The 56,483-nt window shown below is 41.5% G+C and carries 49 protein-coding genes, 1 other RNA gene and 2 pseudogenes; 31 read left to right on the forward strand and 21 right to left on the reverse strand.

Features of this window, described 5'->3' with window-relative positions:
- Nucleotides 1-111, forward strand: a pseudogene (locus FTT98_RS09530) (IS701 family transposase); the annotation flags it as partial.
- Nucleotides 112-172: 61 nt separating this feature from the next.
- Here FTT98_RS09530 and hemJ read toward each other — a convergent pair.
- Both hemJ and FTT98_RS09540 read right to left on the reverse strand, forming a co-directional pair.
- Nucleotides 173-625 (reverse strand): protoporphyrinogen oxidase HemJ, encoded by a 453-nt coding sequence (hemJ, locus tag FTT98_RS09535; protein ID WP_180041062.1) that lies wholly within the window; start codon nt 623-625, stop codon nt 173-175.
- 68 nt (nt 626-693) lie between these two features.
- Nucleotides 694-1,923, reverse strand: coding sequence for a beta-ketoacyl synthase N-terminal-like domain-containing protein (locus tag FTT98_RS09540; RefSeq protein ID WP_180041060.1), 1,230 nt, complete (start codon nt 1,921-1,923; stop codon nt 694-696).
- Between the two features lie 273 nt (nt 1,924-2,196).
- On the opposite strand from FTT98_RS09540, the gene FTT98_RS09545 reads away from it, so the two are divergent.
- The 7 genes from FTT98_RS09545 (at nt 2,197) to rimI (ending at nt 10,061) form a co-directional block, all read left to right on the forward strand.
- On the forward strand, nt 2,197-3,657 hold the full coding sequence (locus tag FTT98_RS09545) for an EcsC family protein (RefSeq protein ID WP_180041058.1): 1,461 nt from the start codon (nt 2,197-2,199) through the stop codon (nt 3,655-3,657).
- 155 nt (nt 3,658-3,812) lie between these two features.
- On the forward strand, nt 3,813-4,187 hold the full coding sequence (rpsL, locus tag FTT98_RS09550; RefSeq protein ID WP_000246374.1) for a 30S ribosomal protein S12: 375 nt from the start codon (nt 3,813-3,815) through the stop codon (nt 4,185-4,187).
- A gap of 178 nt (nt 4,188-4,365) precedes the next feature.
- Nucleotides 4,366-4,836: a 30S ribosomal protein S7 gene (rpsG, locus tag FTT98_RS09555; protein ID WP_005011815.1), complete on the forward strand. Its 471-nt coding sequence runs from the start codon at nt 4,366-4,368 to the stop codon at nt 4,834-4,836.
- A gap of 131 nt (nt 4,837-4,967) precedes the next feature.
- Nucleotides 4,968-7,103, forward strand: coding sequence for an elongation factor G (gene fusA / locus FTT98_RS09560; protein WP_180004228.1), 2,136 nt, complete (start codon nt 4,968-4,970; stop codon nt 7,101-7,103).
- A 93-nt stretch (nt 7,104-7,196) separates the two neighbouring features.
- Nucleotides 7,197-8,387, forward strand: coding sequence for an elongation factor Tu (gene tuf / locus FTT98_RS09565; RefSeq protein ID WP_180002848.1), 1,191 nt, complete (start codon nt 7,197-7,199; stop codon nt 8,385-8,387).
- Nucleotides 8,388-8,603: 216 nt separating this feature from the next.
- Complete coding sequence (locus FTT98_RS09570) at nt 8,604-9,485, forward strand: metal-dependent hydrolase (protein ID WP_180041056.1); 882 nt, start codon at nt 8,604-8,606, stop codon at nt 9,483-9,485.
- Nucleotides 9,486-9,602: 117 nt separating this feature from the next.
- Nucleotides 9,603-10,061, forward strand: a complete 459-nt coding sequence (gene rimI, locus FTT98_RS09575; RefSeq protein WP_111885277.1) for a ribosomal protein S18-alanine N-acetyltransferase — start codon at nt 9,603-9,605, stop codon at nt 10,059-10,061.
- An 85-nt stretch (nt 10,062-10,146) separates the two neighbouring features.
- Here rimI and FTT98_RS09580 read toward each other — a convergent pair whose 3' ends face one another.
- The 3 genes from FTT98_RS09580 to trxB all read right to left on the reverse strand — a co-directional run bounded on the left by FTT98_RS09580 (nt 10,147) and on the right by trxB (nt 12,779).
- Complete coding sequence (locus FTT98_RS09580) at nt 10,147-10,962, reverse strand: arginyltransferase (protein ID WP_078190044.1); 816 nt, start codon at nt 10,960-10,962, stop codon at nt 10,147-10,149.
- A gap of 21 nt (nt 10,963-10,983) precedes the next feature.
- Nucleotides 10,984-11,715 (reverse strand): leucyl/phenylalanyl-tRNA--protein transferase, encoded by a 732-nt coding sequence (gene aat / locus FTT98_RS09585; RefSeq protein WP_180041054.1) that lies wholly within the window; start codon nt 11,713-11,715, stop codon nt 10,984-10,986.
- A gap of 110 nt (nt 11,716-11,825) precedes the next feature.
- A complete protein-coding gene (gene trxB, locus FTT98_RS09590) occupies nt 11,826-12,779 on the reverse strand; it encodes a thioredoxin-disulfide reductase (protein ID WP_168379086.1) in 954 nt (317 codons plus the stop codon).
- Nucleotides 12,780-13,032: 253 nt separating this feature from the next.
- Between trxB and FTT98_RS09595 the strand changes: the two genes are divergently transcribed.
- Complete coding sequence (locus tag FTT98_RS09595; RefSeq protein ID WP_180041052.1) at nt 13,033-16,146, forward strand: DNA translocase FtsK; 3,114 nt, start codon at nt 13,033-13,035, stop codon at nt 16,144-16,146.
- Nucleotides 16,147-16,186: 40 nt separating this feature from the next.
- On the opposite strand, the gene FTT98_RS09600 is transcribed toward FTT98_RS09595, so the two are convergent.
- A complete protein-coding gene (locus tag FTT98_RS09600; RefSeq protein WP_180041090.1) occupies nt 16,187-17,083 on the reverse strand; it encodes a LysR family transcriptional regulator in 897 nt (298 codons plus the stop codon).
- A 104-nt stretch (nt 17,084-17,187) separates the two neighbouring features.
- Here FTT98_RS09600 and FTT98_RS09605 point away from each other — a divergent pair, with 104 nt between their 5' ends.
- Nucleotides 17,188-18,090, forward strand: a complete 903-nt coding sequence (locus FTT98_RS09605) for an AEC family transporter (protein ID WP_180041050.1) — start codon at nt 17,188-17,190, stop codon at nt 18,088-18,090.
- Nucleotides 18,091-18,171: 81 nt separating this feature from the next.
- Here FTT98_RS09605 and FTT98_RS09610 read toward each other — a convergent pair whose 3' ends face one another.
- From FTT98_RS09610 to FTT98_RS09635, 6 genes are all read right to left on the reverse strand, one after another.
- A complete protein-coding gene (locus FTT98_RS09610) occupies nt 18,172-18,459 on the reverse strand; it encodes a PA4642 family protein (protein WP_067766167.1) in 288 nt (95 codons plus the stop codon).
- A 286-nt stretch (nt 18,460-18,745) separates the two neighbouring features.
- Complete coding sequence (minE, locus tag FTT98_RS09615) at nt 18,746-19,018, reverse strand: cell division topological specificity factor MinE (RefSeq protein WP_078190039.1); 273 nt, start codon at nt 19,016-19,018, stop codon at nt 18,746-18,748.
- A 2-nt stretch (nt 19,019-19,020) separates the two neighbouring features.
- The gene (gene minD, locus FTT98_RS09620; RefSeq protein ID WP_067670152.1) at nt 19,021-19,833 is read right to left on the reverse strand and encodes a septum site-determining protein MinD; all 813 of its coding nucleotides are present in this window, start codon (nt 19,831-19,833) and stop codon (nt 19,021-19,023) included.
- A 65-nt stretch (nt 19,834-19,898) separates the two neighbouring features.
- Nucleotides 19,899-20,618, reverse strand: coding sequence for a septum site-determining protein MinC (gene minC / locus FTT98_RS09625; protein ID WP_078193110.1), 720 nt, complete (start codon nt 20,616-20,618; stop codon nt 19,899-19,901).
- 125 nt (nt 20,619-20,743) lie between these two features.
- Entirely contained in the window at nt 20,744-21,808 is a 1,065-nt protein-coding gene (locus FTT98_RS09630; protein ID WP_373423587.1) for a preprotein translocase subunit SecA, read from the reverse strand.
- Between the two features lie 16 nt (nt 21,809-21,824).
- On the reverse strand, nt 21,825-22,748 hold the full coding sequence (locus FTT98_RS09635) for an acyltransferase (RefSeq protein WP_180177323.1): 924 nt from the start codon (nt 22,746-22,748) through the stop codon (nt 21,825-21,827).
- Nucleotides 22,749-22,995: 247 nt separating this feature from the next.
- Between FTT98_RS09635 and FTT98_RS09640 the strand changes: the two genes are divergently transcribed.
- From FTT98_RS09640 to FTT98_RS09680, 9 genes are all read left to right on the forward strand, one after another.
- Entirely contained in the window at nt 22,996-23,628 is a 633-nt protein-coding gene (locus FTT98_RS09640; RefSeq protein ID WP_180004246.1) for an OmpA family protein, read from the forward strand.
- Between the two features lie 137 nt (nt 23,629-23,765).
- Nucleotides 23,766-25,805 (forward strand): UvrD-helicase domain-containing protein, encoded by a 2,040-nt coding sequence (locus FTT98_RS09645; protein ID WP_180041046.1) that lies wholly within the window; start codon nt 23,766-23,768, stop codon nt 25,803-25,805.
- Between the two features lie 64 nt (nt 25,806-25,869).
- Nucleotides 25,870-26,322 carry a dUTP diphosphatase gene (dut, locus tag FTT98_RS09650; protein WP_078193106.1) on the forward strand — a complete coding sequence of 151 codons (453 nt, stop codon included), beginning with the start codon at nt 25,870-25,872 and terminating at the stop codon, nt 26,320-26,322.
- A 565-nt stretch (nt 26,323-26,887) separates the two neighbouring features.
- Nucleotides 26,888-28,312 carry a phosphomannomutase/phosphoglucomutase gene (locus tag FTT98_RS09655; protein ID WP_180040458.1) on the forward strand — a complete coding sequence of 475 codons (1,425 nt, stop codon included), beginning with the start codon at nt 26,888-26,890 and terminating at the stop codon, nt 28,310-28,312.
- 10 nt (nt 28,313-28,322) lie between these two features.
- Nucleotides 28,323-29,231 carry an acetylglutamate kinase gene (gene argB / locus FTT98_RS09660; protein ID WP_078190033.1) on the forward strand — a complete coding sequence of 303 codons (909 nt, stop codon included), beginning with the start codon at nt 28,323-28,325 and terminating at the stop codon, nt 29,229-29,231.
- 209 nt (nt 29,232-29,440) lie between these two features.
- Nucleotides 29,441-30,289 (forward strand): class II glutamine amidotransferase, encoded by an 849-nt coding sequence (locus FTT98_RS09665; protein WP_111885279.1) that lies wholly within the window; start codon nt 29,441-29,443, stop codon nt 30,287-30,289.
- Nucleotides 30,290-30,552: 263 nt separating this feature from the next.
- Nucleotides 30,553-31,008: a bacteriohemerythrin gene (locus FTT98_RS09670; protein ID WP_078190032.1), complete on the forward strand. Its 456-nt coding sequence runs from the start codon at nt 30,553-30,555 to the stop codon at nt 31,006-31,008.
- 142 nt (nt 31,009-31,150) lie between these two features.
- Entirely contained in the window at nt 31,151-32,233 is a 1,083-nt protein-coding gene (locus tag FTT98_RS09675; protein ID WP_180177324.1) for a hypothetical protein, read from the forward strand.
- Entirely contained in the window at nt 32,233-32,559 is a 327-nt protein-coding gene (locus tag FTT98_RS09680) for an RnfH family protein (protein ID WP_180004252.1), read from the forward strand. The genes FTT98_RS09675 and FTT98_RS09680 overlap by 1 nt, the downstream gene beginning before the upstream one ends.
- A 43-nt stretch (nt 32,560-32,602) precedes the next feature.
- Here FTT98_RS09680 and FTT98_RS09685 read toward each other — a convergent pair whose 3' ends face one another.
- Complete coding sequence (locus FTT98_RS09685) at nt 32,603-33,001, reverse strand: outer membrane protein assembly factor BamE (protein WP_078193102.1); 399 nt, start codon at nt 32,999-33,001, stop codon at nt 32,603-32,605.
- Between the two features lie 112 nt (nt 33,002-33,113).
- On the opposite strand from FTT98_RS09685, the gene fur reads away from it, so the two are divergent.
- Nucleotides 33,114-33,551 (forward strand): ferric iron uptake transcriptional regulator, encoded by a 438-nt coding sequence (fur, locus tag FTT98_RS09690; protein WP_078193101.1) that lies wholly within the window; start codon nt 33,114-33,116, stop codon nt 33,549-33,551.
- A gap of 77 nt (nt 33,552-33,628) precedes the next feature.
- Here the strand turns inward: fur and FTT98_RS09695 are convergent, their stop codons facing one another.
- Nucleotides 33,629-34,750 (reverse strand): PilT/PilU family type 4a pilus ATPase, encoded by a 1,122-nt coding sequence (locus tag FTT98_RS09695; protein ID WP_168379063.1) that lies wholly within the window; start codon nt 34,748-34,750, stop codon nt 33,629-33,631.
- A gap of 27 nt (nt 34,751-34,777) precedes the next feature.
- Nucleotides 34,778-35,815 carry a type IV pilus twitching motility protein PilT gene (locus tag FTT98_RS09700; RefSeq protein WP_078190026.1) on the reverse strand — a complete coding sequence of 346 codons (1,038 nt, stop codon included), beginning with the start codon at nt 35,813-35,815 and terminating at the stop codon, nt 34,778-34,780.
- A 125-nt stretch (nt 35,816-35,940) separates the two neighbouring features.
- On the opposite strand from FTT98_RS09700, the gene FTT98_RS09705 reads away from it, so the two are divergent.
- Together FTT98_RS09705 and FTT98_RS09710 are read left to right on the forward strand one after the other, a co-directional pair.
- Nucleotides 35,941-36,627: a YggS family pyridoxal phosphate-dependent enzyme gene (locus tag FTT98_RS09705; RefSeq protein ID WP_180040456.1), complete on the forward strand. Its 687-nt coding sequence runs from the start codon at nt 35,941-35,943 to the stop codon at nt 36,625-36,627.
- Between the two features lie 193 nt (nt 36,628-36,820).
- A complete protein-coding gene (locus FTT98_RS09710; RefSeq protein WP_078193098.1) occupies nt 36,821-37,621 on the forward strand; it encodes a thioesterase family protein in 801 nt (266 codons plus the stop codon).
- A gap of 48 nt (nt 37,622-37,669) precedes the next feature.
- On the opposite strand, the gene FTT98_RS09715 is transcribed toward FTT98_RS09710, so the two are convergent.
- From FTT98_RS09715 to FTT98_RS09725, 3 genes are all read right to left on the reverse strand, one after another.
- On the reverse strand, nt 37,670-41,263 hold the full coding sequence (locus FTT98_RS09715; RefSeq protein ID WP_180040454.1) for an AAA family ATPase: 3,594 nt from the start codon (nt 41,261-41,263) through the stop codon (nt 37,670-37,672).
- 9 nt (nt 41,264-41,272) lie between these two features.
- Entirely contained in the window at nt 41,273-42,526 is a 1,254-nt protein-coding gene (locus FTT98_RS09720) for an exonuclease SbcCD subunit D C-terminal domain-containing protein (RefSeq protein WP_180040452.1), read from the reverse strand.
- Between the two features lie 132 nt (nt 42,527-42,658).
- Nucleotides 42,659-43,036 carry a VOC family protein gene (locus tag FTT98_RS09725; RefSeq protein WP_180008234.1) on the reverse strand — a complete coding sequence of 126 codons (378 nt, stop codon included), beginning with the start codon at nt 43,034-43,036 and terminating at the stop codon, nt 42,659-42,661.
- Between the two features lie 169 nt (nt 43,037-43,205).
- Between FTT98_RS09725 and FTT98_RS09730 the strand changes: the two genes are divergently transcribed.
- The 3 genes from FTT98_RS09730 (at nt 43,206) to FTT98_RS09740 (ending at nt 45,996) form a co-directional block, all read left to right on the forward strand.
- A complete protein-coding gene (locus FTT98_RS09730; RefSeq protein ID WP_180040450.1) occupies nt 43,206-44,150 on the forward strand; it encodes a GGDEF domain-containing protein in 945 nt (314 codons plus the stop codon).
- 394 nt (nt 44,151-44,544) lie between these two features.
- Nucleotides 44,545-44,994 (forward strand): ABZJ_00895 family protein, encoded by a 450-nt coding sequence (locus FTT98_RS09735; protein ID WP_180040448.1) that lies wholly within the window; start codon nt 44,545-44,547, stop codon nt 44,992-44,994.
- 66 nt (nt 44,995-45,060) lie between these two features.
- A complete protein-coding gene (locus FTT98_RS09740) occupies nt 45,061-45,996 on the forward strand; it encodes a TIGR01777 family oxidoreductase (protein ID WP_180177325.1) in 936 nt (311 codons plus the stop codon).
- A 21-nt stretch (nt 45,997-46,017) separates the two neighbouring features.
- Here the strand turns inward: FTT98_RS09740 and thiO are convergent, their stop codons facing one another.
- Both thiO and hemB read right to left on the reverse strand, forming a co-directional pair.
- Entirely contained in the window at nt 46,018-47,142 is a 1,125-nt protein-coding gene (thiO, locus tag FTT98_RS09745) for a glycine oxidase ThiO (protein ID WP_180177326.1), read from the reverse strand.
- A gap of 137 nt (nt 47,143-47,279) precedes the next feature.
- Nucleotides 47,280-48,293, reverse strand: coding sequence for a porphobilinogen synthase (gene hemB / locus FTT98_RS09750; RefSeq protein ID WP_111885258.1), 1,014 nt, complete (start codon nt 48,291-48,293; stop codon nt 47,280-47,282).
- Between the two features lie 107 nt (nt 48,294-48,400).
- Here hemB and FTT98_RS09755 point away from each other — a divergent pair, with 107 nt between their 5' ends.
- From FTT98_RS09755 to FTT98_RS09765, 3 genes are all read left to right on the forward strand, one after another.
- On the forward strand, nt 48,401-48,898 hold the full coding sequence (locus FTT98_RS09755; protein WP_180026566.1) for a thioesterase family protein: 498 nt from the start codon (nt 48,401-48,403) through the stop codon (nt 48,896-48,898).
- A 262-nt stretch (nt 48,899-49,160) separates the two neighbouring features.
- Nucleotides 49,161-50,312, forward strand: a complete 1,152-nt coding sequence (locus FTT98_RS09760; protein ID WP_180177327.1) for an efflux RND transporter periplasmic adaptor subunit — start codon at nt 49,161-49,163, stop codon at nt 50,310-50,312.
- Between the two features lie 6 nt (nt 50,313-50,318).
- Nucleotides 50,319-51,845, forward strand: a complete 1,527-nt coding sequence (locus FTT98_RS09765; RefSeq protein ID WP_180177328.1) for a DHA2 family efflux MFS transporter permease subunit — start codon at nt 50,319-50,321, stop codon at nt 51,843-51,845.
- Nucleotides 51,846-51,912: 67 nt separating this feature from the next.
- On the opposite strand, the gene glpK is transcribed toward FTT98_RS09765, so the two are convergent.
- Nucleotides 51,913-53,397, reverse strand: a complete 1,485-nt coding sequence (gene glpK / locus FTT98_RS09770; RefSeq protein WP_180022282.1) for a glycerol kinase GlpK — start codon at nt 53,395-53,397, stop codon at nt 51,913-51,915.
- Nucleotides 53,398-53,525: 128 nt separating this feature from the next.
- On the opposite strand from glpK, the gene ssrA reads away from it, so the two are divergent.
- The 3 genes and pseudogenes from ssrA to FTT98_RS09785 all read left to right on the forward strand — a co-directional run.
- Nucleotides 53,526-53,885: a transfer-messenger RNA gene (gene ssrA / locus FTT98_RS09775) on the forward strand.
- A gap of 71 nt (nt 53,886-53,956) precedes the next feature.
- Entirely contained in the window at nt 53,957-55,525 is a 1,569-nt protein-coding gene (locus tag FTT98_RS09780; RefSeq protein ID WP_180177329.1) for a type I restriction-modification system subunit M, read from the forward strand.
- Nucleotides 55,525-56,211: pseudogene (locus tag FTT98_RS09785) on the forward strand (restriction endonuclease subunit S); the annotation flags it as partial. The gene FTT98_RS09780 and the pseudogene FTT98_RS09785, both read left to right, overlap by 1 nt.
- Nucleotides 56,212-56,483 lie beyond the last annotated feature (272 nt).

Raw genomic sequence — 56,483 nt, forward strand, 5'->3', positions numbered from 1 at the left:
GAAAATATATATCGTTGGCAGAAGAAATTATTTAGACCAATTATCAAAAACTTCATTGATGACTTTATTCTCGATAAAAATCATCTGCTACCACAGAGAATCTATAAATGATAGTGCGTAAGTCCTATAGAAATAAAAAAGCCCCAATGAGTAGGGGCTTTTTTACAGTCGTTTAGAAGCTTGGCTTCACGACCACTAAAATGATCACTGCAAATAAAATCAAAGTTGGCATTTCATTAAAAAAACGCCAGAACTTATGCGATTTATAATGTGCATTTTCGATAAGCTTTTTACGGTAATAACCACATACAAAATGATAAATCACCAATAGTCCAACTAATCCAACTTTTAGGTAGAACCAAAGCGCTTCATGGTAGTGTCGAGTTGCATCACCCCAATCGACGAGGAAGTGCGCCGTGATCAGTGTAGCAATCATTGCGGGCCACATAATGCCGCGATATAGCTTGCGTTCCATGATTTGAAAGCGCTGATGACTCGTAGCATCATCACTCATGGCATGGTAGACATAAAGGCGAGGGAGATAAAATAGCGCTGCGAACCAGCAAACAACTGCGATGATATGTAATGCTTTGACCCAGAGGAAAGCATCTGATGGAGCATCCATATATTGACCCTTAAAAGGGCGGTGGGTGTGTGCTTTGGCACCGAAGCGCCAAAGCAGCAAACTTTATATTAAGCTTCCCATTTTTTGAAAACGAGGCAAGCGTTTACACCGCCAAAACCAAAACTGTTACTCATCACAGTATTCAATTTTGCATCACGTTTTTCAAGTACGATATCAAAAGGTTTTGCACCTTCGTCAAGTTCAGTCACGTTGATGTTTGGTGCAATAAAGTCATTTTGCATCATCAGAATAGAGTAAATCGCTTCTTGTACACCTGCAGCACCCAGACTGTGACCGGTCATCGATTTGGTCGAGCTGAGCGGAGGAACTTGCCCTTCACCGAAAGCACGCTCCATCGCTTTAAGTTCAGTGACATCACCTGCTGGAGTAGACGTACCGTGTGTATTTACATAGTCAATTTTGTCTACGCCGTGTTGTTTAGCTTCTTCTAAAGCCATAAGGATACAACGCGTCGCACCTTCGCCTGATGGTGCAACCATGTCAGCACCATCAGAGTTTGCTGCATAGCCGACAACTTCAGCCAAAATGTTTGCGCCACGTGCTTGAGCATGTTCAAGAGATTCTAGTACAACGAAGCCACCACCACCTGCGATCACGAAACCGTCACGGTCAGCAGAGTAAGGGCGTGAAGCAGTCGCTGGTGTGTCATTATATTTTGAACAAAGTGCGCCCATTGCATCAAATAAAAGACTTTGTGACCAATGGTCTTCTTCACCACCACCGGCAAGCATTAAGTCTTGTTTGCCCAATTGAATCAGGTTGTATGCATAACCAATGGCATCGGCAGATGTTGCACATGCGCTAGTAATCGTGTGTGCAATACCTTGCATTTTAAATGCAACACCCACGTTTGCGGTAATGGTGTTGGTCATGTTACGTGGTACAAAGAATGGACCAACTTTACGTGCACCTTTAGTGTCTAGAAGTTCTTTCATTTCAACAACAGATGCAGTTGAACCACCACCTGAACCACCAGTAATACCGTAACGTGGATTACCACCAATTTGTTCTGCTGTTAAGCCTGCATTTTCTACTGCAGCCAAAGCTGAGTTGTATGCATACATTGCGCATACGCCCATAAAGCGTTTTAAGCGGCGGTCAATACCGTCAAAGTTTTGTTCTGCAGCCGCACTGACATGACTTTTGAAATTAAGTTCAGCATAACTTGGGTTGAAACGTGTTCCAGAAATCCCGTTTTGCAAAGAATGAGTGACATCTTCTAATGTATTACCAATGCATGAGTTGATGCCCATACCAGTGATTACAACACGTTTCATCTACAGATCCTTTATAGGTAGTGTGTGAGCAAGCTATTGAAAGTATACGAAGGAAACTTTCTAAATAGACGAACTCATATAATTTGATTGGAATAATGATAGCAGAAAGCTTTTTGAATTCTTATGGCAAATCCTATGCCTATTTTTGACTGAGCTAATTTGCAACGATGCAGCAAAAAACTTAACTTAAAGATACATATTCAAGTTGTGATAAAGTTTGACTACACCTAGTATTTATCAAGAATTTCAAGAATAGTCTGAATGGGGTAGGGAATGGCGAAAATGAATAATAAACCAACGGCTGGTCTGCTCTCAAACGCCTTTGGAGTGGCTAAAAAGCTCAGTTCTACAGGGGTGTCTATTATCAATCATGTTGCACCCGAATCTGTAACTAAGGTCATTCAACCACAAAAAAATGGTCAAACCTTGGAAGGTCAGTCACGTCAGACGAGCGTATTTGATGTGAAAAAATATGATAATCCACAGCAAATCCTGCGTGAACACGTTCCGAATGTTTCTAGACAATTATTCGGTCGACATTTTAATACCGTAAATAATGTAGCCAATTTTGTTGCCCCTCAATTTAGCGACAAGATTTCTGACTATCTTTTTGATCGATTGAATCATTTTAGTTCGGATATTTCATCTGTAGATGCAGTGCTTGATGAAGCTGGCGTACGTGATTTAGAAGAGTTGACACAAGATGTCGATCGTTCACGCCGCATTAGTCAGGCCTTAGGCGAGCAAAATAAATGGATTGCTTCAATTCAAGGGGCTTTAACAGGTGCGACAGGTGTTATCGGTTCAAGTATTGATATCCCTGCTTCACTGATTATGACTTTACGAGTGATTTATCAAGTTGGACGTTCTTATGGTTTCGACTTAAGTAAAGAAAGTGATCAAGATATCGTTCAGTTTATTTTTAAACAGGTCGACCTGAGTTTAATTGCAGAAAAACAAACTTTGCTTATGGCAATAAAAGCTCTGAGTAGTACGCTACAAAATAGTGATTTACATCAGTTGCAGCAATTGGTGGGTTCAGACACCGATGCAGCAGCATTGAAAAAATATGTACTAGATGAAAATGGTCAGTTTAAGTGGGCATGGCTCAATCAAATGCCAAAAGTTTCATTGTTAAATCAGCTATCACGGTTATCTCCTGTGGCGAGTGTTGGTGTAAGTGTAGTGTATAGTCGCCGTTTAGTGGATGAAGTGAATCAGAAGGCACAGCAAGTCTTTTCTAATGCGCGCCAATATATTTTGCAGCATCAGGATATTAGCTTGTCACCTTTACATGCCTATGAGCGTTCTCTTGAGTTGCTTGCTCAAGCAACACCTAAATTACTAGAAGGTATTAAGGCGAAAGATATTGATTTGGCTGAGCCGGTACTAGATCAGACCATAGATGTTGCAGGTCATGAGAGTATCCGCGCAGTAAAAGTCATCAAAAAAGCACAAGTTAAAAACTCTGATGCAGCCGAAGTGGAAGTAGAGCAGGAACAAAAAGTCTCAGAAGGTTTGGAGGCACTTGCGGAGAAAGTTGTTGAGCCTCATGCACCCGGGGCTGCGCAAAAACCTGCTTTAGCTGAAAAAGATGAGTTTGATGTGTTGGAATCTGTACAGCAGGAGGATGTCCCAGTGGAAAAAGCTGCACCCAAAACTAAGCCGCGTAAAGCCAAAACAGCAGCCGTAGATAAAGTTACAAAAAAATCAGCAGATTCTTCTGAAAAATAAACTATTTATTTGTGGGTGAAAAATTGCGCAAATCACGATGAATAAATGTTTTCGATGATCGTATATTGTTGACCAATTTTAAGTCTTCGCTTACAATTGCATGCCCTCAAAAAGTAGTATTTTTTGGGGCTTTTTATTAACGGGAGAATTGCCAAATGGCAACAACAAATCAGTTGATCCGTAAGGGTCGTACAACTTTAGTTGAAAAATCTAAAGTTCCTGCGTTGAAGGCTTGTCCACAACGTCGTGGTGTTTGTACACGTGTTTACACAACTACACCTAAAAAACCTAACTCAGCAATGCGTAAAGTTTGCCGTGTTCGCTTAACTTCAGGTTTCGAAGTTTCTAGCTACATCGGTGGTGAAGGCCATAACCTACAAGAGCACAGTGTTGTTCTTATCCGTGGTGGTCGTGTTAAAGATTTACCGGGTGTACGTTACCATACCGTTCGTGGTTCTTTAGACTGTGCTGGTGTTAAAGATCGTAACCAGTCTCGTTCTAAATACGGTGCTAAACGTCCTAAGAAATAATCTGAAAAGATTAACTTCTTAGTTCGTTAGAACTGCAATCCTTTATCGTCTCGCTTGTCTGATTTCTGCATTTTTTGTGAAAATTCCAAGCGACGTATAGTAAGGCCAGCGAAAGCACATGACACTTTGTGCACCTGCTGGAGTAACCTGAAGTGTCATATTTATTAGGTGTATTAAAATGCCAAGACGTCGCGTAGTTGCTGCCCGTGAAATCCTTCCGGATCCTAAGTTCAGCAGCCAAACAATCGCTAAATTCATGAACCACGTAATGCAAGATGGTAAAAAATCTATTGCTGAAAGTATCGTTTACGGTGCTTTAGACCGCGTTCAAGAAAAATCTAAAGTAGACCCAGTTGAATTTTTCGAGACTACTCTTGAAAAAGTTCGTCCTATGGTCGAAGTAAAAGCACGCCGTGTTGGTGGTGCTACATACCAAGTGCCTATGGAAGTACGCCCATCCCGTCGTACTGCCTTGGCTATGCGTTGGTTAGTAGATGCTGCTGCTAAGCGTTCTGAAAAAACTATGGCTTTACGTCTTGCTGGTGAGTTGCTTGATGCAGCTGAAGGTAAAGGCGCAGCGATCAAAAAACGTGAAGATGTGCATCGTATGGCTGAAGCCAACAAAGCCTTCTCTCATTACCGTTTCTAAGCGGATAAAACAGCCCCTATTCAGGAGGGTGACAAATCAGTTGTCACTGTTTTGTCATCGAATCGCTTTAAGTTGCTATGCAGCTTAAAGCGTCCTGTTTTAAACAACAAAATTTAGGAATGCTAGAAATCATGGCTCGTCAAACCCCAATTTCTCGTTATCGTAACATTGGTATCTCTGCGCACATTGATGCTGGTAAAACTACCACTTCAGAACGTATTTTGTTCTACACAGGTGAGAGTCACAAACTTGGTGAAACTCACGAAGGTTCTGCAACTACAGACTGGATGGAACAAGAGCAAGAACGTGGTATTACTATTACCTCAGCGGCAGTAACATGCTTCTGGAAAGGGATGGGTAACCAATTCGAACAGCACCGTATTAACGTAATTGATACCCCAGGACACGTAGACTTCACTATTGAAGTTGAACGTTCTATGCGTGTTCTTGACGGTGCATGCATGGTTTACTGTGCTGTAGGTGGTGTACAACCTCAGTCTGAAACTGTATGGCGTCAAGCAAATAAATATAAAGTTCCACGTATTGCATTCGTGAACAAAATGGACCGTACTGGTGCGAACTTCTTCCGTGCTGTTGAACAAGTTAAAACACGTCTTGGTGGTAATCCAGTGCCAATCGTTGTTCCAATCGGTGCAGAAGAAAACTTCCAGGGTGTTGTTGACCTAATCGAAATGAAAGCGATTATCTGGGACGAAGCGTCTCAAGGTATGAAGTTTGAATATGGCGAAATCCCTGCTGAATTAGTTGAACTAGCTAACGAATGGCGTACTAACATGGTTGAAGCTGCTGCGGAAGCATCAGAAGAACTCATGGACAAGTACCTTGAAGAAGGTGAGTTAACTAAAGAAGAAATCGTTTCAGGTTTACGTGCACGTACATTGTTGAATGAAATTCAACCAATGCTATGTGGTTCAGCGTTCAAAAACAAAGGTGTTCAACGTATGTTGGATGCTGTAATTGAATTCTTACCTGCGCCGACTGATGTCGAGGCGATTAAAGGTATCCTTGACGACAAAGACGAAACTGAAGGTTCTCGTGAAGCGTCTGACGATGCTCCGTTCTCTGCGCTTGCGTTCAAAATCATGAACGACAAATTTGTAGGTAACTTAACATTCGTACGTGTTTACTCTGGTGTGCTTAAAGCAGGTAGCCCTTGCTATAACCCAGTTAAAATGAAGCGCGAACGTGTTGGCCGTATCGTACAGATGCACGCAAATGACCGTCACGATATTGAAGAAATTCGTGCGGGTGATATCGCAGCATGTGTAGGTCTTAAAGATACTACGACTGGTGATACATTATGTGATGAAAACAATGTAATTACACTAGAGCGTATGGAATTCCCAGAGCCAGTAATTGCGCTTGCGGTTGAGCCTAAAACTAAAGCTGACCAAGAAAAAATGTCTGTTGCTTTAGGTCGTTTGGCGAAAGAAGACCCTTCATTCCGCGTACGTACTGACGAAGAATCTGGTCAAACAATTATTGCTGGTATGGGTGAGCTTCACCTTGACATTATTGTTGACCGTATGAAGCGTGAATTCAACGTTGAAGCGAACATTGGTAAACCAATGGTAGCTTACCGTGAAACGATCAAAAAATCAGTTGAACAAGAAGGTAAGTTCGTACGTCAAACTGGTGGTAAAGGTAAGTTTGGTCACGTATACGTACGTTTAGAACCACTTGCTGAAGATGCTGGCAAAGATTACGAGTTCGCTGAAGAAGTTGTAGGTGGTGTAGTACCTAAAGAATTCTTCGGTGCGGTTGACAAAGGTATCCAAGAACGTATGAAGAATGGTGTCCTAGCTGGTTATCCAGTTGTTGGCATCAAAGCGACATTGTTCGATGGTTCTTACCATGACGTCGACTCTGACGAATTATCGTTCAAAATGGCTGGTTCTTACGCATTCCGTGACGGTTTCATGAAAGCAGATCCTATCTTGCTTGAACCTATCATGAAAGTTGAAGTAGAAACTCCAGAAGACTACATGGGCGATATCATGGGTGACTTAAACCGTCGTCGTGGTCTTGTTCAAGGTATGGACGATTTACCTGGTGGTACTAAAGCTATCCGTGCAGAAGTTCCACTTTCTGAGATGTTTGGTTACGCAACTCATATGCGTTCTATGTCTCAAGGTCGTGCAACTTATTCTATGGAATTCGCTAAATACGCTGAAACACCACGTAACGTGGCTGAAGGCATCATCGCTAAGTTCCAATCTGGCGGTAAAAAAGGTGACGACGAGTAATCTTTCGATTACTATAAGCCCAAACTAATTCATAGTTAAAAACCAAATGCTCATGCAGTATCCCTGCATGAGTAGTTTAAAAAGGAAGATCTCATGGCTAAGGCTAAGTTCGAACGTAATAAGCCACACGTTAACGTGGGTACAATTGGTCACGTCGACCACGGTAAAACTACTTTAACAGCTGCAATTGCAACTGTATGTGCAAAAAAATTCGGTGGTGAAGCGAAAGATTACGCTGCAATCGACTCTGCACCAGAAGAAAAAGCACGTGGTATTACAATTAATACTTCACACGTAGAATACGATTCTCCAATCCGTCACTACGCTCACGTAGACTGCCCAGGTCACGCCGATTATGTTAAAAACATGATTACTGGTGCTGCGCAAATGGATGGTGCGATCCTTGTATGTGCTGCGACTGATGGTCCAATGCCACAAACTCGTGAACACATCCTTCTTTCTCGTCAGGTAGGTGTACCTTACATCGTTGTATTCCTAAACAAATGCGACCTTGTTGACGACGAAGAGCTTCTTGAATTAGTAGAAATGGAAGTTCGTGAACTTCTTTCTACTTATGACTTCCCAGGCGACGACACTCCAGTAATCCGTGGTTCTGCTCTTGCAGCGCTTAATGGTGAAGCTGGTCAATACGGCGAAGATGCTGTAGTTGCTCTTGTTGAAGCTCTTGACTCTTACATCCCAGAACCAGAACGTGCTATCGACCAAGCATTCCTTATGCCAATCGAAGACGTATTCTCAATTTCAGGTCGTGGTACAGTAGTAACTGGCCGTGTTGAAACTGGTATCGTGAAAGTAGGCGAAGAAGTTGAAATCGTTGGTATTAAAGATACAGTTAAAACAACTGTAACTGGCGTAGAAATGTTCCGTAAACTTCTTGACGAAGGTCGTGCGGGCGAGAACTGTGGTGTTCTTCTACGTGGTACTAAACGTGAAGATGTTCAACGTGGTCAAGTACTTGCTAAACCAGGTACAATCAAACCGCATACTAAATTCGACGCAGAAGTATACGTACTTTCTAAAGACGAAGGTGGCCGTCATACTCCATTCCTTAACGGTTACCGTCCACAGTTCTACTTCCGTACAACTGACGTAACTGGTGCGATCGCGCTTAAAGAAGGCGTAGAAATGGTTATGCCTGGTGACAACGTAGAAATGTCAGTAGAATTAATCCACCCAATCGCAATGGACGCTGGCTTACGCTTCGCGATCCGTGAAGGTGGTCGTACAGTTGGTGCGGGTGTAGTTTCTAAAGTAACTGCATAATCACTAAATGTGTGTAAAAAAGCGCCTCTTTGAGGCGCTTTTTTTTATGCTTATTCAATGTGATAGGGAAATTGTCTGACAATATTTTTGAAAGCTGTCCTTTAGTGATAATTCACTGTCCTTAACTGAAATAATTACGCGTCAATAAAACCGTAATATGAACTCAAGAAAACCAATAAAAGTTTGAGTATTTCATAACTCAAAAAGGAGTTAGGCATGAACGCTAAAGTAAAGATTACTAATCGAGCAGGTGCAAGTTTCCCTGTACGTCGCATGAATTTTGATTTTGATGCGGTACCAGAGTACTGGATGAATGGCTCAGCAGGTTTGACACATTTTATGACCGCATTGTCTGCTTTATTTCCCGCGGGTGAAATGTTCTTTATTGATAGTGTGCGTGCCGTACGTAAACACCCATCGATCGCAAATAATGAAGCCCTACAAAAAGAAATTAGTGCTTTCATTGGTCAAGAAGCAATGCATACGCAAGAGCATGAGGGTTTTAATGCTTCTGCACAAAAATACGGTCATGATGTCGAAACACTTGATAAGGCAACGGGTCGTGTTATCCAAGGTGTACGTAAAGTCTTTGCACGTATTGGTAAATCTGTTGGTATTACTCAAGAAATGGTGGATCTTACTGCAACTACGGCACTTGAGCATTTCACTGCAACGATTGCTTCACAGTTATTGGTAAACCCACATATTCAAGCCTTAATGACTGATGAAACCATGAAAAATATGTGGTTATGGCATGCGATTGAAGAAAATGAGCATAAAGCCGTAGCTTATGATGTATTTGAAGGTGTCTTTGGTCAGGGAATAAAGGCCTACGCACTCCGTACAGGTTCATTGATTGGCGCAATGGTGACTTTATTCTTCGTACAAAGTTATTTTGTCGCTCGTTTATTAAAAGAAGATAACAAGCTTAATTTTGAAGCATTAAAAGATATTTATACCTATGGTTATAGCCCTTCAAAAGGCATCATCACTGGTATGGGTAAAGAAATGCTGATGTATTTTAAACCAGGTTTTCACCCGAATGATTTAGATACTTCTGGTTTGTTAAAAACGTGGAAAGCATATTTGGGTCTCTAATCACAGCGCTGTGGTGACTTTTTCAGAAGGGCGATGTAAATCGCTCTTTTTTTTATTCAACTTTATAGACAAACTTTTTATAATGCGCATACCCTAGCTATAGAAAGATAAACGAAGATGATTCGTTTGATGCAAGACGCTGATGTCCAGCAGGTTTACGATATCGAGCGCCGCGTACAAAGCCATCCTTGGACCATAAAACAATTTCAAGAATCGATTGCTGCCTATCAAAGTACGGTGATTGAGCGACAAGGAAAAGTTGTAGGTTTTTGCATTTTACAACCCGTTTTAGATGAAGCAAATTTATTGTTAATGGCGATCGATCCGAGCCAGCAAGGCAAAGGATTAGGTTTTCAATTGCTCGATGAATCTATTGCCTTACTCAAAAATAACCCCATTCAAATCTTCTTAGAAGTGCGAGAAGGTAATCAACCAGCGATCCGTTTATATGAAAAAGCGGATTTTCATCAAATCGATTTGCGAAAGAATTATTATCCAAATGCCGATGGAACTCGTGAGCACGCCATTATTATGGTGAAGACTTGTGGTGATGATTTTGCAGCTTTATTTAAATAAAAGCGGTGAAGCGTAATCAGATTTAAAGAAAGCATTCGTGAATATACGGATGCTATTTTATTGAATATCTTTTGTTTGATCCCTTTTATTTAATAATAGGATTGTTCCAGCCGGAAGGTAAGGTGGTCATCAGGGAATCCCCCAGTTGGCTAATTTCTTCTTGGGTCAGTGGTCGGTTGAGTCGACGCCATTGTCCATCAAGCAGAAGTTCCAGTGGAATATACTGAGATTTATAATTCATTTTTTGCGAATCGGGTACCCAATAGCCCAAGTAGACATATTGCAGTCCAAGCTTTTGTGCGTGCTCGATTTGTTTCAGAATGGCAAAAGTCCCTAGGGAGCGACGGCTTTCATCAGGATCAAAAAAGGTATATACCGCTGAAATACCATCATCAAGTGGATCACAGGTAGATACACTGATCAGTTGCTCATCTAACCACAACTCTAAAAAGAAACTGTCAGTGCAGCTATTAATTAAAAATTTTTCAAATTGATCTTGGCTAGGTGGGTACATATCACCATCAGCATGCCGCTCATTAATGTAGCGTTCGTACAGCGCATAATGCTTTGCATCGGCATCTTGAGGGCGGCTAATTTTCACCGTTAAATCTTGATTCCGTTTCCACGCTTTTTTTTGCACGCTGTTCATTTGAAATTCATGAACAGGAACGCGAGAGGACAAACATTGGCGACAAAGATGACATTCAGGGCGGTAGACAAAATCACCACTACGACGAAAACCCATGCGGGAAAGTTCAGATAACGTGACCACATCAATACGATGGACAGGGTCAAGAAAGACCATCCGGGCAGATTTATTTTCTAAGTAGCTACAATCATGCGGAGGCGTGATGTAGTACTGTAATTCGTTCAACAGGGACTTCGGTTGATAGGAATTCATCGTAATATCCCTCTTTTATTGTCATGCGCTGAGACTTGCCCATTGCGCTATTGTTTTACTTGAAAATACACTGTCCTGATACTTTTTCCAATCGATAGAGGGTTGTTTAACAACATCTTGTAACGAATTAAGGTATTGTTGGCGAGAAAGTGTACTCGCACCTAAGCTTAAGAGGTGATCGTTGACCAATTGGCAATCAATCCATGGCAACTGATTCTCTTGCCCGATGAGCATTAAGGTGTAAAACGCCATTTTAGAGACATCTGTTCGTGTACTAAACATAGACTCGCCAAAGCAGCCATGACCAATATTGACCCCATAGAGGCCACCTACAACAGTCTCGTTTTCCCAAACTTCAATGCTATAAGCATAGCCTGCGTCAAACAGCGCAGAATATCCCTGAATAATATCTTCTGAAATCCATGTTTCATTGGCATAACTACGCGGCAAAGAACATGAGCGAATCACAGTTTCAAACGCATGATTAATGGTGATCTTATAGTCCATTTTTTTCATGCTGCGTAATAACGATTTACTCGGATGATAGTCATGCGGTCGAATAATGCAGCGGGGTTCAGGACACCACCAACAAATTGGATCACCTTCACTGAACCATGGGAAAAGACCGTGACTATAGGCTTCAAACAGTGTGGAAGGGGAGAGGTCAGCACCGATGCAAATTAAGCCTTCACCTTCGGGATCGCATTCAACAGGATCGGGGAAAGTAAATTCAGAAGGAGGGAGTATCGGCATGCCAAGCTTCTTATTGAGGTATACGGATTTTTATCATACATAAAAAAGCCGACCATCAGGTCGGCTAATTTTTAAAAATGTTTAGCTAAGCAAATGACTTAAGCAAAAGATTATTCACCGAGTGCATCAAGGTATTTTTCAGCATCGAGTGCAGCCATACAGCCTGAACCTGCAGAAGTAATGGCTTGACGGTAAATGCTGTCGGCAATATCACCCGCAGCAAATACACCCGGAATAGATGTTTGTGTTGCATTACCCGCAGTTCCGCTTTGAACTTGGATGTAGCCATCACGTAGGTTTAATTGACCATCAAAAATACCGCTGTTTGGTTTGTGACCAATTGCCACAAACATACCAGTGACATCAACATTTTGAGTTGAATCATCTTGCGTAGATTTAATACGTACAGAAGTCACACCGGTGTTATCGCCAATGACTTCATCCACTTGGTGATTCCAGATGATGCTGATTTTACCTTCTTTTTCTTTAGCAAAAAGATGATCTTGCAGAATCTTCTCTGAACGTAAAGAGTCACGACGGTGTACTAAAGTGACATGCGATGCAATGTTCGATAGATACAGCGCTTCTTCGACAGCAGTATTACCACCACCGACAACCATGACTTTTTGGTTTTTGTAGAAGAAACCATCACATGTTGCACATGCGCTTACGCCTTGACCCATAAATGCAGCTTCAGATTCAAGACCTAAATATTGTGCAGTTGCACCTGTACAAATAATTAATGCATCACAAGTGAACTCTTCCATATCGCCTTTAAGTACGAACGGACGAACATTGAGGTCAACTTCATTGATATGGTCATACACGATTTCTGTGCCAAAACGCTCAGCATGTGATTGCATTTGTTCCATTAGGGCAGGGCCAGTTAAGCCTTCTGCACCACCTGGCCAGTTGTCTACTTCTGTCGTTGTAGTCAATTGACCGCCTAATTGAATACCTGCGATGAGTGTCGGTTTCAGGTTCGCACGGGCAGCGTATACCGCAGCGCTATAACCTGCAGGACCAGAACCTAAAATAATTAGACGTGAGTGACGAGCGCTCATCCGTAGAATCCTTTTTTTATATGATAATTTGTGGAATTATACGTCAAAGTTTGAAACGATTGTGTGAGATTAAAGTCGATATTATTGATCATCGAAATCGTTTTGAGCTATATAGAATAAAGTTAACAACTATACTTAAATTATCTTGCATCTTTTTTATTGAACAGGTGCATAATAACAGGTTTAGATTCAGCCCATTTTTGTTGTGGGTAATGACAAAAACATTCATGAAGAATTGGTTACAGGAACGTATATGACAGCGGTGTCGGGTGCATATGCACAGCGCTTAATAATGACATTATTCCTTGTTTCATTTGGGATATATCTGTTCCTTGCAACAGTCACATATACGCCATTTGATCCGGGATGGATGCATTTATCCAGTGATACTCAGCAAGTTTCAAATGCCAGCGGCGTCGCAGGTGCATGGATCGCTGATTTACTCTATGGATTTTTAGGTTGGGCAAGTCTGCTGATACCTGTCTATTTATTTCTCGAAGCAATTCAAGTGTGGTGGCCACGTAGTTTTCTAAACCGTCCATTTCGCTATGCCGCTCAGTTCTTTATTTTACTGGCAACTTCAAGTTTACTTTTCCTGTTTTGGAATGTCCCTGAAGATACTTTAGAAAATGCATCGGGCGGGATCATTGGCTATGAACTGGGTCAAAGTCTTGAACAAATATTAACGGTCTATGGTGCAGCAATATTTCTTGTTGCATTTTGGATCATGTTGTTCACTTTGGCCTTTGGCATCAAGTGGAATAAGACATGGGCAACCATGAAATCCACACCAGCTTATCTGCAAGATTTGTTCTATCGCAATGTGCCTGAAGGCGACACCGCATTTGACCGTACAGTACCAACGACTAAAAAAGATAGTGCTGCTGCGCATGCATCAAAAGTGGTTGCACCAGTAACACCAGCCGACGAACATCATGCGGTCGATGTCGATCCTGTGGTACGTGATCGCGTCGCTGAACGTTTATTTGATGATATTGCCGATAAAGAATGGGCAGACAAAGAATGGAACGCACAGCATTCATCTGCGGTAGATTTGGCAGAGACTGCTACGCCATCTGATGAAGATTTTGAACATACCTTGGCGAAAGTGCATCAGCTTGAACAAGATCAACAACGTGTTGTTGCAACAGGTGAAGTTTGGCGCGCATTACATTCCAATGATGACCAACGTCATAAACAAGATATTGATGCTTTACTCAAAGCTGCGGAAGAAGAGCAGCCTGCCAATCAAACTGAATATTTCAACAAAACAGCAGATGTGCATTCGACTTCTTCGACAGAAGCAGCGCCAGCGGCTAAAAAATCAGTTGATTGGGATGATGATGAAATCTTTGATGAGCTATTAGCGGCTGTTCCAAATAGTAAAACAGCGACGGATGTGCATAGCCCATTTAATACAGCTCAAAATGAAAGTCCAGCAACGCATTCAAATGAATTTGCTACAGGTGCTGCTGCCACAGTTGCAGGTTTAGGTGTAGCTGCTGCACAGATTACACCGCTGACCACACCGAAAAATATCAGTGCTGAAACTGAATTTAATGATCTCGATGATTTGCTGGTTGAAGAAGCAGAGCCAGCGATAGAACAGTCACAGCCAGTTCGTACAACCAGTAGTTATGCGCAATCTACGCCTTTGGTTCGTGCTGAAATTAATACGCAGCCGCAGACTTTTGTATCTGATGATGAAAAAGCCTTAATCAGCTCGAATAAAGATGCTTTCCGTGAAGTGTGGCAAGAAACGGCGGGTAAACCTGAAGACATCGATTTAGATCTCGAAGATGATTTTGACTTTGATGCGCCTTTAACTGATGCTTCTGGTCGTCCAATGTCACGTGCGATGCAAGTGGCACAAAAACGCTTGGATTTACCGACTTTGCCGGGCTTGGAAATCTTAGATCCTGTAGATCCGAACAAGAAAGTCAATTTCACTGCAGAGCAATTGTCTCGCTTGTCTGAACTTTTAGAAATTAAACTGCAAGAGTTTAATGTCAAAGCCAAAGTTGTAGAGGCACAGCCGGGACCAGTCGTAACACGTTTTGAACTTGACTTGGCACCTGGTGTGAAAGCGTCTAAAGTCACCAATATTTCACGTGACTTGGCGCGTTCGATGTCTATGGCTTCTGTACGTGTGGTGGAAGTTATTCCGGGTAAACCGTATATCGGGATTGAAGTCCCAAATAGTTCACGTGAAATGGTTCGTCTTATTGAGCTGTTAGAAACGCCGGCATACCGTGATCCAAATGCCTTACTTAGTATGGCGATGGGTAAAGATATTTCGGGTAATCCTGTCTTGGCCGATTTGGCGAAAGCGCCGCATATGTTGGTGGCAGGTACTACAGGTTCTGGTAAGTCAGTCGCAGTCAATGCCATGTTGCTATCGATGTTGTTGAAATACACACCTGAGCAACTGCGACTCATCATGATTGACCCGAAACAGTTGGAACTTGCCAACTATAACGATATTCCACATTTATTAACGCCTGTTGTAACCGACATGAAAGATGCGGTGAGTGCATTGAACTGGTGTGTCAATGAAATGGAGCGTCGTTATAAGCTGATGTCCTTGATGAAAGTGCGTAAGCTGACTGACTTTAACCGTAAAATTGAAGAAGCAATGGCCAATGGTGAAGATCTGATTGATCCAACTTGGAAGCCAGATGACTCTGCAACCCAAAGTCGTGCGCCACGTTTACAGCCAATGCCGTTGATCGTAATTGTTGCCGACGAATTTGCTGACATGATCATGCAAGTGGGTAAAAAAGCCGAAGAAATGATTACCCGTCTTGCACAAAAATCACGTGCAGCAGGGATTCATTTGCTGTTGGCGACACAGCGTCCAACCGTAGATGTGGTGACGGGTTTGATCAAAGCCAATATTCCAACCCGTGCTGCGCTACGTGTCAACAGTAAACTGGATTCACGTACTATCTTAGATGCTGGTGGTGCAGAAGACTTACTGGGTCATGGTGATATGTTGTTCCTCGGACCGGGTAAAATTGAACCTGAGCGGGTGCATGGCGCGTTTATTTCAGACGATGAAGTGAACCGTATTTGTGATGCATGGCGTGAGCGCGGTGAACCGAATTATGTCGATGAGATCCTCACGCCTTATGATGAAGAGCCGACATCTCGCGGTTTTGAAGATGGTGATGGTGGATCAGACCGTGATGCGCTGTATGATCAATGTGTTAGTTTCGTTTTGGAAACACGTAAAGCTTCTACTTCTTCGCTGCAACGTAAATTCAGTCTCGGCTATAACCGTGCTGCACGGATTATTGATCAGATGGAAGAAAATGGTATCGTCAGTGGGATGGGGCCAAATGGTAAACGAGATATCTTGGTCTAAGTCCTAAAACAAAAAACCTGCTTCGGCAGGTTTTTTATTTTTAGATTGAGAACTCATCTTGGTAGAACATGGACTGGGCCAGTTCGATAAAGGCTTTGCAGGCAGGGCTCATGAGTTTTTGATTTTTTACGGCGAGTCCAATTTGCCGTTGGGTATTTGGAAAGAGTGGACGTTTAACCACATGTGGATGCAACGCCAACAGCTCAGTAGGCATCGCCATATCTGCAACAATAGCAATCCCTTCCTGTAAATTCACCATGTTTAAAATGGTTAACAGTTGCGACATTTGATAGGTAATTTTAGGTTGTATGTAGTGTTGTTTAAGCAGTTTTTCGACATGGGACTGGCTGCCTGCACGGGTCATAATAAAGGGGTAATTTTGCAGGTCTTGGATATCTAAATGACTGTGTTTGGAAACTGAATAACTATCTGGAATCAAGGCAATGAAAATGTCTTGAATTAAGGGGAAGGTGAACAGCTGCGGCTTGGGGAGTACGGCAAAACCAACATCAATCTGACGTTCAGAAATCCAACGAGACACTTCTGCATCAGTACCTTCTTCGACATAGATTTCAATGTGTGGATAGCGCTCTCTATATGCCTTTAATAGCTCTGGAAGCAGATGAATCGAACTAGAAGAACCAAAAGAACCAATTCTCAGTGTTCCTTGTTGAATACCATGTGCGGCATGCACTTCTTGTTGCATGATTTGTGCGGTATTGATGACTTCTTTGGCATGCAGCAATAACTGCTGACCAATGTGGGTCAGGCTTATTTCGCCTTGCTCACGGCTAAATAAGCTGACATTCCAATGTTGCTCTAAACACTTTAATGCATGAGAGACAGCCGACTGAGTAATTCCCAGTTGCCGAGCAGCGAGAGTAAAGCTTTGTTGTTCTGCGACTTTAATAAAAATTTCAAGCTGAGAAAATGTCATTGCCATGAGTAATTGCTCATTTCGTTATGAGTCTAGATGAGGATTATATTGTACTACATAAATGGTTAAAGATGAAATAGCTTGTTTATTTCAAGGCGTACAGCATGAATATCGTCGTCGCATTGTTTCCCCTCGTTGCATTAATAGCGATGGGCTATATGCTTAAATACACACAGTTTGTTCAGGATGAATTTTGGGCAAATTCAGAAAAACTCAATTACTACGTTTTATTTCCTGTGCTGCTATTTTTGAATGTATCAGCCGTGCAATTGGATATGAACACTGTTTCACGAATGTTGACAGTACTGGTTGCGGGCACCTGTTTGATCAGCATCGTGTTGTGGGGGATCAAGCAGTTTATGCATATCCCCGTGCAGCGTTTTGGCGTGTATATCCAAAGTCATATTCGTTTTAATACCTATATTGGCTTGTCATTAATGGGGGCGCTGTTTGGCTCAGAAGGCATGCAAATGTTTGCCATGTTGATTGCTGTGGCTGTTCCTTTGGTGAATATCATTTCTGTCCTGTCTTTTTCCAATATCAGCGTTAAACAGCTTGGACAAACCTGTATTTCTATCGCGAAAAATCCGCTCATTCTAGGTTGTGTAGTCGGTGTTCTATTTAATTTATCAGGTCTCACCTTATTTAATGGTTTACCCGAGCTGCTAAAAATATTGGCGGCAATGAGTTTACCTTTGGGTTTATTGTCTGTGGGAGCGGCATTACAGTTTCAGCAAATGCGCGCCGATCTACGTCGTTTAAGTTTAAATACGATAGGGCGTCTCATGTTAATGCCATGTATTGCTTATCTATTGAGTACATGGATGGGTTTGACTGATTTTGAGCGGATGATTTTAGTGGTCTTTTTTGCTTTGCCGACGGCATCATCGTCTTATATTTTGACACGCTATTATCGGGGCGATTCACAACTGATGGCGGCGATTATTAGTGTACAAACCATTGGTTTTGGCTTGATGTTTCCATTGCTCATGTTGACCGTGCATTGATTATGATGATATTCAATAACGCCGATTTTAAATAAGATAAAAAAAGCCCGCATCATGCGGGCTTTTTTTTGTTACTCGAAATTAAGCAAATTTTGCCAATACTTCGAGGAAACCTGCGCTTTGACGTGGGTATTGAGCAATCACGTCATGAATACGCTGACCTTCAGGATTAGTTGCGTTCACATCACGGCCATCGGCAACGAATTGAGTCAAAAGACGCTCATAGTCATTTGGACGCATATGTTTGAAAGCATGGTAAAGCACGTGAAAGTCGCCATTCACTCCTTCAGGAGGAAGCTGAGTAAGGTAGGCAAATACACGCTCATCTGACCATTCTTCGTTGAACGTTGCTGGCTGAGATAATGCCATCGCAATCTCCTTGCTGGTTTAAAAATACAAAAAGGCAAAAATGAGTACGCAAGTAAAATGGTTTTATTCGTCATCTCTAAGTTAAGCGACTCATTTTATGGTTGGATCAAAAGTTATTTTTTATCCCGTTTACTCGAAGCAAAGCTTTTGATCTAACAAAGGAATAAAACTAATCCAGCCCACTCGAAGCAAAGCTTCTCATCTTGCGGCTGGGTAAAGCAGCGCTTTACTGATCCAGCCTCACATTTTGCCTTGATTCAATTTACTTGGCTAATCAGAATTCAGATTAACGTTCTTCAGGCAAATTGATATTCATTTCAAGCATTTCAATATTCGCTTCAGAACGAACAGACATTTGAATATGTTGCTCATCTACACCACGAACATAGCGGTTTACTACTTGCATGATTTCTTTTTTCATCATGTCAATCTTGTCTTGGCTAAGGCGTTTACCTAGACCATTTTCAGATGCCACGATGACTTTTAAACGGTCTTTTGCCGTTTGTGCGCTTGACGGTTTCTCGTCGCTGCTAAAAAGTTTGCTCCAGAATCCTGCCATGATTACGCTCCAAATAGACGTGCTAACCAACCCTTAGGTTTTACCGTAATATGACGGTAAGGGCGCTCTTCACCAAGGAAACGTGCAACAAGGTCATCATACGCTTGGCCAGCCGCTTCTTCTGTAAACAGAATCACTGGTTTACCTTCGTTTGATGCTTGTAGAACGCTTTTACATTCAGGAATAACACCTAAAGTCGGTACGCGTAAAATATCTTTTGAAATGTCATCAATCGTCAACATCTCTTGTTTATCCGCACGTTCTGGATTGAAACGTGTAATACAGAGATGCTTACGGATACGACCTTCGTTTTGTTCTACTTTTTTGGTTTTGCTGTCGAGCATACCAATAATACGGTCAGAGTCACGTACCGAAGAAATTTCTGGGTTCGTCACAATGATCGCTTCATCAGCATGATACATTGCTAAAATTGCACCACGTTCGATACCCGCAGGTGAGTCACAAATAATGTAATCGAACTCTTGAGAAAGTTCGTCCATCACACGTGCTACACCTTCATCTGTTAACGCGTCTTTATCACGTGTTTGAGATGCTGGCAAAATGTAGAGATTTTCAATATCTTTATCGCGAATAAGCGCTTGTTGTAATCGAGCTTCGTTATTCAATACGTTTACAAAGTCATATACAACGCGGCGTTCACAGCCCATGATCAAGTCAAGGTTACGTAAACCCACATCAAAGTCGATCACAACAGTTTTGTGGCCGCGAAGGGCTAAACCTGTTGCAAAAGATGCGCTTGTAGTTGTTTTACCTACGCCACCTTTACCTGATGTTACGACAACAATTTTCGCCACCGAATCCACTCCTGTTATGGTTTAAATCCCCTTTTTTAATTAGGGGTTTGGTGATTATTTATACATTAAAATTGCAAAGCTTCAAATACTAGCTCTTGCTGGTCATTCAAATAAATATGTACTGGCTGTTTGACCACATGAGGTGGAATGTCATCAGCGACACAGTAAGTCCCTGCAATTGAAACCAATTCAGCTTCTAATGAATGGCAGAAAATACGTGCAGCCGTGTTCCCACCAGCTCCGGCAATGACTCTACCACGAGCACTACCATAAATATGTATATTTCCTGAAGCAATTACTTCTGAACCGCTATTAATACCAGCATTAATAATGATATCGCCATGGTCTTGGACTAAACATTGACCTGTACGCAAGATTTCATTGTGATACGACGTAGCATGACGAATGGTCGGTACTTCGACTGCAGCAATTTTATCTTCGGTTTTTTCTTCTGCAGGCGCGGGTTCTTCAACCACTTGTTCGCGTGTCGGTTTAACTTGTTGTAGTTTGCGATCCGCAGGAACTACGGGAAATTGGATAGCACGTGCTTGGTCCGATAGCGGACCTTCAGTGACACCAATCGGTTGAATTTCAATACTAATAAGTAGTTGAATCAGTGCAATTAGTTCTTGATCAACCGTACTTTCAATCACGGCTAATGTTCCGGGTGGAAAAGCCTTTTGGAACATTGGAGTAAGTTGCTGGCGGATCGCATCATGATCATTGGTATCGAGGTGAATGCGAATCGCATTGACCATTTTGCCTTTTATCCGTATATCAGCCATATTGAATCCTTGAGACTTCTAACTATTACTTTTGTGCCGAAGTAGTTATGTTGTAAATAGAGCAAATCCTAGAACAATTTGCATGAATACTCTAGCGGAGTTCGCAATTATTTTTGACTGAGTGTTTATTCTGTAGCTTGGTCCTGTTCCTGCATAATCTGCTGCCACTGTTTTACTTTCACTTGCTTACGAATGGCTTCTAGACTTTCAAAAACCGCAGAGCGAACCAACTCATCCAGCTGGGCATTATTTTCGATTTCAATACGGCTAACACGCTGTGAAATGTCTAAATATAGATTGGGTTTTTGAGCCGTAGATGTATTGGGATAAGCCAATGGGGAAATTAAACCTTGGGTAATATTTTCACCCAAACGTTGCCCGATACTTTGAATCTGCTGTTCAATGCGGCTGCCAACGATTGGCACTAAGCGCAATAGCTGCGTGAGCTCGGGGGTATCTTCAATGGCCTGACTGACGATTTGTCCGACATTTTTGGCGATCAATTCACGTTCAGTACGTAGCTCTTTGCTTAAATTTTCTTGCAAAATCTCAGCTAAAACTTGGGTGAACATCTCGCGGTGATGCTGCACAAGATTACTAATTAGGTCTTTATGGGTTGTACTGGTATTGAGCTCATGCTTAACACCATCTAACACGGTAAGTACTACTCGATCAGACAGTTCTTCCATCACCACACGATAATAAAACAAAGCTTTCTTTTGCCATGCCGATGGCACGATCTGATAACCCATTTCATACAGTCGATAGGCAATCACGCCCGCGCGAAATAAACGCAGGAAACGTAAATGCGGCACAATAGCTAAAATTTCGTACCAATGTATAAACGGGAAGAAGAACCAGCGCTGATGGTGCTTGTTGATGATGGCAATCGCCCAACGCACCAACAGTTCTACAATCAAAAAGATAATGAACCACGCTTCGGTGGTAATCACCCACGGATGCAAATGTTCACGGTAAAAACTCAGCACATCGGGCAGGTGGATACTGTTAAAGAACCAACTGCCAAGATTGCTCATGAGGAAAAAGTTCATGCATAGGCAGAACAAGTTAAAAACAATAATAAACACCATGAAAATGTCATAAATCAAAAACAGTTTGAATGACCAACTGTTTGGATTGACATGATGATATTTAGATTTCTTGTTTTGCGGCATGCTGTTCTGCGACATAAAAACTTCTTCTTAATTATTCAGTAACTGAGTATTTAGCTTTCATACGAGTAATGAGTTGGTCTTTCTCTGTCCACAGCTCATCCACCCAATGCTGAAATTTTTCACGGAACTCTACGTCATCTTCATAGTTGCCGCCATGCACCCACGTTGGAATTTTAATTTTACGTAAATCCACGGCTATGCGTGGAACTTCACCGAGCCAAAATTCGCCATAACCCGGCGCACCATTTGGATAGACGATGGTCATATCCACGAGGGCATCAACTTGATCCCCTAAAATATTGAGTGCCAGTGCTAAACCACCTGCTTTCGGCTTTAGAAGGTTTTGATACGGCGACTGCTGCTGCGCATGTTTTTCAGGTGTAAAGCGAGTGCCTTCCAAATAGTTCAGCAGGGTAAAAGGCTGGCTCAATAACTGTTCACAAGATTTACGCGCTTCTTCCATATCTCGATATTTAAGTTCAGGATTTTTCGCGATTTGTTCTTTGCTATGACGTTTCATCATTGGAAAGCCTAAAATTTTAAAAGCTTGTCCCACAAATGGAATGAAAATGAGCTCCCATTTGGTAAAGAAACGTGTCAGTGGCATACGGGTTAAACCAAAATATTGGTTAACTGTTGTATCGACCCAACTCTGATGGTTACAGGTCATGAGATAACGACCCTGCAAATTTAAATCGAGGTCTTCATCGATGGTGATATCCCATTTTGTGTTGGGTAAAACGTGATCAATTAACCAGTTATTGACCGTGAGCCAACTGTTGGTAATTTTTATGTTGGTTTCATCAACCTTTTTTGATTTTTTAAAGAGTTTGGTTAGACCAAGGGCTAGTACAGGAGGACCATGGAAAAAAGTACTGCCTGTCATAACTGAACCGACGGTAAGTCCTTTGCTAATTTTTTTTAGTGTCGGTTGCTTATTTGTTTGAGATGACATATAAAAAGTCCTAGCGGAAATTGTCCAAATAATGATTGATTCTAATAAATATAGTTCGAGTTGATTAAATAAAAAAGGGCATCTGCAGAACTGTGAAGAAATTGTGATGGAATTAACAAATAAATCTCGTATTCATATTACAAATTGTAACTAAACGTTTTATTATTAACAAAAAATCAATGGTTCAGCCATTTGTTTTACTTCATCATTTCAACCATACAACAAAACACAAAGAAGGAGGCATGCAATGCGTGCACTAGTAATTTCGGCAGTAGTTGGGGCAATGGCACTTACTGGTTGTCAAAACATGGAATATGACAAAGCAGCAATCGGTACTGGTCTAGGTGCTCTTTTAGGCGCTGGTATTGCTTATTCTAATGCTGATAAAGACAAAATGGGTCAAGCAGCTGCAATTGGTGCTGTAGTTGGTGGTGGTGCAGGTCTTCTTCTTGATAAGAAAGAACAACGTCTTAAACAAGAATTGGCTGGTACTGGTGTTGACGTAGGTCGTAATCCAGATGGTTCGATCAACCTTGTTATGCCATCAGTAACTTTCGCAACTAACTCTTCAACTATTCAATCTCAGTTCCAATCTGCGTTGAATGACGTTGCTAAAGTATTGCGTGAAGACGGTACTGCAAACAAACTTGCAATCGTTGTACACGGTCACACAGATAACACAGGTTCTGATGCGATCAACAACCCACTTTCTCAAAACCGTGCAAACTCAGTGAAAAACTACCTAGCGTCTCAAGGTATTTCTTCAACTCGTATTACTGCACGTGGTTACGGTTCAACTTCTCCAGTAGCGGATAACTCAACTGCTGCAGGTCGTGAACAAAACCGTCGCGTAGAAATCTCAGTTTACGAAACTAAATAAGTTTTAGTTCGAAACGAAAGGCCACCCTCGGGTGGCTTTTTTTATGGCATTTTTAATGACCGATAAAATACATTTTGCATTAGGCAAGATCGTTTCAGATGACTATAATCATCCTCGAATTAATAAGAGGAAAGACTATGTCACTGGCAAGTCAGTTGAACGACAAGCAACTTGAAGCAATGAAATACACTCAAGGACCCTTGTTAGTACTTGCAGGGGCAGGTTCAGGCAAAACATCGGTGATTACCCGTAAAATTGCCTATCTGGTGAAGCATTGTGGTATTCCTGCGCACCGTATCACCGCGATGACCTTTACCAATAAGGCCGCGCGAGAAATGAAAGAGCGTGTGACAAAGCTGATGAGCCGTGAAGAGGCAAAAGGGCTGTCGGTTTCTACCTTCCATAACTTCGGGCTGAATATGCTCCGTTTGGAATTAAAAAATACACCACTGAAAAATAACTTTTCAATTTTAGATGCAGATGACTGCAAACGCATTTTGATGGACTTAATGCATCGTGACAATTTATCCGGTGCAGAAAGTAAAGAGCTGATTGCCAAAGCCATGAAAATGATTTCAGATTGGAAAAACGATCTGATTCCACCTGAGCAAGCGCACACCACCTGTGAAACAGCAGAAGATGTTCAGTTTGCACATCTGTATCAACTGTATGAGCGTAATTTACGTGCCTACAATGCTGTGGATTTTGATGATTTGATTGTCATGCCGACGCGCTTATTACAAGAAAATGCAGAAGTGCGTGATCGTTGGCAGAATCGAATCCGCTATTTATTGGTCGACGAATATCAAGATACCAACACCGCGCAATATATTTTGGTGAAATTGCTTGTGGGTGTCATGGGGCAGTTCACCGCGGTAGGTGATGATGACCAATCGATTTATGCATGGCGTGGTGCTAAGCCTGAGAACATGGCTTTATTGAACGAAGATTTCCGTAATCTGAAAGTCATTAAGCTTGAGCAAAACTATCGCTCGACCAGTCGGATCTTAAAAGCAGCAAATACCGTTATTGGCAATAACCCACATATTTTCGATAAAAAGCTCTGGTCAGATAAAGGCCACGGTGAAGTGATCCGCGTGATTACTTGTCGTAATGACGATGATGAATCAGAACGCGTCGTAAAAGACTTGATCACGCATAAGCTGATGAACGGTAAAAACTGGAAAGACTACGCCATTTTATATCGTGGTAATTTCCAAGCGCGCGCTCTTGAGACACAGCTCCGCCAAATGCAGATCCCGTATAAATTATCGGGTGGTCAGTCTTTCTTCGCTCGTGCTGAAATTAAGGACTTGATGAGCTACTTGCGTCTGATCATTAACCCTGAAGATGACAGCGCATTCTTACGAATTATCAATACGCCAAAACGTGCGATTGGTCCTGTGACTTTGGAAAAGCTTGGTCTATTTGCGCAGGAAAGTAATTTATCTTTGCTCAGTGCAGCAGGGGATCAGCGCTTGAGCATGGCGATTCCGAAAAAAGCCACAACCCAATTGGCCGAATTTGCGGACTTTATTTCGACCTTTACCCGTGAATTATTAGAAGATGATGAGCCTGTTCCCATTATTCGTCGCATGATGATTGAAGCAGGTTATATCGACTATGTGAAAGAGTCTGCAGCGACACCTGCGCAGGAAAAAACCAAGCTGGATAATATTGAAGTGCTATATAGCAGTATTCAAAGTTTGATTAACCGTGCAGAAGATGTAGATGAAAAGAACATTGAAAGTGTGATTCGTAAGATGGTGCTGCTCGATATGTTAGAACAGCAACAAGAAGAAGAAGACACCGATAAAGTCAATTTGTTAACACTTCATGCGTCGAAAGGTCTGGAATTTCCATTCGTTTATTTGATTGGTCTGGAAGAAGAAATTCTACCGCATAAGAACTCTATCGCTGCCGACACCGTAGAGGAAGAACGACGTCTGATGTACGTGGGAATTACTCGTGCACGCCAAGGTTTAACTATGACTTTGGCAGAGCAGCGTAAAGCCGGTGGTCAAATGCGACAAATGACACCAAGTCGCTTCTTGGACGAACTACCACAAGATGAATTGGAGTGGTTAGGACGCAAGAAAAAGCTGGCAGGGGATATCGATCCTAAACAGCAAGCACAGCATTATTTAGAAAATTTACGCGTGCTGATTAAGCGTTAAAGCTTAATGCGTAGAATATATTATTTATTTTTTGAAATTCGTTTTATTGAAACAGGAATGAACCATGAAAGTTCAAGTTAAAGTTCTCGACACACGTTTAGGTACGGAATGGCCAATGCCAACTTATGCAACAGCAGGTTCGGCAGGCCTTGATCTACGTGCATGTGTAGAAGAAACCACCGTGATTGAACCGGGTCAAACTGTTCTGGTAAAAACAGGTCTATCTATTTATATCGAAGATACGCAGTATGCAGGTTTAATTCTGCCACGTTCAGGCTTAGGTCATAAACACGGCATCGTGTTGGGTAACTTGGTCGGTTTGATTGATTCAGATTACCAAGGTGAATTGATGGTGTCTGTTTGGAACCGTAGCCAAACGGCATTCAGCCTAGAGCCGGGTGAGCGTTTAGCACAATATGTTTTAGTGCCAGTTGTACAAGCTCAGTTTGATATTGTGGATGAGTTTGAAGCCACTGAACGTGGTGCAGGCGGTTTTGGTCATACAGGTAAAAACTAATCAGCGCTAAACATATTGCTGCAGTGCGTTGACAAGTAACATGCCTGCAATCAAGTAGCTAATAAAAAACCATCCTCGTGATGGTTTTTTATTTAAATTTTAAATTTATTCATAATATCTAGATTTTTATCGTGAAAGATTATGGTGCCTACCAGAGAGTGTTGAATTCTGATGAACTTAATACGTTTATACTTTTGAATGACATGAATATCTGAATCAATGATGAGTGATTTTATTTTGATCAATTTACTATATGTGTACAGAGTGGATTTTGAATATAAAAATCTTGGAAAAGTAAAAATTTAATTAGATAAAAGAAAATAAGCAAGTTAATTAAATGTAACTCAAAGATTTATTTATGAAAATAATCTTGAAAACAAGAAGTAATGTTAGATTGTTGTCAGATTTTTGGTCAGTGCTTAAATATTATTAATTGATTATTAACTAAAATTGTTATAAAAAAGTTACACTTTTTTACAGGATTTTATCCTTTAATTAAAAGCTTAAATTCTCATGAGAATTTTAGATTTTTTAATTAATAAAGATGTAATTAGAAGAACATAGTATGGGTTCACTGTTTAATCACTTTCCGCAACATATTTTTCGTGCATATGATATTCGCGGGAAAATATCGCTATTAAATGCTGATTTAGTTCAGTCGATTGCTTACGGCTTAGTAAAACAATATTTAGATGCAGGTCAAAAGAGCCTTGCTATTGGCTATGATGCGCGTTTAACCAGTCCAACCTATGCAACAATAATTCAAAAAGTCTGCCATGATGCTGGCCTTGAAGCGGAAATTATTGGCTGCTGCTCAAGCCCGATGTTGTATTTTATTGCGGGACAATTTCAAGGCAATGGCATTATGGTGACGGCGAGCCATAATCCAAAATCAGATAATGGTATCAAGTGGATTATCAAAGGTGAGCCACCTTGCCCGGAGATGATTCAACACGTCGCAGTCGAAGCACGAAATTGTTTCTCATCGGAACGTGTGCATTTGATGACTAAACTTGAGCCACACGAAATCAAGCCTGAATATTGTTTGGCTTATCAAAAATTCATTTTAGATGACATTCATTTACAGCAACCGCTTAAAGTTGTGATCGATGGCATGCATGGTTCAGCTGGGCATTGCGCAGCCTTATTATTAAATAAATTAGGCTGTGAAGTTTTGGCACTACGTTGCCAAGCTGATGGACATTTCCCTGATCATGCTCCAGATCCATCACAGCTCAAATATTTAACCCATCTCCGCCAAGCCATACAGCTACAAAAAGCCGATATTGGCATTGCTTTAGATGGTGATGGTGATCGTTTAGTGCTGATTGATGAGACTGGCAAAGTCGTTTCTGCAGATCGATTATTGTGTTTATTTGCTGAAATTTGTTTGACTCAAAAACCACATGCAGAGGTGGTATTTGATGTGAAATGTTCAACAATGATTCGGGATACCGTGTCTGATCTAGATGCGCAGCCTGTCATGATTCGAACGGGCAGTAGTTTCTTGCGAAAATATATTTCCCAATCTAAAGGCAAAGCGGTTTTTGGCGGAGAGTACGCAGGGCATTATGTTTTTAATGACGGCCGCGGCGGCGGTTATGACGATGGTCTATATGCTGCACTAAGAGTCTTAGAATATATTCAAGCTCAGGGACTGACATTGTCAGAAGCTTTGGCGAAATATCCAGAGCGCTTTAGTACCGAAGATTTATATGTCAGTACGCATCAGCATGATCCAGCGGAAGTTTTAAAGCAGGTTGAAGCCAATTCTACGCGAATTCTGGCACAAATCAGTAAAATTGATGGAATACGCCTTGATTTTGATGATGGATTTGGCATCATTCGAGCATCGAATACAGGTGAGTATTTCACTTTACGCTTTGATGCCAACTCATCAGCACGCTTAAAAGAAATACGAGATCTGTTTGTTTCCATGTTAGTTGAGCACTATCCAGACATTGCTCATGACATTCCAGATGCTCAATAAGGAGAGGCAAATGCCACATCAACATACTGGCATCGACAAAGCACAAATCCTGACGGAAGCTTTGCCGTATATTCAACGTTTTGCGGGTAAGACGCTGGTAGTGAAGTATGGTGGTAATGCCATGACCGATCCTGAGCTTGAGAGCTCATTTGCACGTGATATCGTGCTGCTGAAAACGGTTGGTTTAAACCCGATTGTCGTGCATGGCGGTGGTCCACAAGTGGATTCATTCCTCAAACAATTAGGCCGTGAGTCTGATCGTATTGACGGTATGCGCGTGACTGATCCTGCAACGATGGAAGTTGTCGAGATGGTCTTGGGCGGCAGCGTGAACAAATCGATTGTGAACTTAATCAATAAACACGGTGGCCGTGCCATTGGTTTAACGGGTAAAGATGGTAATTTGATCCGTGCGCAAAAATTATTGATGGAAAAAACAGCCGAAGATGGTTCAGTAAAACAGATTGATTTAGGTCTAGTTGGCGAAGTGGTTGGTGTGAAAACTGACGTACTTGAAATGTTTACCCAAAGCGATTTTATTCCTGTGATTGCACCATTAGGTGTAGACGAAGACGGCAATACCTATAACATCAATGCTGACTTGGTTGCAGGTAAAGTGGCGGAAGCATTGGGTGCGGAAAAGCTAATTCTATTGACCAATATCACGGGTGTTTTAGACGAAAATAAAAATCTGTTGACTGGGTTAACCACCCAAGAAGTCGATCGTTTGATTGAAACTGGCGTGATTTATGGCGGCATGATTCCGAAAGTTGGCTGTGCATTAGATGCAGTCAAAGGTGGCGTAATCAGCGCGCATATTGTTGATGGTCGTGTACCTCATGCAACATTACTTGAAATCTTTACGGATCATGGTGTGGGTACATTAATCACCAATCGAACCAATGTGAAAAAAGCTTAAGATACTTAGCATTTTTTGATATAAAAAAGCCTCTTTTGAGGCTTTTTTATTATTTATCAGTTGGCTAAGTGAGATTTGTATAGATCAAATAAAGTATTTGCCCTGTTGGATTATAAAAACTCTTACAATGGCGCCGATTTTAGATTTACAACAACTAAAACTGTCATGCACAATAGAGAAATCATAGATTTACTGCTGAAATGATCGATATGTGCCAGCTGCTCGGAATGAATTGTGCGACTCCTACCGATATAACTTTTTCGTTTCGGGGATTTTCGCAGCGAGCAGGAATTACCTCAGATCATTGTGATGGCTTTGGTATCGCTTTTTTTGAAGATAAAGCATGTCGTTTATTTGTCGACAATCAATCTGCTGTAGAGTCTCCGATTGCTGAGCTGATCCGAAACTACCCGATTAAATCTCGCAATGTGATTGCACACATTCGTAAAGCGACACAAGGCAAAATTAATCTTGAAAACTCACATCCATTTAGTCGTGAATTGTGGGGCAGACAGTGGATTTTTGCACATAATGGCGACCTACATGGCTTTCAGCCTGAGCTCACAGGGCGCTTCAGCCCCGTCGGCAATACCGACAGTGAATTGGCCTTCTGCTATTTGCTCGAGCAAATGGTGAAACGTTTTGGTTATACCGAACCTACACTCGATCAGGTGTTTGATCTGTTATTAGAAATTTCTCCTAAAATTGCAGAACATGGCACCTTTAATTTTTGTTTGTCTAATGGGCAGGCGCTATTTAGTTATGCGATTACCAAGCTGCATTGGCTGGTTCGAGAGTTTCCATTTCAGCCTGCACAGTTGATTGATATTGATGTTGAAGTCGATTTTAGTGAAGTCACTACGCCTGAAGACCGTGTTGCCGTGATTACCACTGAACCCCTAACGCAAAACGAAGTTTGGACAGCATTTGAGCCGGGTGAAATGATTTTATTTCAACATGGTCGTCCAATTCGTGCTGCAAAGACGGTTGTTGAACGTTTAGAACGTGAGCGGCTGGACCCATCTTTAAAACGTGTCACACGTGCAGATCAGTATTAATTTTGAATGAAAGATATTCATTATAAAAATGAATATCTTACACTTTATTGAATTAAGGGTGTTTTCTAAGATATTGAATTGATTAAAAAATATCTTAGCTTTATACTCGGGATTAAATAAATTAACATAATAAAAACAATTGATTACAATATAAATGGCAGTATTTCAATTAAAACCAACCTTTTTACTTCATTTTTATTTAAGTTCTTTAATTATATGATGAAATTTACGTGATAAGTCCTTCATATTTATAGGTGGTCGTAATGAAAATGAAATGGGTTCCAGAATACAATACTGGTATCGATGTGATTGACGATCAACACAAACGGATTCTTGACTACATCAATGAAATTGATGGCATTGACGCAAATACAGATCGTGATCGTGTAAAACAAATTCTGGAAAACATTATTGATTACACGCAATCACATTTTACCTTCGAAGAATCTTTACAAGAAGAAGCGGGTTATAAATATCGTGTGCCACATAAACGCGTACATGATTTATTTATTAAAAAAATTGAATCTTACCGTGACCGTTTTGAAATGGGGCATGCGATTGAAAATGAATTACATGAAGTGCTTTCAAAATGGCTGATTAACCATATTCAGCACGATGATGCTGATTATGTCGGTGCGGTTAAAGAAAATATGATGGGTATCATCAAAGAAAAAGAAAAGAAAAAAGGCAAAAATTGGTTTGCACGTTTCTTTTCATAACCTCAAAAAATGAAATAAAAACAATTAAATTCTAATAATATCATTTGCGCAGCAAATCACCTTTAAGGTGATTTGCTTTTTGTTTTTGATTTTCAAGGCACAGCAAGGCAAAATAGCGCTAGAATTTTCAAAGGAATTTGTCATGCAGGACAATGCGATGTCGAAATGGTTATCGCCACTGATGGCGTTCTGTTTATCTTTTATCATTATTGCAACTTTAGCACCGGTAACAGGTATTCAAATTGAACGTCAGCTAGATTTCTGGCTGTTGTGGCTAGGTACAATGCTTATTTTAGCTTTACCGCTATGTTATTTGGAAATTGCTTTAGCAAAACGTTCAAAAATTACAGCAGTTCAAGCACTGTCTTTGCTAACACGTGATGCGGATGCTTCACCCAAATGGCGTATAGTCGGTTGGCTTGCCGTAGTATTTATTCCATTTTTAGCAGGTGCCATGCTTTCAGCCGCGTCGCAATATGTGGCAATTTTTACAGCTAATGGCTTTGCCTATAGCATTATTTTGGCTGTCCTTGCGGTCATTGCATTTGCATTGTCGTTTGTACCACGCCAATTTTTAGTGATTTTGACCGCTATTGGTGTGATTGCTGCAGTAGTTTTAGCGAATGTTATGGGAACTGCCTTACCAGAGTGGAAAATGACTGCGCTCGAATTTAGTGAGTGGGGCAATGCAACTGTCTTGGCGCTCGTAGCAAGTGGTTTGGGGATGGGCTTGTATTGGCAGTCAAGTTTACCAGCCGTGAAGCAACAAGAGATTGCAAGCAAAACGGTATTTCCGATTTGGATCGCTCAACTTTTGGCAGTGGTTGCTTTTGCCTTTTTCGCAGCAAAAGCACAAGTATCTGCTTTAGCACTGGTTGTGGGTTTAGTCGCAGCTTCAGCATTGCTGATTCAAATGGCACGTGAACAATTACAACAACGCCAATTGGCCATAGTGGTGCAATGGGCGATTTTATTGGTTGCGGTTTTTGTATGGGCACTGAGCACTGTTGTTCCAGTATTTAATATTGCCTTGTTGATTTGGGGCTTAATTATTTGTCTGATTTATGCGATTTTCGCAGGTTGGATTATGAAGATTAGTCATCTACGTAAGTCAATGAACTTCAGTCATGAAACCTTTTATAATATTTGGCGTATTGCTGTACGTATCGTAGTGCCCTTGTCAATAATATTGGCATTGGTGGCTGTGATTGGGCAGTTATTCTAATGACAGCTCAGTTACAAGTGTGGGTGGCTTATGCGAGCGTGGAACAGCAGATATTAATTCCTCTAATCTTTAATCCCGGTATGACGGTTGAAGATGCTATTGTGCAAAGTGGCATTCGAAAACAAGTAGATTTACCAGAAGTATTAACACTAGGAATCTTCGGGGCGCGTGTAAGCGATTCATCTCAGTTACTTGAAGCAGGTGATCGTGTCGAAATCTATCGTGCATTAACCATTAATCCGAAAGATATTCGTCGTAATCGCGCCAAGAAAAATCCCGTTGGTCGTTATTGTCGAGGCAATCGTTTCAAGCAATTGTACTTATAAAAAAAACCCCTAAATTTAGGGGTTTATTTTTATCTGAAAGCGACTATAGTGGTGGCGCAGTTAAAATCGCTTCTTTAGAACCTGGTAAGCCAGGTTGAGACTCTGGAATGGTTTCTAAGCCTTCAATTTTTTGAACGATACCGTTTTGGTCAAAGAAGATTTTTAAGTGTTGACCATGTGCAGCAGGAATCTTGGCTTTTTTAGCATATGTTCCTGGGGTATACTTATAAATGTAGTCCCAACGTAACGGATTCATTGGATCGGCAACAGTTGGACTACCTAGCAAAAAGCGAACTTGTTGGTGGCTCATTCCCACTTGAATTTTAGCCGCTTGTGCTTGAGTTAAAGGTGTACCTTGTGGAATATCAACTTTATAAACGCCCAAGGTTGAACAGCCTACGAGCAATGAAGTGACGAATAACGTCAGCATGATTTTTTGCATTTTGCTAAACTATCCCAAATTAATTATGATGCATTTGATCCAAGGATAGATCATACTGCATCTAAACTTTGTTGCATATTCCAACTTTAATTTTGTTGAGAGACCTTTTTTCATGCCTATTTCAAATCAAGATTTACGTAAAGCTGGACTTAAAGTTACACTTCCACGAATTAAAATATTGGAATTGCTTGAAAATTCAAGACAACATCACTTAAGCGCAGAAGATATTTATAAGACTTTACTTGAACAGGGTGAAGATGTGGGTTTAGCAACTGTGTATCGCGTGTTAACACAGTTTGAAGCTGCAGGTATTATTCAACGCCATCATTTTGAAAACAATCATTCTGTTTTTGAGATTATGCAAGAAGATCACCATGACCATATTGTGTGTCAAAACTGCAATAAAGTGGTGGAATTTACTAATGATGTGATTGAGCATGAGCAACATCAAGTGGCAGAAAAATTTGGTTTCCAACTTACAGGTCACTCATTAAATCTTTATGGCTATTGTGATGCGCCTGAATGCCAAGAAGCATATCGTAAAAAATAATCCGATGCGGATGAGAATGAATAAAAAACAGACTTCATATGAAGTCTGTTTTTTATTTCCGAAAGCATCATGCAGAATTAATGTTGACCATCAAAGGTAATATTTGAATTTGCACGCAGTAAATGCTCACCGCCTTCTTCAGACAATTTAATTTGTAGACGCAGGTCGTTCGGTGAGTCGGCATGTTTTAGCGCATCTTTGTAGCTAATTTGCTTGGCTTTATAAAGGTCATATAAGGCTTGGTCAAAGGTTTGCATACCTAGTTCACGAGAGCGCTTCATCAGGTCTTTAATTTCGTGCACTTCACCCTTACGGATTAAGTCTGAAATTAAAGGTGAGTTGATCAAAATCTCAATGGCAGCACGACGTGAATTACCATCAATGGTTGGAATCAACTGCTGCGCAACCATTGCTTTTAAGTTCAAAGATAAGTCCATGAATAGCTGACTATGACGATCTGCTTCAAAGAAGTGAATGATACGATCGATGGCCTGGTTGGCGTTGTTGGCATGCAGTGTTGCAAAAACCAAGTGACCGGTTTCAGCAAAGGCAATCGCATAGTCCATGGTTTCACGTGAACGAATCTCACCAATCAGAATCACGTCAGGTGCCTGACGTAGCGTATTCTTTAAGGCAACTTCGAAAGAGTCGGTATCAATACCCACTTCACGTTGGGTAATGATACAGCCTCGGTGTTGGTGTACAAATTCAATCGGGTCTTCAATTGTAATGATATGACCTTTGCTATTTTCATTACGATAGCCAATCAAAGATGCCAAAGAGGTTGATTTACCTGTACCCGTTGCACCTACGAAAATGATAATGCCACGCTTGGTCATCGCTAATTCTTTTAAAATCGGCGGTAATTTCAACTCATCCATCGTTGGAATAACGGTTTCGATACGACGCAGCACCATACCTGGCTGGTCACGTTGTTGAAAGGCGCTGACACGAAAACGAGCAGATTTACTGGTATTGCTAATGGCAAAGTTACATTCGCGCGTATCGGCAAATTCCTTACGCTGTTTGTCAGACATAATCGAATGTAAGATTTGACCGACAGTCGGGCCCGGTAACTTAGTCGAGCCAATTGGCAAAATTTGCCCATTGATCTTAATCGAGGGTTCAACATCGGCTGTAATAAACAAATCCGATGCCTTTTTCTCCACCATATAATCAAGTAAGCCGTTAAAATCCATAACGATCGCCCCAGAAAAATAAAAAAATTACAAGAAAGATTCGGGTTGTTTCGCTGCAGTCCGTGCAGTTTGCGTACTAATAATGCCTTTTGCGACAAGGTTTTTTAAGCTTTGATCGAGTGTGGTCATACCGTAGTTGGCACCCGTTTGAATCGCAGAATACATTTGCGCGACTTTGTTTTCACGAATCAAGTTACGGATCGCAGGAATACCGATCATGATTTCATGCGCAGCCACACGACCGCCACCATTTTTCTTGAGTAGGGTTTGTGAAATTACGGCTTGAAGTGATTCAGATAACATGGCACGAACCATGTCTTTTTCTTCAGCAGGGAATACGTCAATCACACGGTCAATGGTTTTTGCGGCAGAGGTTGTATGGAGTGTACCGAAGACCAAGTGACCGGTTTCAGCAGCTGTCAGCGCCAAACGAATGGTTTCAAGGTCACGCATCTCACCGACTAAGATAATATCCGGGTCTTCACGCAGTGCGGAACGAAGTGCTTCGTTAAAGCCGTGCGTATCACGGTGTACTTCACGTTGGTTGACCAAGCATTTTTTTGATTCGTGTACAAATTCGATCGGGTCTTCGACCGTTAAAATATGGTCATAACGGTTGTCGTTAATGTAATCAACCATCGCAGCAAGCGTGGTTGATTTACCCGAACCTGTTGGACCGGTCACCAATACGATGCCACGTGGATATTCACAAATATCCTTGAATATTTGGCCCATGCCAAGATCTTCAATGGTTAGTACTTTTGAAGGAATGGTACGGAATACGGCACCAGCACCACGGTTTTGGTTAAATGCGTTCACACGGAAACGAGCCACACCAGGTACTTCAAATGAAAAGTCAGTTTCTAATTTTTCTTCGTAATCACGACGCTGTTTATCGTTCATGATGTCGTAAACCAATTTGTGCACTTCTTTGTGTTCAAGAGCAGGAAGGTTGATACGACGAACTTCACCATCCACACGAATCATTGGTGGCATACCAGAAGATAAATGTAAATCCGAAGCGTTATTTTTGGCAGCAAAGGCCAATAGTTCTGTAATGTCCATAAAATCCCCGAGATAAAAATTAAATCTTAATTATTTTGATAGAATAATAAGGCTTTCCCACAGCTTAACCAACACTTAGTTGCAGGGCAATGCAAAAAAAGATGAATGAAATGAGAACCCCGTCAATGAATAAACTTCAAGAAGCACGAAATCAAGTCTTGCAGCAAATTGAGCAGGCTTGCCAACTTGCGGGTCGACCACAGCAATCGGTTGAATTGTTGGCTGTATCTAAGACGCATCCTGCTGAAATGCTAAGAGAAATGTATGCAACGGGGCAACGCTCATTTGGTGAAAATTATCTGCAAGAAGCGCTTGAAAAAATTGAGGCTTTGGCAGATTTAGAGATTGATTGGCATTTCATTGGTCATGTACAGCGCAATAAAACCAAACATTTGGCTTCAAACTTTGCTTGGGTGCATGGGGTAGACCGTTTGATTATTGCGGAGCGTTTATCAAGCCAGCGAGAAGCGACGCAAGCACCTTTGAATATTTGCCTACAAGTCAATATTGATGCGCAAGATACGAAGGATGGCTGTCAGCCGAATGAAGTAGCAGGTTTGGTCGCACAGATTTCTACGCTACCGAATTTACGCTTACGTGGACTGATGGTGATTCCTGCTCCAAACAATCCGCAAGCGTTTGCTGATGCCAAAATGCTCTTTGAACACGTCAAAGCACAGCATGCGAAACCTGAAGATTGGGATACATTAAGTATGGGGATGTCAGGCGATATGACTGATGCGATTGCTGCGGGTTCAACGATGGTTCGCGTGGGGACAGCATTGTTTGGCGCACGTGATTATTCAAAATAGGACAGAAGATTCAGCCTGCTTTCAAAAACTAGGCTTATAAAGTGTAAGCACAGCAGATAAATTTTCACAATAGATGAAACCTATGGGTTCAAAGTGAGCCTTTTAATTTGAACTTTCCATTAAAGTTGAGTACAAAATAATCAGGATGTTTTTGATATTGAAGTAATTCACACTTGGACAAATAGGGAAGTTCATGACGGCATATTATCAGTTGATTCAACGCGACGTAGATGCGCAAGGCTGTGTCACGGCACATTACCATTCGACCAATTTAGCACAAGGTGCATGGAATGCACATGAGCAACACATGGCACCAGCTACAGGCATTATTTGTGCTGAATTAGACCGTTTTTCACCACGTCATGATATGCGTATCGGGCGCATTAGCCTCGATATTTTGGGCTTAATTCCTGCTGGCGAGTTTGAAATAATCACGCAAGTGATTCGTCCGGGAAAAACCATTGAACTGATTGAATCTGAAATGCGGGCTCAGGGCAAAACCTGCATTGTGGCACGCACTTGGCGCATGATGACGCAAAATAGCCAGTCCGTGAAAGGTTTGGAGGATGCTGATGTGACTGGGCCAGAAACTGCGCCGATTTGGGACGGTATCCGTCAGTGGCCGGGGGGATATATTCAGTCGATTGAAGCAAGAAGCCATGGGCGCCGTGCAGGTCAAGGCATTGTGTGGCTGAGAACACAGCATGACATGGTTGAAGGTGAGCCGACTGCTGATTTTGTCCGTTTAATGGGCATGGTTGATACCGCCAATGGTATTGTTCCGCGTCAGGATTGGCCATTTGGCTGGGGCTTTCCAAATCTGGATCTACAAATCCATTTGCACCGTTTACCACAGGGACAGTGGTTAGGTCTGGAAACCGTGCAGCAGTATGGAGCGGATGGTGTTGGTTTGAGTAGTTCTGTATTGCATGATGTCCATGGCCCATTTGGGCGTAGTGAACAGATTTTAACGCTACGTCCACTCGGGACGTAATGATCTAGAGAATCAAAAATTATAAAGCCTGCTTTAAGCAGGCTTTTTTTAAGATACGATTTGGATGGTGCTTGCACCTGCTCCGACAGGATTGACCTGAATTTGCACAGGGATTCGTTCGTGCATTTCTTGAATATGCGAGATCAATACTACTTTACGGCCTTGGTTTTGCAACTGATCTAGAGCATTCATGACCATGTGTAGACTTGAGGCATCTAGCGTGCCAAATCCTTCGTCAATAAATAGGCTTTCGATTTTCGTTGTTCCTGATGCCATGCTTGCAATGGCTAAGGATAAAGCGAGTGCTGTTAAGAACGACTCACCACCTGAAAGCGAAGAGACAGAGCGAGTTTCGCCATCCATGTCATGATCGATAATGGCTAGACTTAAGGAATTTTCAAGGCGCTTTAAGGTATAGCGCTGTGAAAGTATCGCCAATTGCTGGTTAGCATACTCGATTAAAATATCAAGGTTATATTGCTGCGCCAAATCACGGAACTTCTTGCCCGTTGCATCGCCCATTAAGCTCGAAATTTTATTCCAACGATGTTCTTCAGATTGGATCTGTTGAATCTGATCGGCAAATTGTTTTTGTTTGCTGAGGTTAGAAAAATGAACATCTAACTTACTTTTAAGTTGATCTCTAAGTTCTTGCTGTTCTGCAAGGGCTTTAAGATTTAGTGCAATGACACGCTCGATTTGTAAAATTTGTATTTCAGGCTGTGTTTTTAAATGCTGTTTCAACGTTTCTTGAATAGCCTGAATACCTGCTTGAGCATCTGAATAGGCACGTTCTGCATTTAAAACACGCTGTTTAAGCTGCTGTTCTTGTTCATATGAAATTGCACTAAGTTGCGCTAACAGCGTTTCACTAAATTCTGAATTTTGGCTCATCCATTGTTGAAGCGTATTTTCAACATGCCTCATTTGAGTGACTAATTGTGTTTGCTGGGTGAGGTATTCTTTTAAGCGACTTTGACTGGTTTCAAAGGCTTGACGTACTTGATCGAATGTTTGACGAGCCTGATTGAATCTCGTCTGTAACAGTTGTCTGTTTTGGTCAAAATCATTTAACCAATCATGTGGTTTTTCAACTTGTGTTTGGGTCATCTCAAAAATAGTTTGAATCGCAATATCACTATTTTTTTTGCCCTCAATTGTTAAATTTTCAATTAGATTTTGAGCCGTTTGAATTTTTTCCTGACTAAATTTAATTTGTTGCTGATAGTGCTCAAGCTGTTGTGAAGTTTGATTATATTGAGTATTTAACTCGTGGCGTTGCTTTAAGTAATTTTGACGTTGTTGTAGTGTGTGATAAATCTGTTCAGCCGCGCTTAAAGTCGACTGTTCCCATAATTTTTTTTCTACGTCATTCAACACAATGAGAATATGCTGAATATTGATTTCAGCTTGTTGCACACTGGATAAGTGCTGTGTGGTTTGTTGAATTGAAGTTATGAGTGCATGACTTTGTTTTTGAGCATTTTCATGTGAAATTAAGGCATCTTCAGTTTGTTTTTGCGCTTGTTGTGATTCATTGATTCTTGTCTGAATCAGTTGCGCCAAGGCTTCATGCTGATGTGAAAAATCAAAAGAAATATTTAGAATATTTAATTGTTGTTGAAGCGCATTTTTTGCCTGATCTAGTTGTATTTTTAAGGTCGCTAGCTGTTGCGCATTGGCATCCATTAACGCGGTTTGCTGAGTGGAGGTGGTTTGTAATTTTTGCCAAGCTTCGAAAGCCACTTTTTCCAATGCAAGTGCTTGTTGTTCTTGTTGCGTTTGTAGTTTCAGTAATTCATCAGAAAAAGCTTCTTTTTCTGAATAAGGATGATGGGTACTTCCACAGACTAAACACGCTTCGCCATCGACCAAATCTGCACGCAATTTTTCAATATTTTCCGTATTCAGTAAGCGCTGTTGTTGCAACATGTGTTGCAGTTTTTCACGCTCATTTTTCTGCGTTTGATAGGTAAGTTCGGCCGTTTTTAGCTGCGTATGACTTTGTTTAATTTGCTGAGTTAGTGTACGTTTCACCGTCATGAGATTGTTGTTTTCAGCATCAATATTTTGGAAGCTTTGCCATTGTTGCTGAACAACATTGAGCTGATTTAATTTTTGTAAAAGCTGGTCACGTTCGTAACGTAGTGATGAAATTTTCTGATTGAGCGCATCTTCTTGCCCAAATGTTTGCGTTAATTTTTCAAGTTGTTTTTGTTGTGTCTGTAATTGTGTATTGGCTTGTTGCACATTGCCATAATTTTTTTCAAATTGTGCATAACTTTGAATAAATCGTTGAGTCTGTGTGATATGCGCTGAAAGTGCATCATCGAGTGAGGCAAAGTGATTTGAACTTTCTAGCTGTGCCGTGTGTTGAGCAATATTGGTTTGCAGTTGCTCAAGCTGTTCCTTCATCTGTTTTTCATTGTTGATATGCGGAACAAGTTGGTTTTCAATCTCTTTAAAATCACCTTGCGCTTTGCGTAATTGATCTACCAATACAAGACGTTCAGCAATCCGGTCACGCACCAGTTTAATTTTGTCTTGATGTTGAATCTCAAATTGATGCTGTTGTTTTTGTTCTGTATCTATTTTTTCAAAGATGGTTTTTTCAGCATTGAATTGTTGTTCAATCTCTGAAAAATGCTGTTGTGCATGTGTCAATTGCGGCTGTAATTGTGCAATTTCAAGCTTGATATTTTTTTGTTGAATTACACTTGGGCGTATAGATGAAAAGCGTTCAAGTTGTTGCAGTTGTAGCTTTTCAGGCGCAAGTGCATCAAGTTGTTGTTGCTGATTTTGTAGTTGTTGCTGACGTGCTTGCACATCAGTTTCGTATTTTTGCTTTTGTTCATACCACTGTTGATTTTTTTCGAACGCTGATTTTTCTATTTCCAGCTTTTTATATTCTGTAGAAACCGTATTGAATTGATTCGTGGTTGTTATTAGATCTTCATCAGACAATATTTCAATATGTCCTAAAACATTTTCCAGCTCTTTACGCTGATTGGCAATTTGTTTAGTTTTTTCAAAGGCCAATTGACCAATTTTTCCGAAAATACTGGAATTGGTCAGATATTCCAATAGCTCGCCACGTTCATTATCACGCGCTTTTAAAAAAGCGGTCACTTCTGACTGAGCCAGTAAAACGGCACGGGTGAACTGTTCAAAACTGAGTTGAGTAATGCGTAAAATTTGGCTCTCAACCGCTTTGGTTTTATCCGCAACAACAGTGCCATCTGTTAAGCATTTCAGTGAGCGCTGTACGCTTTGCAATTTACCGTTTGGGTTTTCACGGGCACGTTTAATTTCCCAACGTGCAGAATAGACTTTTTGGTCTTGAGCAATAAAACTGAGCTCGGCAAAGCCTTGGCCTGTACCACGGCGCAAGACTGTTTGCGGTGAGTTGGTCGGCAGCTCTGAACCATCTACATCGATGAGTTTGCCATCGCTGTCTTTTAAGCGCGGCACACGGTTAAACAGCGCCAAACACATGGCATCTAAAATGGTTGATTTACCTGCACCTGTTTTACCAATAATTGCTACTAAGCCTGCACTGGCTAAAGGCTCAGATTCAAAATCAATAAAATGTTCACCCGCTAAAGATGCCAAGTTTTTAATACGTATAGATAAAATTTTCATGGCAATTCCTTAAGTGTTCGCATCATCTTCAAGTGATTTTTGTGCTTCATCGACCAAACTTAAAAAATCTTTCATTACGGTGTCATCAGCACCATAGCCTTGTTTTTCCCAAAGGTTTTGGAATAATTTTTCAGGCGTAGGTGGATCAAGGTTGATTGCGGCTTGTTGCTGATTATTTTGATCTGAGTTTAAATAACGGCGGCTGATGCGCACCAACCGATAACGGTTCGGCGCTAAAGCCTCTTCAAACTGCTGTCGTAAATTCGGTGCAGGCGGGGTGTCGGTATGGTATTCAATTTCGACATATTCACGCTGATCAATATCTTCAATTTCACCGCTCGCCAAAGCAGATAATTGTGCCAAAACTTCTGGAATTGTGCCTTTGATGCGATGCAATTGCACACTGCGCGGAATTGCTAAGGACCCCATTTGAAAGCGTGATTCATCTGTTTGAGTTGGATCAATACTGATCTCAAGCACTTGGTGCTTATAATTAATTTCACTAAATGACAGGGGAATCGGTGAGCCGCTATAACGGATATGAGTTTGTCCAACTTTTTGCGGTTTATGCAAATGCCCAAGAGCCACGTAGTCAATTACATCATCAAACAGGGCGGTTGAAATTGCTTCTTCATTGCCCATAATAATCGGGCGCTCTGAGTCTGACGTTTCACCGCCTTGCATGTGGGCATGGGACATTAAAATTAAGGCTTGATCTGGAGTTTTACGTGCATTGGCTTCCGCAATTAATTGTTGATGTACATAGGCAATGGCATTTTGACTATTGGTGGTTTGATCATTGAAACCGGTGATCTCGGCAGCACGTAGAAAAGGTAAAGTCAGGCACCATGCCACTACATTTTTGTGTTCATCATAAATAGGTACCAGCAGTCGGTCTAAATCGAGCTGACCTTCGGTATTTTTATGGACCACGCCTACAGCTTTGGCATGGTATTTTTCTAATAAAGGCTCAACTTGTTCAATACGGTAGCCTGAGTCATGGTTGCCTGCGATCATCAGGGTTTGCATGTGCGGAGCCCGCTCATGTGCATCTGCTAGAAACTGATACAACTGTTTTTGCGCTCTGGAAGCGGGGTTGATCACATCAAAAACATCGCCTGCAATGAGCAGGGCATGTGGCTGTTTTTGTGCTATTTGTTCAAGCAGCCAATTGAGAAACTGTTCATGTTCGTAGTCACGTGAGTGGTTATAGAAAAATTGTCCTAAATGCCAATCAGAAGTATGAAAAAAACGAACAGTCATGCAAGCCCCAAAAATCAAAAAAATTGATTGGGGTCTAAAGTATCACAGATGTTCACATTTTCGAGGGTGATTAATCATTCATACGTCAAACTAAGTCGTTCTCGACAGTTACAAGGTCATCAATCTAAGCTGTTACTGTGCATTTGGATCGACTTGTACGAGGCCAAAGGTATTGTGGTCTGGGTCTAAGAAATAGCCTTGCCAACATTGACCAGGAATCGCAAATTTTTCCATGGCAATTTGACCACCCTGCGCCAAAATTTTCTCAGCGATATGGTCGAAATCTTCAACTTCAAAACTACAGGTAAATGCATTGGTGCCGCAGTGCGTTGGTGGAGTCTGAGCAGGGCGTTCTAACAGGCCACCATGAATGCCTTGAGTTTCAATACGGAAGTATTGAATCGGTAGCCCTTCAACTGGGATAAATGACCAACCGAAAACCGCAGAATAAAAGGCCACTTCACGCTTTGGATCGGAGCTTTGAATTTCAAAATAGCAGAGCTGGTTCATTGTTATTACTCTTTGTTTGATGGATTGCACATTTCAAATAGCAGAGATTTGAAATTAGGCTAAAAAATACCAAGAACTAGGAATATAAAATGTTGTTCTAATCCTGTATATAGATCAATTGTTGTACAGCAGGTGTATTACCTGCATTTGGGGTAGCAGGAGATGCAACATGCCAAATAATCCTTTTGATGAAGAAAAACTTGCAAATAGTATGGTGTATAAGACTTTATTAGAGTCTACATTAGCCATTCCTTGGTGTATTGATTGGGACAGTAAAACATTCAGCTATATTGGACCGCAAATTGAAAAGTTGCTCGGTTGGAAGCAAAATACTTGGCGCACCGTTCAGGACTGGGCATCACGTATGCATGAGGAAGACCGTGATTTTGTGCTGAATTATTGTGTTTCGCAGTCGATGGCTGGTATAGATCATGAGGTAGATTATCGCGCACTTAAAGAGGATGGTTCATATCTTTGGATACGTGATGTTGTGCATGTCGTGCGTAAACCAAATGGTGATGTAGATTGCCTCGTAGGATTTATGTTTGATATTTCCGAACGTAAAAAACAAGAAGAACAGTTACAAAAATTGCAACGTCAGCTCGAAGAATATTCATATAAAGATGGCTTAACCGGTATTGCCAATCGACGTTTGTTTGATGACTTTTATCAACGCGAATGGTTGAACGCGATACGCACACAAAAGCCACTGAGTTTAATTCTGATCGATTTGGATTATTTTAAACAATACAACGACTTGAATGGTCATGTGATTGGGGATACCTGTCTGCGTCAAATTGCGAAAAGTTTGGAATCTTGTTGTACACGACCTCGTGATTTAGTCGCGCGTTTTGGTGGTGAGGAATTTGCTTGGATTTTACCAGAAACCAATGAGGCAGCAGCAGCAGTGATGGCCGATAGAATTATGGAGGCCGTGCGTGCTGCACGATTACCGCATAAAGCTTCAGCGGTGTCTGAACTCGTCACACTCAGCATGGGGGTAAAAACCATTATTCCATCAGATCTAGATAATCGAATGCAATTTTTGGATCAGGTCGATAAAAACCTCTATGTAGCGAAAAGACAGGGGCGTAATCGCTATTGTGCTGCATAACATGGCTTTGCTGTTGTGACTTATTTTAAAGTTGCAGCAAGTTTTTAGTCAGTCGATATTTTATCGGCTGATTTTTTTGGGTGTAGAATATAAAAATTAAATGCTGAATACATAAGGCACAAAATAAAAGACCGACGATTCGAGTGATGATGAAATCGTCGGTCAAAAAATCGATTTCAAATTTAAGTGATGGCTGCTGTTCATACTTAAATTCAAAATGAAACTTATTGCTTTTAAAAAGGTCACCGAAACATTGTGGATGCCGTCCAAATCATCGGTTGCTACAGACCTTGTACCCTATATAACGTAGCTGATTACAGATTGGTTGACATGAAAATGAAAAAAAATGCATTTTTTTTTATACTAGGTGTCAACTTCTTCTTGGGTTAGGGTCATGGTGTCTTTAACACGTTATTTTTTCTTGTTTTTTTTCATTTGTTTAATCATGACCTGTATTTGCGGTGTGATCGCAGCATTATTGCCACAGGGTGTGGGTGGTATTTTAACGGTCATACCCTACCTGATTGCCATGATCGTGGTGTTATTTCGGTTTTTAAATAAAAATCAGAGAGCACCGACACAGGCAGAACGTAAAAAATTTACCCTAGGTTTTAGCCTGATTTTTTGGTTATATAATTTTGGTTTTGTACTTTTGGGTATCGTAATTTTTTCAAGAAAAGATCCTGAAATTTGGCAAAATTTAATGCTCTATATTCAACATCCTCAGTTTATGAGTTTAATGGTGATCATGTTGTTGCTGATGGCTATCCCTTTGTATTTAATCACCTATTGGTTTTATGGTCCGCAAGCACAGCGGATGGCTGCTCAAAAGTTTGGTGCATAAAGCTTGATCGTTTGGTGATCTTGTTCTATAGATAATAGTATTATTTCATATAGATAAGAACAAATTATGCATCAGCCCACAGTACTGCTGACGGGTGGCAGCGGTTTTATTGGCACACATCTCATCAAGGCACTTTTAGCTGCGGATTATAAAGTGATTGGGCTCAGTCGTAAGGCTGGGCGTATTTCTACATCGCCACATTTAACTTGGGTACAGCAGCTCGATCAAATTCCTCATGACAGAATTGATTATGTGATTAATCTTGCAGGTGAAAGTATCGGCAAAGGTCGCTGGACAGAGACGCGTAAACAGCAATTATTAGAAAGTCGGGTCAAAACCACGGAAGCGCTGTATCAATATTTACGTAAACGTAAAATTTTTCCGAAATGCATTATTTCAGGTTCGGCTGTTGGCTATTATGGTATTGATATTGAAGAACAATGGACAAAAGTGTGCGATGAAAATGCTGCACCACAAGCCATTTTTATGTCAGAGCTATGCCAAAGTTGGGAGCAAGTCACACGCCAATTTCCTGAACAAAATACCATTATCACACGACTAGGTGTGGTCTTGGCTGAAGGTGGCGGGATCTTACCGCAAATGCTGCGACCGATTCAGTTCAATTTGGTTAATAAAATAGGTTCTGGTCGGCAGCCTTTTGTGTGGATACACATACAAGATCTGATCCGAAGTATGCTATTTTTAATGAAACAAGCAGAAAAAAAACATGCGTTGCTTGAACCCACGCCAATCGAACCGTATATTTTTAATTTAGTTGCACCAGAAAAAACGACGCAGGCTCAGTTTGCGCAGATTGCAGCACGTCAATTAGCCAAAAAGCCGTGGCTCAATGTGCCTGCAACTATCTTTAAAATTTTATTGGGTGAGCAATCGCAATTAATTTTAAATGGTCAATTGGTTCAGCCTGCTGCTTTATTACAGCAAGGCTTTGAGTTTAAATTTCCGACGTTAAAAGAAGCCTTGCAGGATTTATTGGCTTAGTTGAATTTGACGGATTGACCATTATTCGACGCTTAACAATGCATCTTGAAACAGGCGACTCGGACTATAGTGGTCTGCATTGAATGAAGGCGTTTCCCCAGTCATCAGTTCAGCCAATAACTGAGCTGAAGCTGGTCCCATGCATAAACCATTTCTAAAATGCCCAAAATTTGCCCATAGATTGTCGTAATTTGGCATCTGCCCAATATACGGAATCCCTTCAGGGGAAGATGGACGCAGGCCAGCCCAAGATTTCACAATCGGAAAGTTGGCAAGCTCTGGCACCATGTCAAAGCACGATTCTTGAATATGCTGTAAGGTTGCATCTGTGGTCTGAGTATCAAAACCACATTGGCGCATACTTGAGCCGCAAACCACATGACCATCTTGGCGTGGAATCAAGTACATGACTTTATTCATGCACATGGTCGGCAACCAGTTCTGCGGGGTTTTAAAAAGAAGCATTTGTCCCTGCACAGGTTGTACGGGTATCTCAATGTCCAGTTGTTCACTCCACTCGGCTGACCAAGCGCCCGTGGCAATAACGAATTGATCTGCTGTATGTTGCGTACCATCTGCGGTGGTGATGGACTGGATACGATTATCCGAACGGTTTAATTGGTGGATCGGGCAATGTTCATAAATCTGAACTTTAGGATGCTGCTGTAAATAAGTCGTTAAAGACTGCAAAAGTCGCGGATTACGGATGTTGGCTAATTGCGAAAAATAAATGCCATGTGCAAAGCGTGCTGAAATGTGAGGATTAATCTGCTCAATTTGCTCGGATTGTAAATAATCAGCGTGTTGCATTGGGTCTTGGTGCAAACGGGCATAATCTAAGCCGATTTCAAAATCATCTTCATCAAAAATCAGCATGCCAGTTTCATGAATTTCAAAATCAATCCCAGTGATCGGTTTTAATTTTTCATTCCATTTTTGGTAGCTCTGCTTGCCATAACGTGCGAGCGCATTGACTTCATTGGGATATCGCCAAGGATACATCGGGGAGAGGATGCCACCACCAGCCCAAGATGCGGCAGAACCTGTGCGTTGTTGGTCGAAAATCGTCACCGTACAACCGCGTTCAACGAGTTCCAATGCGCTGAGTAAACCACTAATACCCGCCCCAATAATGGCAATATTCATGTTCTTTTAACCGATGAATGTATGAGTTTGATCTTAACTTCAGCAACGCCGAAGTTTTTCTTCCAAGACTGTTTTTTAAATTTTACAGATATAAAAAAGCCTTCCTGAACGTTACCATTTCAGGAAGGCTTTGCAGGTTATTTCATGTCTTTCAACATGAGTGCTGCATCTTCAGCAAAGTAAGTCCAGATCCCATCTGCACCTGCACGGCGGCAGCTCATAAGCGATTCGATAATCACGTTTTCAGACAGCCAACCATTTTGAATGGCACCTGCCAACATGGCGTATTCGCCACTCACTTGATAGACAAAGGTTGGAACACCGAAATTATCTTTGACTTCACGGACGATATCTAAATACGGCATACCCGGTTTTACAATCACCATGTCGGCGCCTTCTTGGATATCCAGTGCGATTTCATGTAAAGCTTCTGCACGGTTACCGATGTCCATTTGATAGTTATATTTATTGCCACCTTTGAGGTTGCTTGAAGAACCTACCGCATCACGGAATGGCCCGTAAAAGCTAGACGCATATTTTGCAGAATAAGCCATGATGTTGGTATAGATATGGCCATTGGCTTCAAGGGCTTGGCGAATTGCACCGATACGACCATCCATCATGTCACTTGGTGCAACCACATCTGCACCCGCTTCGGCATGGCTGAGCGCTTGTTTAATTAAGCATTCAACGGTTTCATCATTCAGTACATAGCCGGTATCATCAATGATACCGTCTTGACCATGTGTGGTGTATGGGTCGAGAGCACCATCAGTGATGAGAACCATTTCTGGTAGTTCTTTTTTTAATAAGCGGATGGTGCTTTGGACTAAGCCATCTTCATGCCAAGCTGCTTCAGCCGTTAAGCTTTTATCTTCCTGTGGTGTAACTGGGAACAAAGCTAATTTTGAAACACCCAATTCGAGTAAACGTTCTGCCTTTCTTAGTAACAAGTCAGCAGATAGACGCTGTACGTTTGGCATGCTTGGAATGTCTTGAGTTTGTTGCTGGCCTGGCAACACAAATACTGGATAAATGAGATGATCAGTCGTCAGTTGAGTTTCACGCACCATGGCACGAAGCTGGTCATTTTTACGAATGCGACGCATGCGGGTAGCTGGAAAAGCTGGACGATTGAACGTATAGGTCATAACAATCTCATTGATCAGTATTAAACTTTGACTATTGTAGACGCATAATGAGGGTTTGGCGCACCCCGTATTATTTTTTTATTCAATGACAGCGATTCGAGTAGGCTATGACAGATGTAAATAAGAGTTGGACCGGTAATATTGACCTAAACTCGAAGATTGAAATCGATACTTTATTAAATAACATTGCTCAAGCATTTAACAGCTCCCCATTTTTTGTACACAATGCAATGAAAATGACGGTGATCGATGGTCAGATCGAAGCACGTGTGGACATGGCCAGTAATCTAATAGGAAATGTCGCATTCCAAATTTTACATGGTGGTGTTGCGGCAACTTTACTCGACAGTATCGGTGGTATCTCTGCAATGGCAGAATTGTATAAAAAGGCCACAGCTGAAGATCTAGTAGAAACGAGTAAAAAGGTATCTCGCTTAGCGACCGTCGATATGCGTGTGGATTATTTAGCGCCAGGACGTGGACAGTATTTCGTTGCACGAGCTGAAACCTTACGTTTAGGTCGTAAGGGCTGCACCATGCGTATGACCATGGTCAATGATGAAGGTAAAGCGATTGCAACAGCGATTGCATCGTATGCTTATTAAGCCATTTTTAAGTTAACACATTCAAAATGATGAAAAAATAAAGTCCAGCATTGGCAGCAGGGCATGATTTTATCCTGTTGCCGACGAAAAAAAGACTGACGAGTTACATTTTCTATTCTCAGGATATGATTTTTTAGCTTTAAAATGCCGGAAAATTGAAGAAGATAGACTTTCTCACGACACCATTATCTGACAGCAAAGTTGACATGCTTTGCAAAGCTCATGATGCCATGACCAAGTCTGCTAGATTTAGGACAAATCTATGACAGATACCGTTAGTAACCTGCCAGAAACCCCATCTACAGAGCAGCCCACCGATCAGGAATTAAAAGCACGCAGAAAAAAAGGCCTTGGTATATTGGCTGTATTGATCGTGATTGCTTTGGTGATGTATTTGATTTGGTCAATATTTCTAAATCATTCCGTCAGTACCGATAATGCCTATGTCGGTGCAGAAACAGCGTCGATTACCTCGATGGTCACGGGGCAAGTGGCAGAGGTTTTGGTGAGTGATACGCAGCAAGTGAAAAAAGGCGATGTGCTTGTTCGCATTGATGCTCGTGATGCTGAAATTGCCTTAGCTCAGGCACAGGCTGAATTACTTAAAGCAAAACGCCAATACAAACAAACTGCGGCGAATAGTAGTTCTTTAAACTCACAAATCTTTGTCAGTGATGATGCAATTCATAGTGCAAGCGCACAAGTGGCCAAAGCACAAGCCGATCTGAATAAAGCACAAGATGAATTACAACGCCGTCAACAATTGGCTGCTACGGGTGCGATTTCTAAAGAAGAATTAAGCACAGCGCAAAGTGCTGTGAATACCGCTAAAGCCAGTTTTGATGTGGCCCAAGCAGGACTTGCTCAAGCCAAATCTAGTCAAAAAGCGGCACAAAGTAATAAAGCGGCGAATGATGCATTAATTCAAGACAGCAATGAAAACTCAACCCCAGATGTTTTAATTGCACAAGCACGTCTACAACAAGCTCAGTTGGACTTAGAACGTACACAAATCAAAGCACCCTTTGATGGTGTGGTGACACGTCGTAATATTCAAGTTGGGCAACGCATTGCACCGGGAACGTCATTAATGATGGTGGTGCCAGTTTCTCAGTTATATGTCGATGCCAACTTTAAAGAAAGTCAATTGGCAGGGGTGCAAGCGGGGCAAAAAGTTGAACTGACGTCTGATCTGTATGGTGACAAAGTTAAATTTAATGGTACAGTGACCGGTTTTTCTGGTGGCACAGGCTCAGCATTTGCCTTGATTCCAGCACAAAATGCCACGGGCAACTGGATTAAAGTAGTACAGCGTTTACCTGTGAGGATTCGTTTGGATCCAAAAGAGTTGGCAGAACATCCACTCCGTGTGGGGCTGTCTATGGAAGCGACGATTGATCTGAAATCGAAGTAATTGCCTATGAATCAGCAAATACAAATGACTGACCTGAAAGGTGGTCGTCTGATTCTCGCTGCCTTGGTCTTGGCATTGGCGAACTTTATGGTTGTGCTCGACATGACCATTGCCAATGTATCTGTGCCGCATATTACTGGTAGCCTTGCAGTATCGGCATCCCAAGGGACATGGGTCATTACTTCCTATGCCGTGGCAGAAGCGATTTGTGTGCCATTAACTGGTTGGCTCGCTGGGCGCTTTGGTTCTGTACGGGTTTTTGTGATCAGCCTGTTTGGCTTTACTGTATTTTCGATACTGTGTGGTTTATCGACCAGTTTGGAAATGTTGGTGTTTTGCCGAATTGGGCAAGGTTTGTTTGGTGGCCCGATTATGCCACTGAGCCAAACGTTGTTAATGCGTATTTTCCCTCCTGAAAAGCAATCCCAAGCCATGGGCATGTGGGCAATGACCACTGTAGTTGGCCCCATTTTAGGTCCAATTTTGGGTGGTACGATCAGTGATAATTTATCTTGGCATTGGATTTTCTTTATCAATATTCCTGTCGGAATAGGTTGTGCAATCGCAGCGATGCGCTTACTGAAAACGGCTGAAACTCCAACACAGAAATTGAAAATTGACCGCGGTGGTTTACTGCTGTTGGTGTTGTGGATCGGTGCCTTGCAATTGATGTTGGACTTGGGTCATGAACGAGATTGGTTTAATCATCCATTTATCGTGGTACTGGCACTGACGGCATTTGTCGGGTTGATCGTTTTTACGATTTGGGAGCTGACTGAGCGGCATCCTGTGGTGAATATACTGCTGTTTAAGTACCGAAGCTTTACCATTTCGGTCTTGGCTTTGGCCTTTGGTTTTGGTGCCTTCTTTGGCAGTATTGTCCTGATTCCGCAGTGGTTACAAATTAACTTGGGCTATACCGCAACGTGGGCCGGTTATCTTACTGCAACTATGGGCGTCGGTAGTTTGACCATGTCGCCAATTGTTGCAAAGTTTGCAACCAAATACGATCAACGTGCTTTGGCGAGTTTTGGTTTAAGTATCTTGGGCGGAGTCACCCTTATGCGCGCCTTTTGGACCACGGATGCAGACTTTATGGCTTTGGCTTTACCGCAAATATTACAAGGTTTTGCCGTGCCATTTTTCTTTATTCCTTTGTCAAATATGGCCTTAGCATCTGTACTGCCACAAGACATGGCATCTGCAGCAGGTTTGATGAACTTCTTAAGAACCATGGCTGGGGCGATTGGAGCGTCGATTGCAGTAACCATTTGGGATGATCACACCAAAGTCGCACGCAGTGAAATGGTCAGTAATTTACATGTTACTGAGGTACAAAATACCTTGGTGAATCATGGAATGAGTTCAGAAGCTGCTTTGGGATATATCTCCAGTTTAGTGGATAAAGAAGCCTTAACGCTTTCAGCCAATCATGTGTTTTTAGTCTTGGCGGGTGTCTTTATATTCGCTGCACTGATCATTTGGCTCTGTCCGCGACCTAAAGCAGGTGTGGGTGGCGGTCATGCACACTAAATATCATCAAGTATAAAAAACCGCTCATTCGAGCGGTTTTTTTGCGTACGGCGTTGATTGGAAAAAATTAAAGGTCCGAGCGCGCCCGTTTAAGTGCAGACTGCCACTGAGCCAAATGAAATTCACGTTGATCAGCATTCATTTTTGGTTCAAAAGCACGTTCTAATTGCCATGAAGCGGCAATTTCATCAAGATTTGAAAACACACCCGCTTTGAGTCCAGCCATCGCGGCAGCACCCCATGCAGTTGATTCTAAAAGTTTAGGACGCAGTACAGGCACATTTAAGATATCGGCCTGAAATTGCATCAGCATATCATTGCTACTGGCACCGCCATCGACCCGGAGTTCTTTAAGTGGACTAGACAGGTCTGACTGCATGGCGGTCAATACATCCGACACTTGAAAGGCAATGGCCTCTAAGGCGGCACGAGCTATGTGGGATTTATTGGTACCACGTGACATTCCACAGAGGAGGGCACGGGCATCACTATCCCAATGCGGAGCGCCTAGCCCAGTAAAGGCAGGAACCAAAACCACGCCATCGGTATGCTCCACTTGGCACGCGAGTTTTTCAACATCACTGCTTTTTTGAATAATCCCTAAACCGTCTCTTAGCCATTGCACAATGGCACCCGCCATAAAGACACTGCCTTCGAGTGCATAATGGGTTTGGTTTTGTGCTTTCCACGCCAATGTCGAGAGTAGTTTATTTTGACTATATTGAACTTCAGTGCCGGTATTAAACAACATGAAACAGCCTGTACCGTAGGTATTTTTGGCTGTACCGGCTTCAAAACAAGATTGACCAAATAGCGCAGATTGTTGATCACCTAAAATGCCGGTAATGGGAATGTTTGCGCCAAGTAAACCTGTAGCGGTATCTGCAATATATTCATCTGAACTGATGATTTTAGGAAGGACCGAAAGGGGAATATCAAATAATTCTAAGAGTTCTTCATCCCAAGCTTGTTGCTGCAAGTTCATTAGCATGGTTCGTGAGGCATTGCTTGCTTCAATCACATGCTCTGCACCTTGTGTCAGGTTCCACACCAACCAACTGTCAATCGTGCCGAAAGCCACATGACCTTGCTCTGCGAGTTCACGTAGACCTTGGGTGTGTTCTAATAACCAGACCAATTTCCCAGCACTAAAATAGGGGTCGATACGTAAACCGGTCTTTTTGTGAATGAGGTCATTGAGGTTTTGTTGAGTTAGTTGCCCACACCACTCGGTTGCACGGCGGTCTTGCCAAACAATTGCAGGAGCAAGCGGTTGACCTGTGCGTTTATCCCAAACCACAGTGGTTTCACGCTGATTGGTCAGTCCAATGGCTTTAATATCTTTTGCGAGGATGCGAGCAGAGGCGAGCGCTTGTTGTACGACGGCAATTTGGGTACTCCAAATTTCTTGAGCATCTTGCTCCACCCAGCCCGAATGAGGAGTTTGAATATGGGTTTCCCGTTGAGCTGTAGCTTGAACTTGTCCATGTTCGTTAAAAATGATCGCACGACTTGAAGTCGTTCCTTGATCGAGTGCCAATAAATAGCTCATATATTTTTCTTTTGCGGTCTTGAAAAATAAAATATTAACGCAATTATGTAATTAAGCGCAGATCAATGTGTAATTGTTTCGAAATTGCATCGCAATTTTTTGCAGTTATGCTATGATGACGCTACTTTGGGGATGTTTCTGGCTTCGACGCTGGTGATGAAACTCATAGATGCATGTCGAGAGCGCATTTTCTCTCGTAAATCAAATTTGCATATTTTAGTCGCAAACGACGAAACTTACGCTCTAGCTGCCTAAGGGCAGCTTGTCCGCATCCCTGAATACTTGTGGTTAGGGGTCCCGACTGAAGCGAACGCACACAAGTCCGTATAAGATCAAGCCTTGGGGTCTTATACTAAATCTTAAAGGATCGCGATTTGTACCCTGTTCGTCGGGTCACAAAGAGCTAAATCAATAGACGATATCTAAGCATGTAGTATTCTCGAGCGTAGTGCTGGCGGACGCGGGTTCAACTCCCGCCATCTCCACCAAAATTCAAAAAAGTCGAACCTTCGGGTTCGGCTTTTTTTATGATTAATTAAAAACATTTTTTGGTACAACAATGACTCAAGTCCAGCTTCAAGAACTGCAAAAACAACTCTGGAATATTGCCAATACTTTGCGTGGTAAAATGGGGGCAGATGAATTCCGTGATTACATTTTGGGCTTGATCTTCTACAAATATTTGTCTGAAAAAATTCAAAATAATGCCAACGAAATTTTATCACCTGATCAAATTAAGTTTGCAGAATTGGTTGAAGATACTGAAATTAATCAAGCATATTTGAGTGCTGTTCGTGAAGAATGTCTTGCCAGTATGGGCTATTTCTTAGCGCCACAAGAATTGTTCCATAGTATGGCAACATTGGCTCGAGCAAAAAAATACATTTTGGATGATGTAATTAAAACCCTTAAGGCAATTGAGCAAAGTACGCTGCGTACAGATGCGGCAGATGATTTTTCGCATTTGTTTGAAGACATGGATTTAAGTTCGACCAAGTTAGGAAATACGCCTGATGACCGCAATGAGCTGATTAGCCGTGTGATCGTACATTTGGACGATATTAATTTTGATCTATCGAATACTGAGTCTGATATTTTAGGCGATGCTTATGAGTTTCTCATTGGTGAATTTGCTTCAGGTGCTGGTAAAAAAGCAGGTGAGTTTTATACACCGCAAATGGTTTCGACTTTGCTTGCAAAACTTGTCACCTTAGGTAAAGAACGTCTACGTAGTGTATATGACCCGACTTGTGGTTCAGGATCTTTATTGCTACGTGTAAAGCGTGAAGTCGGCGATGTGGATGCGATTTATGGTCAAGAAATGAATCGTACGACATATAACTTGGCGCGCATGAACATGATTTTGCATGATGTGCATTATTCAAAGTTTGAAATTAAGCAGGAAGATACTTTAAAACGTCCACAGCATATGGAGCTAAAATTTGATGCGATTGTAGCGAATCCACCATTTTCAGCAAAGTGGTCTGCGAGTGAGTCATACTTAAGCGATCCACGTTTCCGTGATTTTGGCAAATTAGCTCCAAGTTCTAAGGCAGATATGGCGTTTTTACAGCACATGCTTTATCAGTTAGATGAAAATGGGACTTTGGCGATTGTACTGCCGCATGGAGTTTTGTTCCGTGGTTCGAGTGAAGGGCATATTCGTAAGCATCTAATTGAAAAGTTAAATGTGATTGATACGATTATTGGTTTGCCTGCCAATATTTTCTATGGCACGACTATTCCAACCTGTGTGTTGGTGTTGAAGAAAAACCGTGAGCATAGCGACAATATTTTATTTATTGATGCGAGCAACGAGTTCGATAAGCAAAAGAATCAAAACAAGCTTTTGCCAGAGCATTTAGATAATATCGTTGGTGCATTTGAAAACCGTCAAAATATTGAAAAATATGCATACGTAGCGAGTCTGCAAGAAGTTGCTGACAATGATTACAATTTGAATATTCCGCGTTATGTGGATACTTTTGAAGCCGAAGCTGAAATTGATTTAGATGCAATAGCGAAACAGCTTCAAGCCTTAGAGGTTGAAAGTCTAAAAACTGATGCAGAAATTTCTAAGTTTTGTGCAGAACTCGGCATTGATTCACCTTTTGCGGAGGTGAAGTAATGGCTTCGCCAAAGTTACGATTTAAAGAATTTGATGGGGATTGGACGCTACAAAACCTTAGTGATAGTTTTAGTTTAATTTCTGGATATGCTTTTCCAAGCAGTGCTTCTACTGATAGTGGTGCTAAGTGGTTGAAAATTGCTGATGTTGGCATACAGGAAATGACGCCAAATAACCCTTCATATTTACCTTTAGAATATTTAGATAAATACTCACAATTTGTTGTAAATAAAGATGATTATGTAATTGCGTTGACTCGTCCAATATTAAATAAGAAATTAAAAATAGCTAAGATTGGGAATTTTTATGATGGTGCTTTGCTTAATCAGCGAGTTGCTAAAATTTCGAGCAGAAGTAACAATTTAGATTTTATTTATTCGTTATTACAAAAATCGAAGACTGTTGAAGAATTGGAAAACTCTATTGCTGGTACTGATCCTCCCAATCTGTCATTAAATGATGTAAAAGAAATCAAGTTAGGTTTTCCATCCAAAGAAGAACAAACCAAAATCGCTTCTTTTATTTCTGCTGTAGATGAAAAGATTGGCCAACTAAAGCAAAAACATGAACTACTGAGCCAATATAAACAGGGCATGATGCAAAAGCTGTTTAGCCAGCAGATACGTTTTAAAGCGGATGATGGGGGTGAGTTTGGGGAGTGGGAGGAGAAAAAGCTCTCAGATATTGCCTTATTAACATCAAGCAAGCGTGTACATCTATCTGATTATGTCGCAGAAGGAATTCCATTTTTTAGAGGGAAAGAAATTTCAGAATTGAAATCCGGTGTTTTCCCATCAGATATTTTGTATATATCTAGAGAGCAATTTAATAATATAGGACTTACGCATTGACTGATTCAAAAAAGTATTAAAATACTTTATAAAGTATCTGTGATCAGACGAATTAAACATGCTTCTACAGCAACTTGTACATTACCCATTTATATGGGCTTTCTCAT

The organism is Acinetobacter sp. YH12039 (assembly GCF_013420015.1).
GTDB classification, from domain to species: domain Bacteria; phylum Pseudomonadota; class Gammaproteobacteria; order Pseudomonadales; family Moraxellaceae; genus Acinetobacter; species Acinetobacter amyesii.

Bases quoted from the DNA above. Each gene is read 5' to 3' on its own strand.
- rpsG (WP_005011815.1), top strand. From the start codon at position 4,366: ATGCCAAGACGTCGCGTAGTTGCTGCCCGTGAAATCCTTCCGGATCCT.
- argB (WP_078190033.1), top strand. From the start codon at position 28,323: ATGCCACATCAACATACTGGCATCGACAAAGCACAAATCCTGACGGAA.
- rpsL (WP_000246374.1), top strand. From the start codon at position 3,813: ATGGCAACAACAAATCAGTTGATCCGTAAGGGTCGTACAACTTTAGTT.
- dut (WP_078193106.1), top strand. From the start codon at position 25,870: ATGAAAGTTCAAGTTAAAGTTCTCGACACACGTTTAGGTACGGAATGG.
- FTT98_RS09670 (WP_078190032.1), top strand. From the start codon at position 30,553: ATGAAAATGAAATGGGTTCCAGAATACAATACTGGTATCGATGTGATT.
- thiO (WP_180177326.1), bottom strand. From the start codon at position 47,142: ATGAATATTGCCATTATTGGGGCGGGTATTAGTGGTTTACTCAGCGCA.
- FTT98_RS09755 (WP_180026566.1), top strand. From the start codon at position 48,401: ATGACAGATGTAAATAAGAGTTGGACCGGTAATATTGACCTAAACTCG.
- FTT98_RS09640 (WP_180004246.1), top strand. From the start codon at position 22,996: ATGCGTGCACTAGTAATTTCGGCAGTAGTTGGGGCAATGGCACTTACT.
- hemB (WP_111885258.1), bottom strand. From the start codon at position 48,293: ATGACCTATACGTTCAATCGTCCAGCTTTTCCAGCTACCCGCATGCGT.
- FTT98_RS09765 (WP_180177328.1), top strand. From the start codon at position 50,319: ATGAATCAGCAAATACAAATGACTGACCTGAAAGGTGGTCGTCTGATT.
- FTT98_RS09685 (WP_078193102.1), bottom strand. From the start codon at position 33,001: ATGCAAAAAATCATGCTGACGTTATTCGTCACTTCATTGCTCGTAGGC.
- FTT98_RS09710 (WP_078193098.1), top strand. From the start codon at position 36,821: ATGACGGCATATTATCAGTTGATTCAACGCGACGTAGATGCGCAAGGC.
- minE (WP_078190039.1), bottom strand. From the start codon at position 19,018: ATGGCAGGATTCTGGAGCAAACTTTTTAGCAGCGACGAGAAACCGTCA.
- FTT98_RS09780 (WP_180177329.1), top strand. From the start codon at position 53,957: ATGACTCAAGTCCAGCTTCAAGAACTGCAAAAACAACTCTGGAATATT.
- FTT98_RS09610 (WP_067766167.1), bottom strand. From the start codon at position 18,459: ATGGCATTATCTCAGCCAGCAACGTTCAACGAAGAATGGTCAGATGAG.
- FTT98_RS09635 (WP_180177323.1), bottom strand. From the start codon at position 22,748: ATGTCATCTCAAACAAATAAGCAACCGACACTAAAAAAAATTAGCAAA.
- FTT98_RS09605 (WP_180041050.1), top strand. From the start codon at position 17,188: ATGAATATCGTCGTCGCATTGTTTCCCCTCGTTGCATTAATAGCGATG.
- FTT98_RS09595 (WP_180041052.1), top strand. From the start codon at position 13,033: ATGACAGCGGTGTCGGGTGCATATGCACAGCGCTTAATAATGACATTA.
- FTT98_RS09680 (WP_180004252.1), top strand. From the start codon at position 32,233: ATGACAGCTCAGTTACAAGTGTGGGTGGCTTATGCGAGCGTGGAACAG.
- FTT98_RS09540 (WP_180041060.1), bottom strand. From the start codon at position 1,923: ATGAAACGTGTTGTAATCACTGGTATGGGCATCAACTCATGCATTGGT.
- FTT98_RS09740 (WP_180177325.1), top strand. From the start codon at position 45,061: ATGCATCAGCCCACAGTACTGCTGACGGGTGGCAGCGGTTTTATTGGC.
- FTT98_RS09760 (WP_180177327.1), top strand. From the start codon at position 49,161: ATGACAGATACCGTTAGTAACCTGCCAGAAACCCCATCTACAGAGCAG.
- FTT98_RS09545 (WP_180041058.1), top strand. From the start codon at position 2,197: ATGGCGAAAATGAATAATAAACCAACGGCTGGTCTGCTCTCAAACGCC.
- hemJ (WP_180041062.1), bottom strand. From the start codon at position 625: ATGGATGCTCCATCAGATGCTTTCCTCTGGGTCAAAGCATTACATATC.
- FTT98_RS09720 (WP_180040452.1), bottom strand. From the start codon at position 42,526: ATGACTGTTCGTTTTTTTCATACTTCTGATTGGCATTTAGGACAATTT.
- FTT98_RS09645 (WP_180041046.1), top strand. From the start codon at position 23,766: ATGTCACTGGCAAGTCAGTTGAACGACAAGCAACTTGAAGCAATGAAA.
- FTT98_RS09715 (WP_180040454.1), bottom strand. From the start codon at position 41,263: ATGAAAATTTTATCTATACGTATTAAAAACTTGGCATCTTTAGCGGGT.
- FTT98_RS09570 (WP_180041056.1), top strand. From the start codon at position 8,604: ATGAACGCTAAAGTAAAGATTACTAATCGAGCAGGTGCAAGTTTCCCT.
- FTT98_RS09695 (WP_168379063.1), bottom strand. From the start codon at position 34,750: ATGGATTTTAACGGCTTACTTGATTATATGGTGGAGAAAAAGGCATCG.
- FTT98_RS09600 (WP_180041090.1), bottom strand. From the start codon at position 17,083: ATGACATTTTCTCAGCTTGAAATTTTTATTAAAGTCGCAGAACAACAA.
- FTT98_RS09730 (WP_180040450.1), top strand. From the start codon at position 43,206: ATGCCAAATAATCCTTTTGATGAAGAAAAACTTGCAAATAGTATGGTG.
- fusA (WP_180004228.1), top strand. From the start codon at position 4,968: ATGGCTCGTCAAACCCCAATTTCTCGTTATCGTAACATTGGTATCTCT.
- aat (WP_180041054.1), bottom strand. From the start codon at position 11,715: ATGCCGATACTCCCTCCTTCTGAATTTACTTTCCCCGATCCTGTTGAA.
- minC (WP_078193110.1), bottom strand. From the start codon at position 20,618: ATGGCTGATATACGGATAAAAGGCAAAATGGTCAATGCGATTCGCATT.
- FTT98_RS09725 (WP_180008234.1), bottom strand. From the start codon at position 43,036: ATGAACCAGCTCTGCTATTTTGAAATTCAAAGCTCCGATCCAAAGCGT.
- FTT98_RS09665 (WP_111885279.1), top strand. From the start codon at position 29,441: ATGTGCCAGCTGCTCGGAATGAATTGTGCGACTCCTACCGATATAACT.
- rimI (WP_111885277.1), top strand. From the start codon at position 9,603: ATGATTCGTTTGATGCAAGACGCTGATGTCCAGCAGGTTTACGATATC.
- FTT98_RS09705 (WP_180040456.1), top strand. From the start codon at position 35,941: ATGAATAAACTTCAAGAAGCACGAAATCAAGTCTTGCAGCAAATTGAG.
- FTT98_RS09735 (WP_180040448.1), top strand. From the start codon at position 44,545: ATGGTGTCTTTAACACGTTATTTTTTCTTGTTTTTTTTCATTTGTTTA.
- FTT98_RS09700 (WP_078190026.1), bottom strand. From the start codon at position 35,815: ATGGACATTACAGAACTATTGGCCTTTGCTGCCAAAAATAACGCTTCG.
- fur (WP_078193101.1), top strand. From the start codon at position 33,114: ATGCCTATTTCAAATCAAGATTTACGTAAAGCTGGACTTAAAGTTACA.
- trxB (WP_168379086.1), bottom strand. From the start codon at position 12,779: ATGAGCGCTCGTCACTCACGTCTAATTATTTTAGGTTCTGGTCCTGCA.
- FTT98_RS09630 (WP_373423587.1), bottom strand. From the start codon at position 21,808: ATGTCGCAGAACAGCATGCCGCAAAACAAGAAATCTAAATATCATCAT.
- FTT98_RS09580 (WP_078190044.1), bottom strand. From the start codon at position 10,962: ATGAATTCCTATCAACCGAAGTCCCTGTTGAACGAATTACAGTACTAC.
- FTT98_RS09675 (WP_180177324.1), top strand. From the start codon at position 31,151: ATGCAGGACAATGCGATGTCGAAATGGTTATCGCCACTGATGGCGTTC.
- tuf (WP_180002848.1), top strand. From the start codon at position 7,197: ATGGCTAAGGCTAAGTTCGAACGTAATAAGCCACACGTTAACGTGGGT.
- glpK (WP_180022282.1), bottom strand. From the start codon at position 53,397: ATGAGCTATTTATTGGCACTCGATCAAGGAACGACTTCAAGTCGTGCG.
- FTT98_RS09655 (WP_180040458.1), top strand. From the start codon at position 26,888: ATGGGTTCACTGTTTAATCACTTTCCGCAACATATTTTTCGTGCATAT.